Source organism: Apilactobacillus waqarii (genome assembly GCF_019061205.1).
Classification (GTDB): Bacteria; Bacillota; Bacilli; order Lactobacillales; family Lactobacillaceae; genus Apilactobacillus; species Apilactobacillus waqarii.
The window spans coordinates 1-45,719 of the sequence record NZ_JAHQYH010000011.1 but is presented as its reverse complement, the minus strand read 5'-3'; the positions used below and the strand labels follow the sequence as shown (position 1 = coordinate 45,719).

Genomic DNA, 45,719 nt, shown 5'->3' with positions numbered 1-45,719 from the left:
ACCATGAAATGATGGTTAATATAATTAATGGCAACTCAATACAGTATATGAATGCTAAAATAATATTGGCATTGCTAAAACTAACATTATCATCCATAATTTTAATTCCACCATAAATGATTGATATTTTTTTATTTGATATTTCTTCACCAATTTTTACAAGTTCGTACCATGAAATGATGGTTAATATAATTAATGGCAACTCAATACAGTATATGAATGCTAAAATAATATTGGCATTGCTAAAACTAACATTATCATCCATAATTTTAATTCCACCATAAATGATTGATATCACTGTAAATGAGTTTTTTAACATCTCTAGGATAACTTTTGGCAAAAAATATTTTGCACGAAAGTTATTAAGGTTCGGGTTGACGGTTTGCGTATGGCGATAGTAGAACATTATTATGATGATTGAAAAGCAAAAAAGTAAGACAACAACGAACGCTAAAGACGACGTAATATAATAATCAATAATAGAAAGTTTAGGGTGGAAAAAACATAAGAAATTTAAGAGCCCCATACATGATAGTTGTGCAAACATAATCATATCGATGGAAATTATGAGCATTTTTTCACCGTTTCTAACCCTCAAAATAATTAATAGTAATAACGGAAAACAAATTATTGAATAAAAACAATTAAATAATATTGATAAGTGTCCCATAATAGCACCGATGATTATCAGTGTGGCAATAATTGAAATTTTTAAAACGAAAAAAAACGAAAATTTTTTTAGATATAATGGATTCATTAAATCACTTCCAAAGTTAGTATGTTTTAATTAATGCCATTATACAGATAAATTAATTTTACATGCGTTATCTCACAAATCTTAATAATGTTTTTAAAATTAAACTTGTTATATTTTTGAAGTGTGATATATTATAAACAACATAAAAGAAGATTCGCCTTTAAGTATTGACCAGAGAGTCAGACAAGGCCTATGCGTAGAAACTATACGCCATCAGTGTAAACAACAAACATTGAGGGACTTTTCTGACACGGTCAGGGAAGTCCTTTTTTTATTATCTTGGTTTCAATTAAGCAACTCCAGAGAGGGTGCATTGGAATATACGCAATTAGACCATTCCGAGCACCCACTCCATCGAGTTGGGTGCTTTTTTAGGAGGATGGATACATGCAAACACACTTTTTAGATCTTAATCAGTTAAATGATGACAAAATCATGGAACTAATCAGGTTAGCCATTGAGTTTCGTGATGGCAAACTAGTCCAGCTAAAGCGTCCTGTCTACTTCGCCAACATGTTCTATGAAAACAGTACACGAACTCATACATCGTTTGAAATGGCTGAACGCAAGTTAGGCATCACACCGATTAACATCGACCCGAAGAATAGTTCAGTGAAAAAGGGTGAAACCTTATCGGACACGGTCAAGACTCTACAAGCCATCGGGACTGACGGGGTGGTCATCAGACATAAGACCACCGGTTGGTACGAACCGCTCATCAACGACGAAAGAATCCACACCTCATTGGTCAACGCCGGTGACGGTAGTGGTCAACATCCATCACAAAGTTTGCTAGATTTACTTACCATCTACGATGAGTTCAAGAAGTTCAAGGGCTTAAAGATTGCCATCGTCGGCGACTTACTTCACTCCAGAGTCGCGAGATCAAACGCTGAAATTTTGAAACGACTTGGTGCAAAGCTATACTTTGCCGGACCAGATGAATGGTATCCAAGCGACTTCGACAACTTCGGTGAGTTTACCAACATCGATAGTATCGTCGGCAAGGTCGACGTCATGATGATGCTAAGGGTTCAACTGGAAAGATTAAACGAGGATGCGCGCGAAAGCTTCACCGCCGTGGAATACGCCAACATCTTTGGCTTAACCGAAAAACGCGGCAGCAAGATGAAGAAGAAAGCCATCATCATGCATCCGGCACCGGTTAATCGCAACATTGAAATTGCCGACTCACTTGTCGAAGCACCACAATCTCGAATCTTTCGACAAATGCAAAACGGGGTGTTCGCCAGAATGGCCATACTAACATCAATCCTAAAGAGTAAAGACCTAATTGCGGAGGACGAATATGAAGACATTAATTAAGAACGTGTATGTAGACAACCAATTACAATCCATCCTAATCGAAGATAATAAAATCAATGCTATCGGTACCAACCTAGGCGACAAGTTCAATCAAGTGATTGACGGAAACGGTGCAACAGCACTACCCGGACTAGTCGACGTTCACGTCCACTTCAGAGATCCGGGATTAACCTATAAGGAAACCACGGAGACAGGAAGTAAGGCCTCAGCACACGGTGGATTTACCAGCGTCTGTGTGATGCCAAACGTCAAACCGGTTGTGGACACACCACACGAGTTACAAGAACAATTAAGCCTAAACAAACGCGAGAGTGTTGTGCATGCCTACCAATATGCAGCAATCTCCAAACAACTAATTGCTTACAAGCCTACCGACTTCACCCAAATGGCCGAGATGGGCGCCATCGCGTTTACTAACGACGGCCACGGGGTGCAAAATGCTGAAACAATGTACCTTGCCATGAAGGAAGCTGCAAAGTTAAACAAACCACTGGTTGCCCACGTCGAAGACGACTCACTAATCAACGGTGGGGTAATGAACGCGGGGGCCAAGGCTGACGAACTAGGCCTTCCAGGGATGTTACCACTATCAGAATCATCGCAACTAGCCAGAGACTTAGTCCTAGCCAAGGACACCGGCGTGCACTACCATGTCGCGCACATCTCAACCAAGGAATCAGTCGAACTAGTCAGAATGGCCAAGCAACGCGGCGTCAACGTTACTGCCGAAGTTTCACCACATCATCTATTACTAGATGACTCAATGATTGAAAGTGACAACCCAATGATGAAGATGAACCCACCACTAAGAAGTCCAGAAGACAGACACGCACTAATCGCTGGTCTAATGGACGGCACAATCGACATGGTAGCAACTGACCATGCGCCACATAGTGAAAAGGAAAAATCAGGATCGATGAGGGATGCCGCATTCGGAATTGTCGGTATCGAAACAGCATTCAGCCTAATGTACACCAGCTTTGTTAAATCAGGATTGGTTGACCTAAAGACATTAGTGAAATGGATGAGTAAGAATCCAGCTGACATCTTCCACTTACCTGCGGGTAGGTTAGAAGAAGGCCAACCTGCTGACTTAACCTTGATGAACCTAGATGATGAATACGAAATCGATGCCAACGACTTCTTGTCAAAGGGGAAGAACTCACCATTCATTGGCCAAAAGGTATATGGCAAGACAAAACTAACATTGGTCGACGGCAACGTCGCATATCAAGATGGGAGCGTGGAATAGATGCAAGCACGATACTTAGTATTAAAGAATGGATCAACTTATGAAGGAATCGGATTTGGTTCTAAAAAGGTAGTTCACGGTGAACTGGTTTTCTCAACGGGGATGACCGGATACCAAGAAAGCATGACCGACGCCAGTTACGATGGTCAAATGCTAGTGTTTACCTACCCACTAATTGGAAACTACGGGGTCAACAGAGACGACATGGAAAGTTTGCACCCATCAGTGGCAGCCATCGTCGTAAACGAAATTGCTCGACTAGTAGGAAACTGGCGCAGCAACATGACACTAACTCAATACGCTGAACTAGAAGATCTTCCAGGAATCTCACAAATCGATACCAGAGCACTAACCCAAGAATTACGCGACGAAGGTTCAATGGAAGCTGTTATCGTAGACAATTTAAAACCAGAAACCATCCAAGATGCATTCGACCAACCGCTAGAAAGCACATCTGCACAAAGTGCTTCAACTAACAGCGTCTACCAAGCACCTAACACCGGTTTGCGTGTCGCTTTAATCGACTTTGGACTAAAGGACTCCATCCTACGTTCACTAGCTCAACGCAACCTAAACGTGACAGTCTTCCCATCAACCAGCACCGCGGAAGAAATCTTATCCAGTCATCCAGATGGAATTCTACTATCAAACGGACCTGGGGATCCAAAGGACCTAGAATACGTCCTACCAGTCATCCGTGAACTAGAAGAACGACTACCCATCCTAGGAATTTGTCTAGGTCATCAACTATTCGCCTTGGCCAACGGTGCTAACACCTACAAGATGAAGTTTGGCCACCGTGGTTTCAACCACGCGATTGCAGAAACCGGTAAGGAGCAAACTTACTTCACTTCACAAAACCACGGATACGCGGTCGACGCTGAATCAATTCCATCAACTGAACTAGAAATTACCCAAACAGAAATCAACGACGGAACTGTTGAAGGAGTGCGTTTGAAGAACAGACCAGCATTCTCAGTCCAATATCACCCAGATGCATCACCTGGACCACACGATGCTGAATACGTCTTTGACGACTTTGTAAAAGCAATGCAAGATAACCAGAAAGCGGGGATTTAAGATGGCAAAACGAACTGACATTAACAAGATTTTAGTAATTGGATCCGGCCCAATCATCATCGGGCAAGCTGCTGAATTCGATTACTCAGGCTCACAAGCTTGTCTAGCATTGAAGGAAGAAGGATACGAAGTTATCCTAATCAACTCCAACCCAGCGACTATCATGACCGACACTACCATCGCCGACAAGATTTTCGTGGAACCAATCACATTGGAATTCATCAGTAAAATCATCCGCCAAGAGTTACCTGATGCCATCCTACCAACATTAGGTGGGCAAACTGGTTTGAACATGGCTAAGGAACTAGCCGACAGTAACATCCTAGACGAATACAACGTCGAATTATTGGGTACCAAGCTAGACGCCATCGAAGAAGCCGAAGACAGACTTCGTTTTAAAAATCTAATGGAAGAAATCGGTGAACCAGTTCCCGAATCAAAGACGGTCGAAAATATGGAAGACGCAATTGCCTTCGCCGAAGAAATCGGCTTCCCGCTAGTCATTCGTCCCGCCTACACACTAGGTGGAACCGGTGGTGGATTCGCGCACAACATGGCCGAATTCGAAGAAATCATGGAAAACGGATTACGCTTATCACCAATCAACCAAGTCCTAGTGGAACGCTCAATCTCCGGATACAAGGAAATCGAAATGGAAGTAATGCGAGACCAAATCGATAACGCCATGATTGTCTGCTCAATGGAAAACGTCGATCCAGTCGGGGTCCACACCGGAGACTCAATCGTTGCCGCACCGGTCCAAACATTATCTGACCGCGAATACGAAATGCTACGTGACGCCGCGTTGAAGATTATCAGAGCTCTTCACATCGAAGGGGGATGTAACGTCCAAATGGCATTAAGCCCAACTTCAATGAAGTACTACATCATCGAAGTGAACCCCCGTGTCTCACGTTCATCTGCGCTAGCATCAAAGGCGACCGGATACCCAATCGCCAAGATTGCTGCCAAGATTGCGGTCGGTATCAACCTAAACGAAATTAAGAACCCGGTAACTCAAATCACACTAGCTCAATTCGAACCAGCCTTGGATTACGTCGTAACCAAGATTCCACGCTGGCCATTCGATAAGTTCCCACAAGCAGATAACCACCTAGGAACACAAATGAAGGCTACCGGTGAAGTCATGGCCATCGGTCGAAACTTCGAAGAATCTTTATTAAAGTCAGTTCGTTCTTTGGAAATCGACCAACGCTACTTTGACCCAGCCGAATACGAAAACGTTGATACTGCCGACATGCTTCAAGCAATTGAAGAACCAACAGATGATCGACTATTCATGATTGCCGAATTAATCAGAAGAGGGGCAACCATTGAACAAATCAATGCCCGAACTCAAATCAACTTGTTTTTCCTAGATAAAATCCAACACATTGTAGAAATTGAAACAGAGTTAGCAAACGACCAATCACTTCCAATGTTGAAGATGGCCAAACGTTACGGTTTCTCAGACGAATGGATTGCTAAAATCTGGCACACAGACGAAAAGGCAGTTCGTCAAATGCGTAAGGACAATGAAATTACACCAGTCTACAAGATGGTTGATACATCAGCCGGTGAAATCAAGGCGGCCACTCCATACTTCTACAGTACATGGGGTCAACACAGTGAATCAGAAGTATCCGATACAAAGTCAGTCCTAGTACTAGGTTCTGGACCAATCAGAATCGGCCAAGGGGTTGAATTCGATTACGCCACAGTTCACGGTGTGCAAACCTTACAACAACTAGGTTATGAAGCCATCATCATGAACTCCAATCCAGAAACAGTTTCAACCGACTTCTCAATGTCTGACAAGCTATACTTCGAACCACTAACCATCGAAGACGTGTTAAACGTGATTGACATTGAAAAACCAGAAGGCGTGATTGTCCAATTCGGTGGTCAAACCGCCATCAACTTGGCAGAGCCGCTCCACGAAGCTGGCGTGAAGGTCTTAGGAACAACCGTTGAAGACATTAATCGAGCTGAAGATCGTCACGACTTCGACCAAGTCATCAAACAATTGAAGTTACCACAACCACAAGGTGATACCGCCACAAACATCGATGAAGCGCTAAAGATTGCTAACCAAATCGGGTACCCAGTCATGATTAGACCTTCATACGTATTAGGTGGAAAGGCGATGGAAATCGTCCATGACGACGAAGAACTACACCGTTACATGACTAAGGCGGTCCACGCATCCAACGACCACCCAGTTCTAATCGACCAATACCTACTAGGTTCAGAAGCCGAAGTCGATGTTGTATCAGACGGTGAAACTGTGGTCATTCCCGGAATTCTAGAACACATTGAAAGAGCCGGAATTCACTCAGGGGACTCAATGGGCGTATACCCACCACAAATCATGTCACAAAGTGTCCAAGACCAAATCGAAACCGCAGCGGTTGAACTAGCCAAGGCGTTAAACACCAAGGGATTGATGAACGTCCAATTCGTTATCAAAGACGACGTCGCCTACGTCATCGAAGTTAACCCAAGAGCTTCTAGAACCGTGCCATTCATGTCCAAGGTGGCCCACGTCCCAATGGCAGACTTAGCCACTCGCATCATGGCAAGTGAAAAACTAGCCGACCTAGGATACAAGTCAGGGGTAGTCACACCAGCCAACCGCATCAGCGTGAAATCTCCAGTGTTTAGTTTCTCAAAACTACCACTAGTCGATAACACACTAGGACCTGAAATGAAGTCTACCGGTGAAGCAATGGGATCAGACACCAGCTACGCCAAGGCACTATACAAGTCATTCATCGCATCCGGAATCACCATTCCAACATCTGGCAATGTCTTATTCACTGTCTGCGATGAAGACAAGCAAGAAGCATTAGAACTAGCCAAACGTTTCAGAAGATTAGGGTTCCAAATTAAAGCGACTGCAAACACTCATCGTTTCTTCCAAGAAAATGGTTTAGATAACGCCTTAATCCACAAGTTCTCAGAAGACGATGACAATAACCCGGTCAGCGAATTAAACAAGCAACATTTAAAACTAGTCGTTAACACCATCGACTCAACCGAAGCGACCTTTGATGATGAAGCTCAAATCAGAGCCGCAGCGATTGAAAACGCAGTGCCATTGTTCACCGCATTAGACACTGTCGCATCATTGTTAACAGTACTAGAAGATCAAACACTAACCGTCAACGCACTTTAGGAGGAATTCAAATGTCAGTAGACTTATCAGCACAAATCGCCAACATGTCAGTAAAGAACCTATTTTTAAACGCGTCAGGAATTCATTGTCAGACCGAACAAGAACTAGACGAACTAATGAATGAACAAGTATCAGGTGCCATGGTCACCAAGAGTATGACTCCAAAGAGTCGCTTTGGAAACCCGCTGCCTCGATACTACCGCCTAGCAAACGGCTCGATTAACTCAATGGGTCTACCTAACCAAGGGTTCGACTACTACATGGATTACTTGAAGAATCATGACCAAAAGAAGCCAATCATCGTATCTGTGGCAGGGATGTCAAAAGAAGAGGACTTGGAGATGCTACACCAACTTCAAGATAACGACGACTACCAAGGTTTGACCGAGTTGAACCTATCTTGTCCAAACGTGATTGGTAAGCCACAAATGGCATACGATTTTGAAGCTGCTGATGACTTGCTACATGAAGTATTCAGTTTCTACAAGAAACCACTTGGCATTAAGTTGCCACCTTACTTCGACTTAGTCCACTTCGACATGATTGCCGAAGTATTAAACAAGTACCCACTAAGCCACGTGAATACCATTAACTCAGTGGGAAACGGGCTATGGATTGATACCAATTCTGAAACGGTCGTATTAAAACCAAAGGGTGGCTTTGGGGGCGTCGGTGGATCAATGGTCCTACCAACCGCACTAGCCAATGTCCGCGGCTTACGCCAACGTCTAAACGATGACATTAAGATTATCGGTACCGGTGGAGTTACCAACGGACGAGACGCATTCGCACACATTTTGTGTGGTGCTGAGATGGTTTCAATCGGGACTCAACTATACGAAGAAGGGCTACAAACCTTTGAACGTGTCACAAGAGAGTTAACTGACATTATGGAAGCCAAGGGATATACATCACTAAATGATTTCCGCGGCAAACTAAAGGTAATTGAAGACTAGCTAAAAAGAGACTGGGAGAAGCCAGTCTTTTATTATTTAAAAATTGGTAATGCTTGAACCTCAAATGACGAAAATTTTCATTTTTATGGTACGATAAAACTATAAAATAACGAGTGAGGAATCATCATGAGAAAGAAATTATATACAGCTACATGGGTATTGCTACTTGTAGTTGGAATTTTTCTAGTTAGTCTACCATTTCTAGAAAACTCAGCTATCCAACATTTGATTAGCAGTGAAATGAACGGTAAGATTGTTCAACAAGATAAAAACAAAAAGGCCAACTTTGACTTTTCAAAGATTGAAAGCGTTAGTGCTTCTTCAATCTCAAAGGCCATCTTTAGTCACAAACACACAATGATTGGAAAGATTTCCATTCCATCAGTTTCAATTAACCTACCTGTATACTATGGTTTGGATAACGAAGAATTATTATCAGGTGTAGGCACTATGAAACCGAACCAACAACTAGGTAAGGGTAATTACGCGATTGCCGGACATCACATGAACAATGAAAAGATTTTGTTTGGTCCATTACATAAGGTGGTCGAAGGGGATGCCATTTACATCACCAACGGTAAAAAGGTATACAAGTATGAAGTCAGCTCAATCTCTGTGATTGATCAATACGATACCCAATTCATCACCAAGAAGTACAATAAACCAACATTAACGTTGATTACCTGTGCTAGTGGGACACCAAGTGAACCAAACCGTACAATGGTAAGAGCTAAGTTAAGCTCAATTACTGACTTAAGTGATAAGACAGCTAAATACTTTAAGTGAAAAAAGACCAACTCCCCCGAGTTGGTCTTTTTACATATGCATATAAATCCTATGATTCATCAATGCTGTCTAGTAGTACGTAGTTAACTTTACGTAGTGACATTAAGTCTTTTCCACCAGCGTATGAGATTGATGATTGTAGATCTTCTTTCATTTCTAGAAGGGTGTCTTCGATGTTTCCCTTGAATGGGATTAACAATTGACGACCTTCAACGTTGTGGTGTTCACCTTTTTGTTTGGCAGAAGCTGAACCCCAGTATTGCTTGAATTTCTTACCATTCTTTTCAACGATTTCACCAGGTGATTCAACGTGGCCAGCGAAAACTGAACCAATCATCATCATGGTTGCACCGAAACGAATTGACTTAGCAAGATCACCGTTAGTACGGATACCACCGTCGGCAATCATTGGCTTAGTAGCAGCCTTTGAGCACCACTTAAGTGCTGAAAGTTGCCAACCACCAGTACCGAAACCAGTCTTGTATTTAGTGATACATGCTTTACCAGGTCCAATCCCAATCTTAGTAGCGTCGGCACCTGCGTTTTCGATTTCACGAACAGCGTCAGGAGTACCTAGGTTACCTACGATTAGGAAAGTTTCTGGAATTTCTTTTTTGATGTATTTAATCATCTTGATAACGAAGTCTGAGTGACCATGAGCCACATCAATAGTGGTGTATTCAGGAATGGCGTCAGCGGCTTTTAATTCATCGATAAAGTCGTATTCAGCATCCTTGATACCAACACTAATTGAAGCAAATAAACCTTTTTTGTGCATGTTTTGAACAAATTCTAGACGTTGTTCCGGTTGGAATCTGTGCATTACGTAGAAGTAGTCATGTTGAGCCATCCAAGTAGCTAGACTTTCATCCATAACTGTTTCCATGTTTGCGGGAACAACTGGTAGTTGGAATTTATGTGGGCCGAATTGAACTGAAGTATCAGCTTCACTACGGCTCTTAATGATACATTTTTCAGGTAATAATTGGACATTGTGGTAATCAAAAGTTCTCATTATAATGACCTCACTTTATTTATGATCTTCCCAAACGTTTTTCAAAATGTTAGTAGCTTCACGGTCTGGGCCAACGGCGAAAGTACATAGTTCAACGCCAGTTAGTTCAGAAACACGTTTTAGATAATTTTGTGCGTTAGCGGGTAGTTCTTCGACAGTCTTGCACTTAGTAATGTCTTCTTCCCATCCTGGTAGGTCTTCAAAGACAGGTTCGCACTTGTCTAAGAAGTCTAAGTTAGCAGGGTAGTACTTGATTAATTCACCATTGTATTTGTATCCAGTACAGATACGAACGGTGTCAAAACCAGATAGTACATCTAGACAGTTAAGTGATAGGTGGGTGATACCAGAAGTACGAACGGCATGTTGTAGGACAACGGCATCTAACCAACCAATACGACGAGGACGCTTAGTAACAACCCCATATTCATGAGCGACTTCACGGATACGGTCGGCACGTTCATCGAATAATTCGGTTGGGAAAGGTCCATCACCAACGCGTGAAGTGTAGGCTTTACATACACCAACGACTGAGTTGATACGGTTAGGACCGATACCGGTACCAGTAGCTGCGTTTCCGGCAGTAGGGTTAGATGAAGTAACGTATGGATAAGTTCCATGGTCGATATCTAACATTGCGCCTTGGGCACCTTCAAATAGTACTTTTTTGTCGTTATCTAAAGCTTCATTAATTAGTAGAGAAGTGTCAGTAACGAAAGGTGCAATCTTCTTAGCGTATGCACTGTACTTGGTATAGATTTCATCGAAGTCAAAACCAGGTTGGTCGTATAGTTTTTCTAAGATGTTGTTTTTAATGTTTAATGCTTGGTGTAACTTGTCAGCAAAGGTATGTTCGTCAATCAAGTCGGCGATTCGAATACCGATACGTTCTAGTTTATCCATATAAGCAGGTCCAATTCCCTTGTGGGTGGTACCTAATTTATGTTCTTTTTGTTCTTCTTGTAATTTATCAAACAAGATGTGGTATGGCATGATTACTTGGGCTCTGTTTGAGATACGTAGTCCAGAATAATCAAAACCATTTTCTTCTAAGTAGTCCATTTCAGAAATTAAAGTTTCTGGATTAACTACAACTCCGTTTCCGATGATACTTAGCTTATCGGAATAGAAGATTCCGGATGGAATTAAACGGCAGTGAAATTCCTTGTTGTCAATAACGATGGTATGGCCGGCATTGTCTCCGCCAGAATATCTTACGATCATATCAGCATCTTGACTTAGAAAGTCGGTAATTTTACCCTTTCCTTCGTCGCCCCATTGGCTACCTATAATAACGATTGATGACATCAAGTTCACCTCATATATTTCTTTAAGTATTGAGGAATGTATTTCAACACTCCACGAAAGATTTTACCATGATGGTAAAATTAATCAAGAACTATTTGTATAAATGAGAAAATAATGTTCGGGAAATAAATAAAAAACGAACGATAAGTATAATTAATTTTAAGATAATAGTGAAAAAGCGAATTTTGTATGGTAATATTAAATCAAGATATTCGAAAGGATGGATTGTGATGATTGATCGTTATACCAGACCAGAAATGGGAAATGTATGGTCTAAATATAATCAATACGCCTCATGGCTAGCTGTGGAGGTTGCAGTTGACGAAGCTTGGGCTAAGTTAGGAGAAATTCCTGCTGAAGATTTAACTAAGATTCAAAAGAACGCTACCTTTGATGAAAAAGAAATTGAAGAAATTGAAAAGACTACCCACCATGATGTCGTAGCATTTACTCGTGATGTTTCAAGATACTTAGGTGATGAAAGTAAATGGATTCACTTCGGTATGACCAGTACAGATATCGTTGATACTGCACAAGGTTACCGTTTGAAGCAAGCCAATGCGATTATTCGAAAGGATATCGAAGAAATTATCGAAACTATCGGTAACAAGGCTCTTAAGTACAAGGACACTGTTATCATGGGACGTACCCACGGTGTGCAAGCCGAACCAACTACCTTTGGTTTGAAGCTACTTCGTTGGTATGAAGAAATGAAACGTAACTTGGAACGTTTTAACATGGCATCAAAGGATGTTGAAGCAGGTAAGATTTCAGGTGCCGTTGGTACTTTCGCTAACGTTGATCCATACGTTGAACAATACGTATGTCAAAAGCTAGGTATCCGTGCCCAATCAGTTGCCAGCCAAGTGCTACCACGTGATTTACACGCTAACTACATTGCATGTCTAGGTGTGATTGCTACTAGTCTAGAAGAATTTGCTACCGAAGTTCGTGGACTACAACGTTCAGAAATTCATGAAGTTGAAGAACACTTTGCTAAGGGTCAAAAGGGTTCATCAGCAATGCCACACAAGAGAAATCCAATCGGTTCAGAAAATATCTGCGGATTAGCTCGTGTGATGAGGGGACATGTTGTTACCGCAATGGAAAACGTTGCATTATGGCATGAACGAGACATTTCCCACTCATCTGCAGAACGTGTTATCTTGCCAGATTCTACTATCTTAATCGACTACATGTTGCACCGTTTCAACAACATTGTTCGTGATCTAGATGTATTCGAAGAAAGAATGCTAAGTAACCTAAACATTACTAATGGTCTAATCTACTCACAACGTGTAATGTTGAAGTTAGTTGAAGCAGGGATGACTAGAGAAGCTGCTTACGACACAGTTCAACCACTTACTGCAATTGCTTGGGATGAAAACAAACAATTCAAGCCATTGGTTGAAGCCAGTGAAATCATTAACGAAAAACTTTCTAAGGAAGACATTGATGATGCCTTTGATTATCACTATCACATCCGCCACGTCGACGAAATTTTCAAACGCTGTGGTTTAATGTAAAACAAAAAGAGTTGGCAATCCGCCAGCTCTTTTTTTGTGTAATTTTTTAAAATCAGTTAGAATGAAATATAGGTGATATATAATGAATAAAAAATTTAACATGACAAAAGAAGGTTGGACTTTCTCAGTCCTATTCTTCTTATTCGCAGTTTACTACAGTTTTAGTAAGGCGCACTTTGCTCACTGGGGCAATGTTAAAGTGACATTCTTCTTAGTGCACTGGTCAACACTATTAAGCTCATTGATTTACGCATTGATCTTGGTATTGTTCTACCTAGTATGTACTTTGCTACCATCACGTCGCATTGTGGCCTTGCCAACAATTATTACATTATTACTAGCTGGACAAGAATTAGCACTTGCTTACTACACACTTCCAGTTGGTGATATTTTAGGTGGATTGGTACTATTGATTGGTACTTTGACCATCATATACATGGCATACATCAACGCCAAGATTAGTTTTAACATCATTGATTCAATCGTCGATGCGGACGAAGGAAACTACTTCAAGCGTTGGTTTAACCGTGTGAAAGTCAGTCTAGCATACGATTGGAAACCACTAGTGATTTCAATTGTTATCTACATGATTATTAACGCGTCAATGCTAATGACATTAACATTTAAGTAAGAGTCAGCCAGGTCGGCTGACTTTTTTATTTTACATATACGTACCCATTAGATGTTTTTAATGGTAATATTAAATGAATAAAGGGGGAGTTTCAAATGTTCAAGAAAACATTATACATAATCGGATTGGCTGCGCTGGTCTCATTAGTATTAGTGGGGTGTGGTAAGAGCCAAGATTCAAGCCAATCAAGCAAGACAAACGGCGCAGGTCCAACTTCAAAGAAGGTTGCTGCTTCATCAACTACTTCTACCAGTTCAAGTAGTATGAGAAGTACATCAGGTAGTAATCAAACTAATGCACAAAGTTTAGACGATAAGACAATTGGATTATTAGCTTATGAATGGGTTCAAGATGAACAAGCAAAAGCTGAAGGCAAAAAGACTAATACCGACTTATATTCTCACTATACAACTGTTATAAAGAGTAAGGTTAATGGTAATGATGATGGAAATGAGGAGGATTATTTCCTTAGCAGAATGTGCTACAACGGTCAAAATTCACAAAGTTCCAAATATAATCCCAAGAATTACAGTAGCCTAAACTTTAACGGTGATGGAGTAGCTGATATTTCATACAGTGTTCAAGGTTCAAATGTTAACATTAAATATACTGATTCAGCTCATCTAGGCAATAGATCTGAAGCTGAGGCTCCAAAAGCAAACAGTACTGTAAGCATTGACTCATTAGTTAAGACCTACTACAGTACTCCCGCTCAAAAACAACATGTTAATAATTTTGGTAACTCGATCTTAACTGAAGATGAATGGAACAAACAATATAATAAATAAAATGACTAAATAAAAAAGACTCAGCGAAAGCTGAGTCTTTTTTATTTAGTCAAAGTATGTGTGCAAGAAGTCTTTGACGCGCTTCTTGTATGCGACTGGGTTGACCCAGAAGCTTTCTTCATGACCTGCACCGGGCACAATCCATAGTTGCTTTGGACCGTTTGATGCGGCGTAGTTTTCATAAGACATGTAAGTTGGTACGTAGATGTCGCTGTCCCCGTGAATGAATAGGGTAGGCAAATCGTTTTTCCTTAATGCTTCAGTACATGAGGCATTGTGCAAACGGTATCCAACCTTGTACCAGTTAATCGCGCTAACCAATGGTTCGATTGGGTAAGGAGGCAAGTGGAACATATCTTTTAGTAAGTAGTTGAATTCATCACCAACATTCGTGTATCCGCAATCAGCGATGATTGCCTTTACCTGTTTTGGTAAGTCTTCACCACTTAGCATTGTGACAATTCCGGCTCCCATACTGATACCAAACATTAGGATTTCGGCATCGTCACCGACTTTTTCGAGGACTAGCTTAATCCAACGAAGGTAGTCGATGCGGTCCTTCCAGCCATAGCTGACGTATTTACCATCACTATCACCGTGGGCGCGATCGTCTGGAGCTAAGACGTTAAAACCTAGTTCGTGGTACATCTTAATGAAGTTTGCCATTGTCTCACGATTACATCCAACTCCGTGGGCCATGATGATTGTTTTCTTTGTTTCTTCCTTTGCGGGAACATATGAAGCAATCATTTTTTCGCCTGTGTCGACTTCGTTTAACACCCATTCTTCCTTTGGAATAGCGTGGAACCAATCGACATAACGGTAGTATGCGTATGCAAAACGTAATTGGCTAGTTTGTGGGACAGGTTCGTCGTCCTTTCTGCTCATACCTAGTTTAAATAGGTAGTTACTGAACATAAAAGCTCCTGCCCCAACTGCAGTAGACATTACACCTAAAGCAGCAGCAGCTTTTTTAAATCCCATAAAAATCACTCCAATGTTATTTAGTCTGTAAGATAAATATCCTTTAATTTAGCAATATCTGCGTCAGATAGGCCAATAAATTCGTGCAAGAAGTTATTGATATTACCATATTTTTCTTTAATGGTAGCCATCGCAGCATCGAAGTATGATTCATCAACGGTGTATAAGTCGTGTAGGTTTTGACGAAGTTCGTCAGTCATACCGTACTTGCTGTATTGATCAATTTTTACTTGAATGAATGGTTTCATTGCTTCTTTTGATAATAGGTAATCTTTTTTGATTGTTTCTTCATCAACGCCTAAAGCGAATAAGAAGAACGCAGCTGATAGACCAGTACGGTCCTTTCCTTGCGCGCAATGGAATAGTACGGCACCGTCGCCAGTGTTAGCTAATAAGGTCTTGAAAAGATTTTTAAAAGCCTTTTGTGCGGATGGACTAGTTACCATTGATTGGTATGAATTAATCATATTTTGTTTGCCACGATTGGCATCATCCATGTACTGTTCAGCGTATTGCTGTTCAGTCTTGTCGTGACCGCTGTTGAAGACAGGGTTAGCGATAAGCTTAATCTTGCTTGATTTTTTATCAGGTGCCTTTGTTCTTTCTGTGTCAGATCTTAAGTCGACATCGAAATTAATGCCATAGTCTTCTAAAAAGGCTAAATCTGAATCTGATAGTTCAGCAAGATCACCTGAGCGCAGGACTTTATTCCATTTTACAAAACGGCCATCTTTGGTTTGGTATCCACCAAGTTCACGGAAGTTATAGCCGTTTTTAATGTCTAATAATCGTTGTTGTGACAAAATTCATACCTCCCATATTAACGCAAATATTATTTATTATATTGTAAAAGAAAATAGCCAATAATGAAAGCTAGAAGAAATAATATTTTCATTGATATGACAAATGTTAAATAAACGTTTCTTTTATCTTTTTAATTATAGTTACGGTAATTTTTGTGTTATGATGTTTCGAATTAAAAATACAAATAACGATTCCAATATTGATCTCTAAGAGGCTTGTAAAACACATATTTTTAAAGATTTATTAGACGTTTTGTACCGTTTTATAAATGAATATTAAATAATTCTTCAAAACATTTTAAATTTCTTTAAGAAGATGATAATATAATAGTTATATAAAATTACCCAAAATGCGCGTTTTTTAATGAAATAACAGCGCAAAATAATAAATTTTTAGAAAAAGTTTTAAATTAAAGTATTAAAACCTCGATTGAATTTGAAAGGACCATTACTATGCAATACAACAAGCAACAATTTAACAAAGTAAAAGATAAGAAAGTGATGAAGAAAGTTAAGAAACAATGGGTTGTAGTATCCGTTGCGACATTAGCTTTTTTGGGAACCACTGCGTACACCATGGGTGGAACAGAAGCTCATGCGGATGGTACTAGCGGAGGCACTACTAATAACAGTAATACTACTAACGGCAATACTACTAGTGGTACACAAAATAATAATCAAAGTGCTGGTAGTGGAAATGCCGCAACTAACACTAACACTGCTGCCACTAACACTAACACTGCCTCAACTAACGGGACCAGTGCGTCTTCAGGAGCCAGTGCGTCTGCTCCAGTTGTTACTGTAGGAACTACTAATGGTCAAGCTCCTAGCTTTAACAACAATGATGATTCAGCTACTTATGCCCAACAAATTCAACAAGGTTATCAAGATGCTTACAATGGTAAGGCAAACAACTCGGGTACTTTAACCGGACAAGCAATTAACTACTACAATGCTGGTTATGCAGCCGCAGCTGCAGTAATGAACGATTACAACCAAAAGACTCAAGGAATTGGTGCCGGTACTCAAGATTACACTTACTATGGAAACACACCTAATAGAAAAGATGATGCTGGAAACGTTAAAGTCGCCAGCTTGAGCTCAAGTGGAGCCAGTCTAGCAAACAATACTGCGGCAAATACAACTGCATCTAACAATTCTTCGTCTGGTGCTGCGTCTAGTAACGGAAGCGGATTTACTGGTGCATCAACTACCAATCCACAAACTGCATTAACAGATGGAACTCCACAAAACTACAACAGTCCGGATTCTCCATACCGTGGTGGGGCCGATACTCCATATTCAGCATACACTTCAACACAAAACTACGAACAACAATTACTATCTAAGTTCTCAAATGTTAATAACGTCAGTGTGCAATCATCTAATCAAATTGGGGCTTCAATCATTCCTCAAGCTAGCGATGCAATTATCCAACAAGCACGCCAGCAATATGCTAACTACGCCGGTTTGGCGAAGGCTTTTGATACTGCCACAAACATGACATTGGCAATGCAAGGTTACAATGATGCCGAATCAGGTAAGTGGGTCGGTATTGCTCCTGGACAAGCAAGCAAAGGAAATCAAGATTTCTACATGAATTCATTCGCAGGAATCAGAAACTCATCTAACCCATATGATCAAGCATACTTGGGTGCCAAAGACTCAATTGCGAACTCATTTGACAGCTCTAACAACTTTAAGGTTAATACTGCGTTTAACCCAGTAAATACATCTAACCAATACTACAACATGGGTTACAACGATGTTGTTAACCAAGAAACCGCCAAGGGATCTGGTGTGGTCTTTGTTTCCAATGGTGGCCAATTCTTCAATGTTTTGACAGGTCAAACTGGTGCAATGAATGCCGGTGGTGGTAATGTTGCTAACAATGTTATTAAAATTAAGATTGTCGGTGATATTGATTTAACAGCACTTACTGGTACTGGTGGTGAATACGCAAATATTAATGCAACCGGTTCATCTATCACAATTGATGGACAAAACCACATGATGGATTTCCATGACATGGATTACACATTCACTAACAGTAACTTTACTGATTTGTATCTTCAAAATTTCCAATCACTTTATGCTGCCAACTATTATGGCCCATTCCGTGTCGGTGCTAATGATAATATTCATTACTCCAATATTAACTACATTGGTGGACAATTGCTTAGTGCAACAACACAAAATGTATACTTCTCCGGAAATGTTAACGTTTTAAATCCGGTTAACTACAATAATTTGGCTAAGTCTGCATACTACAACTCACCATTTACGCAAAACGTTTTAACCGTTGGTGGTGGGAACCAACAAAACCTGGAAGTGCAAAACTTCGTTCTAGAAAATAATTCTCATTACTTCGGTAATACTTCACCAGTATATGGTGGTAACGCCATTGAATTGTATGGGAACATGACACTTGGTCAAAATTCCAAGATGACCCTTGCCAGTCGTGATACTGGTGGACAGGGTGAAAATGGAATTAATAGTTCTAATATGGCAATTTACTTCCGTAGTTCATCAGCCAACTTGAACGTTGCTAAGGATGCGGTCTTAAATATTATTCCATTAGCTTCACAAACTGCTAACCGTCTATCAGGTGGTATCTACATGAATGGGGGTAACATCACAGTCGATGGTGGTACCATTAACTTCCAAGGATATAACGGTACTGCTGGTTACTATAACCAAGCAATCGATATGCAAGGGGCATCCACAATTAAAGTTATCAACGGTGGATTAGTTAAGGCACTTGAAGCTGGTTTGCCACAAACAACTGGAACTTATTACACTTCTGGTGGTCGTCAAGCTACTTTATATGGTTTGATTGCCAACGAAAATAACAATGGTAACTTCTATGTTGGCAATGGAGGTAACTTGATTGTTGGACTTACCGACCAAAATGGTGGATATGTAACTCCATACTACGGTAACTTAACTATTAATGGTGTTGGTAGTGATCACGTCATCTTCTACAATAACAACACTACCAATAATACTTTCCAAACTGGTGGTAACCAAAAAGGAATTAATGCATACAACGTCGGAATAAAGGATTCATCCAACCGTATCACTCCTCTTTACTACTTTAACCTTCCATCAGGTAGTGTTAACTACACTGGTGTCGATGGTTCTGGTAACCCAGTCAGTGGAAGTGTAAATACAACCCAACTAGAAATTCAAAGTATTCCTGCCGTTCAATTCGTAGGAACTAGTGGGGTTTCTGTTGATAATAACGGAAACACTGTTATTACTTCATACGCTAAATTGACCAACTACAACTCAATTTTAGGGCAAAAACTTTACTATCAAGTTGGATACTCTGGAACTGATCCACAAGGTAATTTCAATAATTTAACAACTTATCCAAACTCATCGACACAAGATTTATATTCAAATGCCGATCCTAACCTCTACACTGGGGCAATTAACGTTCCAACCAACTACGCTGGTGAAATTATCCCAGTTACTTTTGTATTACAAAAGAGTGCAATCGGAAACGTTAACCCTCAATTTGTAGGGATGCGTTTCAAGTATGGTTTGACCAGTGTTAACAACATCGTTAACACTAGTCCATCGGCAGGGACTAATAACTACACAATCACAATTGAAGGTTACAACACCGGTAGTAACGGAAAAGTAACTGAAAATGGTGATATGGGAATTACTGCCGGTAGTACAGCTGTTCAACAAAATGGTATCGTTGATGGTTTAGCCGATGCCTCTGCTGGTAACACCAATGCCAAGAATGCAGAAAGTTTCGCTACCAGAACAAGTACCGACTACACAGGTGCTTACAATGATGCCCAAAGTGGATATGCAGCATTTAATAAGAATTCACCATTATCATTGGATGATTTAAAACAAACTACTGGATTTAACGCTGCTGTTAACCCGGTTGCCTATATCCAAGGTTACCAAAAGGCCGCTTATGATGCCGGTGTTAGTGATGCCCATTTCGGTATTACTAGTCCGCAATTACAAAATATTCCTGGTTATCAAGATGGTGTAAATCAATATAACCAAGCATATCTAGTTGGACTAGATCCAAGTAAGGCATCACTACCATTATCAACTCTTCAATCACAATACGGACTTGCTTCAACATACTTGGGTATTCCAGCATCAGCTACAACAACTGGTTTATCTGATGCCCAAGGTGCTCTTTCATTCGTTCAAGATGAAAGAAACGCGATTATTAACAGTACATCCGGTGGATACGGAACTGTTCTATCAAACCCAACGCAAAAGAATGCTTATTTGGATGCGGAAGCGGGTTATTTCAATTCGGTTAAAAACGTATCAAACCCAACCGCTGCTAATCCAAATCCTAACGCAAGTAAGGCCGAACAAGCCGGTTTCCAATATGGACAATCATTGATTAACGGTGCACTAGCTAAGCAAAGACCAACAGTTGTAAACCCATCTGCTGGTATCTACAACTTGTCTGCCGCTCAATCAGCATATGATGCTGTTAAAGCAGCATTGATTCATGCGGTTTCTAACATTTCATCAGAATCAAGTACTACAAGTCACGGTGCCTTATCTGACGATTCATATGTAGGGGACAAGACTGTCTACAAGAGTATCAAGTATGGATACTACAAGGCGGCTCAAGGTCAAACCGACATTAATCTAACATCTCAAACAGAATCAAAACTAGACTTGCTTGAAGAAGTTGGATACATCTTATACGTTCAACCAAAGGCTTACGAACAAGGGGCGCAAACTTTCAACAACAAGCAAGCTAACACAGCCGCTAACAACCCATACAACAACTCAACAATTGGTCAACAATCATTTAACAGTGGTTTCTCAGATGCCCAAACTGCCTTCAACCAAGGTCAATCTGATGGTCTTAACACTGTTAAGAATAGCGCTAATCCACAAGGGGTTCAGTATCCAAATTCTGTAATTCCAGCCAACTATCAAAAAGATGAAAACCTATCTTCTTCATACTACACTGGTTATAAGGGTGCTGTTGATGGTTACAAAGACGGGGTGTCATCCACTACTGGATCAAACACCAACAACAATCCTACAAATCAAACGACTGCTAACTATGAAACTTCATACCAAAATGGTAATGCACAAGGTAGACAACAAGCAGGGGCTAATGACTATGTTAACAACACTGTTAGCCAAACTGTTGCCAATAGTGATACCAACTATGCTACTGGTGTAAATACTGCTGCTCAAGGACATTCAGATGGATATTCTCAAGCACAAAGCCAACCAGGAAACTCAAATATTACCACTAATAACACTGATAAAACCTATGTAACTGGATTTAACACTGGGGTTAGTGATGAACGTTTAGATGCAACCAAGAACATCGATGCTAGTGCATTCAACCAAGGTGCACAGGATTACATTAATAACTTGCCTATTTCTGTCAGTGGTCATGAGAAATACTACATCGCATACTACAGTCAAGGTTACGATGCCGCTAGACAAGGTCTATTGGATGCTCGTGATGGTAAAAGCCAAAGCTTACCAACTTTTACACCTTCAGCTAACAAGGCTGATCCAACATACGTAAACAGTAGTACAATTGTTGCTCAATTCACTACTAACCTACAAAACGCATACAAGTTGGGATATAATTCATTCAAAAATGATGTGACAACTGGATTCAGTGATTCAAATAATGCACTAGCTAATAACCAAGCTGCACTAACTGCTAACGATGGTAATAAATTGGTTGCTTACAATGTTGCAGCTGATATCTTTAACACTCAACTAGCATCATTGGAAAATACTAAATACAATAACCAACAAAGTCCTAGTGGTACTTTGTACACAGATTTGCAAAGTTGGTTCAACACCCAAGCTCAAGCTGATTACCAAAATGGTGAAAGCATTGCCAAGAAGACAACTGTTCCACCAACTGCAGGTAACACTCAACCACAAATTTCATTTGGATTCCTACAAGCTGGTTTTAACGACCTAACTAATGGATACAATGGAACAACTGGAAACACTGTTAACACCAAATCTCAAGGTTACGTTGATGGTGTAAAGCAACAACAAAACTTAAATACAGGGATTAATACAGCTAAGACATCAGTTCAAAACAACACACCAAGCGATCCAGATCAATTGGATGCCTACAATGGTACCAAGGCTGGATACATGGACATTGCTACTGGTTCAACCACTGGTTCTAAGACAATTACTTCCCAATATAACAAGGTCTTCGTTGATGCATATAACAAGGCTTATTCAGATGGCTCTAGTTTAGCTAATGAAGCATTGCAACAATTGAGCCAAAACCAATCAGCAACTGATGCAACACTAAACGCTGATGGCGCTAAGAACGTTGCTTACACAGCAGCATACAAACAAGTAATGGATGGATACCATTCAGTTCTTCGCATGACTACTGGATCAACTCCTGATTCAAACGCTAACTACCAACAAGGTCAAACAGTTGGTCATACCTTCATGAATGACTACAATGCTGCCGAAGCTAAGAGTAATCCAAAGGTATCTGACTCACCATCACAAACTTACCATGGTGTTGTTGATGCATTGAACAATGCTTCTGCAAACGGAACTATCCAACCAATCACAAGTAGTCCGAATGGAACACTTTACATTGATGGATACAACCGTGCCGTCGCAGATATCAACAAGGCTTCTGCAGATGCTGTCAGAGACTTTGACAACGGGGTTCAACCAAACCCAAGTCAAGAATCAACAGCAGCTATTCAAGCTGGTTACACTCAAGCTTACCAAGCATTAACTACTGGATTTAAGCAAGGATTGAGTAATCCAAACTCATCTGCTCCAGCTAACACCAACGCTGCCGCTGGTTTTGTAAATGGACAAGCTACCGCTAAAGGATATGCTGATGCCATTAAGGACTTTAACAATGGTAGTAACAACCCTAACGCCAACACAGAACCTGGTTACGCAGATACTATGAACGCTTTGCTTGATGCACAAAAGAAACAACGTAATAACAACAACACAACCACGGTTTATGGATTAGCTTACTCACAAGCCTTAGGTGCTAACGATGGTTTGGCTGCCGTTAAGAATAATTCTTCAATTAACGATATCCCAACCAACGTTCCAAGCACTGTTAACCCATTTGCATACCAAGATGGTTACCAAGGATCTGTTGATGGTTACAAAGATGGTTCGGCATCTACTGAAGGAACATCTACTAACAACAGTGCTGCGCAAGCAAACAACCCAATTTACCAAAATGCTTACAAGCAAGGTAATACAGCTGGTCGTCTTCAAGCCGGTGCCAATGACTACACTAACGGTACTGTTAGCCAAGCTGAACAACAACAAGATAAGAACTACGCAACCGGTGTATCAATTGCCGAAAATGGTTATCAAGATGGGGCTAGTGGTGTAACTAAGCAAGGACAAGATAAACCATATACAACTGGTAATGCTCAAGGTATCCAATCTGCCGATGGGGTAAAACAAGCTCAAGCACTAAATAGTACAGATAATGGACTATCAGGCGACTCGAAGAGTGCTTACTACGGGGTAAAGGATGCTTATGCATATGTTGCTAATCCAAATATTCCAAATACTCAATTGCCTTCATATGGTGTAAGTGGAATTAATACGCAATCAAATGCCTACCAAGCTGCTTTTGTTGCTGCCAAGACCAAGGCATTATCAGATGAAGCGCAAGGGGTTGCTACATTCCAAGCTAGCCAAGATAACACCTACGACACAACTTCATCCAACGCAACTGTTGATACTAAGGCAATGAGTAATGGTTACAACCAAGCTCAAAAGGGTTACAATGCATCAACCACAAATACGTTTGATACTACCAACAATAGTGCATCATACAAAGCTGGTAACACCATGTTCAATGATATTATTGCTGGTATTAATGATGCCAAGGCTAACCCAACTCAAGGTACTAGCTACACTGGTTCAGCAGTAAGAGTTGCTGCTTACGATGGTACTGCTGGAGCATTTAATGATGTTTTGAAGAACACACCAAATGCTTCTGCAACACCACTAAGTCGTGATGCTAACCAATCTAAGGCATACGTTGACGCATATAACAGATCAAGAGATATCGCAATTCAAGATGGAGCTAATGGTGCTTTGGCATACGTCAGAGGACAAAGCCAAGCTACTGGTAAAGATGCCGATTCACAAGCGTTTAACTATGGTTATGGTCGTGCCCAAACTGGATTCAGCGATTCCAAGACCATCCAATCACCTCAAGCATCCGATGCTGCATACATGACAGGTTACAATGCATATCAATCTGAAAGTTTAGCTAATAATGATGCTGTAAGTGGTAACAGAAATAGTTACACTTCAGCTGTTGATAAAAATTCATACAATGATGCTTACAATGCCTTCAACGATGCTTACACTGATTTAAGTAAAAATCCAGACAATCCTAACAATCCTAATATGACTGGTAAATCACCAGCTTATGCTGATGCTTATATAGTTGCGAAATCATACCTACAAGGCCAATACCAACAAGGGGTATCACAATTTGCTTCAGGATTTAGTTCGGGTACTGGATACACAGCGGTTGGTTCAACTGCCCAAGCTATTCAAATGTTGAAGAAAGGTTACACTGACGCATTACAAGGTTATAAAGATGCTTTAAGTGGTGAACAAGCCGCAACCACCATTACAACTACTGGTGCTCAATCAGGTTTTCAAGAAGGTCAACAACTACTAGGTGCGGTTAATGATGTTGCCAACAATGGTAAGTTAACCAATACTGGTGGGGACCCAATCTACAGTCTAGCCTTCACTGCAGCAAGAAAAGCTAAGGATGCTGTCGATGCCAATCCAGATGTATCTAATGTGGTACCATCTTCTAATCCAAATGCTTCAAACAGTGTATACGCATCTGCATATACCAATGCGGTTAATGCAATGCAAACTAACTACCAAAACGGTGTTCAACAATACCTAAGTAGTCAAGCTGAACCTGTTAACCCAACTACTGAATACGATATGGGTTACAAGGATGCTAAACAAAGTTTCGAAGACGCCATCGTTCGTGGTCAATCTTCATCAACCAAGAAGACTAATGAAGCCATCAATGCGTTTAATGAAGGTCAAAAGGCATTACAAGGTTACAACGATGCCGTTTCAACTGGTCAAATCAACTACCCAGCTGGCACTGATCAAAACCAAATTGACGCTAACAATGGTGCATCTCAAGCACTAACTGACATTAGTAAGGGTCTTGCTAACAACGATTCTGCATACACTTCATACAGTAATGCATTCAAGTTGGCTTACGCCAAGGTAAAACAAGCTGCTCAAACTGCTTATGACAAGGGTGCAAGCGGCTATGTCAATGGTGACAACAACACTACTGATACTGATCCAATTTCTAAGGTTCAAAGTGCAGGTTACAATGCTGCTAAACAAGGTCATGACTTGCAACAAGCTGGTCAAACATTAACAGAAGCTCAAAAGAACAACTCAGCTCTAAACACTGGTTTCAATGATTCTAAGTCAGGAAACGATGGATTAGCAGCCGCTGGTGGTAACACTAGACCAGACATGACTAACTGGACTCAACCACAAATAGATGGTTACCAAGGTACTGTTGATGCATACGCTAACGGTAAATCAGATGGGCAAATGCCTGATTTAACTGGTAAGAGTCAAGCTTACAAGGATGCATATACTACTTCTTACAACGATGCTAAGCAAAAGGCCACTCAAGGGGCCAATGCTGCATTGACTGGTCAACCAGTGGATCAAACTGGCTGGACGCAAAAACAAAAGGATGCATACGCAACTGGTGTTACTAACGCCAATAATGCATACAAGCAAAACCAAGACAATGTCAATGCAACCAACCCATACTCTGCAGGTAGTGATGGCTCAGAATCATTCGAAGGTGCTAAAGCTGGTTTTGCTGACGGTACTAATGGTGGACAAACTTCACTAGACGGTAAGTCAGACGTATTCAAGGCGGCCTACAACAAGGCTCAACAAGAAGCTAAGCAAAATGCTCAAGCCGGTATCGATGAATTTACCGCTAACAAGAGTAATACCGCCACTGCTTCTGCAACCGACGCTAAGAACGTAGCTCATAATGATGGTTACACCCAAGCAGAAGCTGGATATAAAGGTCAAACTGGTGCTGGTATCAATACCAATGATCCAGCATACAAGGCAGGTCAACAATTACGCAGTGATGAAAACACTGGTGTTTCAGCAGCTCAAAAAGCAACTGGCAGTGATGACAAGTCATTTACTCCAGCCAATGCTTCTCAAAAGGCTGCTTATGACGCTGCTTTAGCTGGTATCACAGCTGGTGCTAATAACAACAATAACGGTCAAACTGTTCCTGAAGGCGACTCTGCTCAAGCCAAAGCATACGCTGATGCATACACCCAAGCTCATGAACTAGGAATTCAAAAGGCTGCTGATGGTGCTAACGCATTTAACGCAGGTCAAGCAGATAATTCCGATAAGAGTTTGGCTGGTCAAGCTCAAAGCCAAGGTTACAAGGATGCTCAAAGTGGTCACGATGTCGCTGTTAATAAACAAACACCAACTGAAGCACAAAAGAACAATCCATCATTCATGGCTGGATACAATGCGGCTGAATCTGCTCGTACAGGTCTATCTGACATTGAAAAGTGTGCTACAACTCCAACTAGCCATGTTGATGACAATGCATACAAGCAAGCTCAACAAGCTTACAAGGATGCTAGTGATTCTATTGCCGCTAACCCAGACAACCCAGCAGCAACTACTAATACTTCACCTGCATATCAAGAAATCTACAAGCAAGCTCAATCTGACTTGAAGAAGAACTACGATGCAGGTAAGCAACAATTCATGGATGCTCAATCAAGCGCTAACACCAGTGGCGTTTCATCAGACCAAGGTAAGGGTAGAATTAGCCAAGGTTACGCTGATGCTCAAGCTGGTTTCAATGCTGCGATTAACGGTCAAACCATCACTAATCCAAACGATGCTCAAAAAGCAGGGATGGATGCTGCTAAGACAGTAACTGACACTGTTAAGGCTTCAGTTGATGGCTCATACAAGAACAGCAATGACCCAGTTGCTCAAGCTGCTAACAGCGCAACTCAATCAGCACACAATGATTTACTAAGCGACCCAGATCATGCTGATGTATCAACTGATTCAAGTATTGCTAACAACCCTGTAAAGGCAGCTGCCTACAAGCAAGCTCAAGAACAATACAAGGCTAACTACGATGCCGGAACTAATGCATACTTGAATAACACCACCGAACCTAATGATGACCTAGGTAAGAAGGGTTACCAAGAAGCAAACGATGGATTCACTGCTGGTTTCAGTGGTCAAACATCAATTGCTAACCAACACAGTGCTGCTCAAAACGGACTATCCGCTGGTGAACAAGCACTTGCTGGTTACAACAATGCATTATCTCGAAATGATGAGAATGCGAACGCACCACAAGTCGAAAAAGACGGTAACAACGGTGCAAAACAAGCATTTGCTGATGCTAAGAACAATACTTCAATGAGTGCCAGCGACCTTGCTAAAGAACCAGTGGCTTTCCAAGCTGCTTACAACAAGGCCAAAGAAATTGCTCAACAAGCCATCACAGCTGGTGCGACTGCATTTGCTAGTGGTAAAGTTCGTCCAACAGTGACTGATGCCATCACAGATGCCCAAGCTAAGGCTTACGATGATGCGCGTTTAGGATACGATTCAGCCAAGACTGGCGCAACTTTGACTCAAGCGCAACAAGATAACCCATCATTCATGGCTGGGGTTAAGGCATATCACGATGCCCAAAATGGTCGTACTTTATTTAATGAAGGAAAAGAATTACCAGGGGATGCAACTACAGCTGAAACATTAGCTTACACCGCCACTAAGGAAGCCTATACAGCTGGTGCAAGTGATCAACCACAAAGAAGTGATTTGAATCAACAACCTGGTATTTACCAAGATGAATATTCAGATTCTTACGCAGATGCTCAACAAAAGGCCCAAGCTGGTGCTAGTGAAGCATTTGGTAACTCAGCTTCTAAGGTAGATCAAAGCAACTGGACTCAAGCGCAAAAGGATGCTTACAACACTGGTAAGGCGAATGCAGAAGCTGGTTTCGATAAGACTAAGCAAGACGTTACCGCTCAAAACAATTACCCAACTGGTAGTAACTCTGGTGAAGCATTCGATGGTGCTAAGGCTGGTTTCTCAGACGGTAAGTCTGGTGCAACCACTGACCTAACTAACAAGACTCAAACATTCATTAACGCTTACAACGCTGCTAAGCAAGAAGCTCAACAAGCTGCCAAAGATGGAGCTGATCAATTCAACGCCCAACTAGACGATTCTGCTGATGCTAAAGCCAAGGATGCACTAAGCGTTGCTCACGTTAATGGTTACACCCAAGCTCAAGCTGGATACAACGCTCAAAACAATAACACTGTTGATAACGGTAACAAGGACACTTCTTACCAATCAGGTGTTAAGACTGCTCAAGACGTTGCCAAGGGTTCTGCCGACGCCTTAACTGATCCAAGTAAGAAAGATTCATACAACTCTGGTTCAGCTGCTCAAGACGCTGCCTACAAGGCAACCGTTAATGGTTACCTAGACGGTAGTGACGGCAATAACGATAACGCAACAACTACAGATCATAATCAAGCTAAGGCCTACAACGATGCTTACCAAGCTGCTAAGCAAAAGGGTGAACAAGCTGCAACCACTGGAGCTAGCTCATACATTGCTGGCAATACTAAACCAACTGGTAGTTCAGCTGAAAGTCTTGCTCAACAAAAGGGTTACCAAGATGCAACAGATGGATACAACGCTGCAACCAACAAGGATGCAACGGTTCCAACTAACGCAACTGATGCCTACAAAGCTGGTTTCAATGCCAACAAGTCTGGTCAAGCCGGAATTAATGACATCGAAAATGGTACAACTACTGCAAACGTTGTCGATTCTGCTTCATACAACAAGGCTCAAAAGGCATACGATGACGCTTCTAAGGCAATCAGTGCCAGCCCAGATTCACCAGCAACTGCTAGTGATAGTTCACCTGTATACCAAACTGCTTATGCTAAGGCAGTTAACGACTTGAAGCAAAACTATCAAGATGGTACTAACCAATTCGTTAACGGTAGCAACTCTGCTGACACTTCAGGTGCTAAATCAACTCAAGCTAAGACCCAAATTGAACAAGGTTACGCTGATGTTCAACGTGGTTTCAATGACAAGATTGATGGAACTACAACCAACAACGCTAATGCAACCACCCAAGAGGGTGCTAACATGGCACAAAAAGTTATCGATTCCGTCAACGGAGTCGCAACCGACAACGTTTCAAGCAGCAATGATCCAATTGTTCAAACTGCCAACAGTGCAGCTGGACAAGCAAAACAAGATTTACAAAATAATCCAGATCATTCAACTACTTCAGATGATGCAAGTATTCAAAATAACCCAATCAAGGCGGCTGCTTACAAGGTTGCTGTTAACCAAATGCATCAACAATATGCTGATGGTTCAAGCGACTACTTGAACAACCAAACTAAACCAAGCACTGATCTAGGTAAGCAAGGTTACAACGACGCCCAAGCTGGTTTCACTGCCGGCTTCAATGGTACTAGCGTTCCTAACGAACACAGTGCTACTAAGGCTGGTCAAACAGCTGGACAATCTGCATTGGCTGGTTACCAAGATGCATTATCAAACAAGAAGGACACTTCAGGCGATGCAATGCAACAACAAGCAAACGCTGCAGCCCTTCAAGCATTTGATGATGCTAAGAACCTAAAGACAACTGATATCTCTAAAGAACCAGTTGTTGCATACCAATTGGCATACCAAAAGGCACAACAAGATGCTGCTGCAGCAACTACTAGTGGTGCCACTGCCTTTGCTAATGGTGAAAGTAGACCAACTGGTGACGACGCACTAAGTCAAGTTAAGCAAGCTGCTTACGACTACGCTAAGTCAGGTTATGAAGCTGCCAGAGACGGTAAGATTACCGATGATGATAAGAAGAAACCATCATTTATGGCTGGGGTAGATGCATACAACCAATCAATTAATGGACACGATGCATATGTAAATGGTGAACAATTACCAGAAAGTGCTAGTGCTGCTGAAAAGGCTGGTTATACTGCTGCTCAAGATGCTTACTCAAGTGGTAAGAATGACAGTGCTAAGCCAAGTGATCTAGGAAGCAAACCAGAAGCATACCAAGACGTTTATAACAACGCCTATGCCGATGCCCAAGCTAAGGCAACAATCGGTGCTGCCGAAGCATTCAACAACACTACTCCAGTTAGCCAAGATGGTTGGACTCAAGCTCAAAAGACTGCTTATGCAGCTGGTAAGCAAAATGCAATTGCTGCTTACGACGATACTAAGTCTGACAACACCAAGGCTAACCCAAATGCTTCCGGTAGTGATGCCGCTCAAGCGTTTGACGGGGCTAAGGCTGGTTTCGCAGCTGGTGCTAAAGGAATTAAGCCAGATGACATAAATTCTCAATCAGCTACCTACAAGGCCGCATTCAATTCAGCTTATGATGAAGCACAATCCCAATCAGCACAAGCTCAAAGAGACTTTGCTGCGGGTAAAAGTGATCAATCAACAGCATCTAATGATTCATTGAATGAAGCATACAAGTCAGCCTATGCTGAAAGTAATCAAGGGTACAATGATCAAAAGGATGGCAAGGTTAATAACGATAATAAGGATATTAACTACCTTCAAGGAATTGAAAATGCTAAGCAATTAGCAAACGGTACTAACGATGCCACAACTAACCCAGGTAACAACGGCAATGAATACAAGAGTACTCCTGCTCAAGAAGCCGCATACCAAGCAACATTGAATGGTTACAAAGATGGTGCCAATGGCAACTCTAATAACCAAACACCAACTGATGCAAGTCAATCAGTGGTTTACAACGATGCTTATGCTGCTGCTAAGCAACAAGCTCAAAAGGATGCTGCAACCGGTGCTAGTGACTTTAACAAGGGACTAGACCAACCATACGGCACAGACTCTCATTCAATTGCTCAAACTAAGGGTTACCAAGATGCTAGTGACGGATACCGTCTAGCCAAGGACACTCCTTCTGCCGCTATTCCAAGTGGTGCAACCACTGCTTACATTTCTGGATACAACGCATACAAATCCAGTCAAGCTGGCCTAAATGATGTTGAAAACAACACCACTACCGACCATGTCGACAACGACGCATACGCTAAGGCTCAAAAGGCCTACACCGATGCAAGTAATGCAATTGCTGCTAACCCTGACAAGCCACAATCATCTCAATACAAAGACCCAGCTTACGTTGATGCTTACAACAAGGCCGTATCTGATTTACAAACTAACTACCAAACTGGTCAACAACAATTTGATAGTGGTAAGAACGTGGCGGATACTACTGGTGTAACTTCACAACAAGCTAAGGATCGTTTGGCTCAAGGTTACAATGATACCAAGGCAGGATTCGATTCAGTTGTTAACAACACACCAATCAGCAATCCAAATGCTGCTCAAAAAGATGGTATTAAGTCAGCTCATACTGTTCAAGATGCCGTTAGTGGAATCGTAAGCAGTAACACTGACAGTAATAACCAAGATCCTGTATACCTAAGTGCTACTCAAGCAGCACAACAAGCTAAGGCAGACTTGGTTGATAATCCTGGTCACAGCTACACCTCTGATGATCCAACAATTCAAAACAATCCAATTAAGAAGGCCGCATATGCAGAAGCTATTCAAGCAATGCAAGTTCAATACCATGCTGGTGCGGATGCATTTGTAAATAACCAAGTAGAACCAAGCGATAAGCTAGGTCAAGATGGTTACCAAGATGCACAACAAGGATTTAACACTGGATTTGCTGGTACTAAGGTTGCAGATAACGCTGATAGTGGTGTTCAAACCGGTAACAAGTACGGACTATCCGCATTGAATGGTTACCAAGACGCCTACAACGGTGTTTCAAACAGTAATACTGACGACGCTCCAAGAAATGATGCTAACAGAGCTGCGCTACAAGCTTTCGACGATGCCAAGACTGGTAATGTCACTGATCTTTCTAACAAGTCATTGGCATACCAAACTGCATACAAGAAGGCTCAAGACGATGCCAAACAAGCACTAATTCAAGGTGCTCAAACATTTGCTGATGGAAATGCTAGTCCAGCTGTAACCAATGCACCAAGTGGTGTTGCTGCTAAGGCTTATGCCGATGCAGTAGCTGGTTACAAGGCCGCACAAGCCGGTGGAAACTACACTGATGAACAAAAGACTAATCCACAATTCATGGTTGGGGTTAAGGCTTACAACGATATGGTTTCAGGTCGTCAATTGTTTACCAGCGGTGGTCAACTAACTGGTAATGAATCAGCATCTGAAAAAGCTGGATACCTTGCCGCTCAAGCTGCGTTTGCTGCTGGTAAGAACGACGAACCAAAGGATTCAACTTTGGCTAACAAGTCAGTTCAATACCAAGATGCTTACAACAACGCTTACGACAATGCTAAACAAATTGCTACAAGTGGTGCCAACGATGCATACGCAGCTAATCCATCAACAGATACTTCAAACCTATCTTCAACTGAATTAGATGCATACAACGCAGGTAAGCAAAATGCTCAAACTGCATACAATGCAATCAAGGGTGACACTACAACTGCTAACAACAACATTGTTGATAGTGATGCTTACAACTCATTTGAAGGTGCTAAGGCCGGTTTCGCTGCTGGTAAGACCGGTAACGACACTTCACTAGATGGTAAGTCAACTGCATACATCAACGCTTACAAGAGTGCGAAGAACGAAGCTGCTCAAGCAGCAGCTGCAGGACTTGCAGAATTTGCCGCTGGTAAAACTGATACAGCTACCAATTCAAATGATGCACTAAACGTCGCTCACAAGAACGCGTTTGATCAAGCAACTGCTGGATACAATGCGCAAGTTAGTGGTCAAATTAACCAAAATAATAACGATAAGTCATACCAAGCTGGTGTGCAAACTGCTAGTGACATGCAAACTGGATACAACGATGCTTTAACTAATCCAAATCGTTCAGTTTACAACGGTACTGCCGCTCAAGTGGCTGCATACCACGCCACTGCAAATGGTTTCCATGATGGAAGTTATGATACTAACAACTCACAACCTACTGATGCAACTCAAGCTAAAGTTTACGCCGATGCATACAACAAGGCAGTGAGTGCTGGTCAAACTGCTGCATTAGCTGGTGCAACTACTTACAACAGTGGAAGTGCCAAAACCGATGACAACAGTGCGACTGGTCAAGCAGCTCAAAAGGGTTACGATGACGCTAAACAAGGTCATGATGACGCACTTAACAATGTTCAAGCACCAATCAACCCAAGTGCCGCATATCAATCAGGTGCTCAAGCTGTAACAGATGGTAAGAGAGGTGCTACTGACTTTAACGGTCAAAAGGATGCCAACGCCAACTACACATCTGGTGACAATAATGTGCAAACTGGTCACGATGGTGCTAAGGATGGTTACCTAGACGCAGTTGAAGGTAACAATAAGAAGAGTTTTGACACTAGTTCTAACAAGACTCAAGCTTACCAAGACCAATACAGCGCTGAATACGATAAGGCATTGGCTAAGGCGTCACTTGGTGCCCAAAACCAATTCACTAACAGTAACCAAGACATGACTAACTGGACTCAAGCTGATAAGAATGCTTACCAAGCTGGTCAAGCTAGTGCATCACAAGGTTACAATGAAGCACGTCAAAACCCAGATGACATCACCCACACTGGTAACACTAATGTGGATGAAAGTTTCAAGGGTGCGGCTGCCGCATTTAACGACGTGAAGAATGGTGAAGAAGGCCAAAACGGTACTTCTGATGCCAGTCCTGTCTACCAAGACGCTTACCAAGTTGCATTGAATGCTGCTAAACAAGTAGCTAACAACGGGGCAACTAGTTTTGGTAATGGTCAAGACCTAGCCACTCAAGTTGCTAAACTAGGTGACAACCAAGCTGACAAGAACGCCTTTACTAAGGGTTACAACGATGCTCAAGCAGCATATGCCCAAGCTCAACAAACTCCTAGTCAAGCTAGTCCATACGCAACCGGAACTAACAGTAACTTGGTATTCGAAGCCGCTCAAAACGCATTTAGCGATGTGAAGAACGGTGAAGCGGGTGCTCAAGCTAACAAGAGTTCTGATCCTGCATACGTTGCTGCTTACCAACGTGCTTTAAACGAAGTCCAACCTGTAGCAACCAACGGTGCTAGCGGATTCAGTAATGGTGTCAACCTACAACAACAACTTGAATCATTTGGTAACAACCAAGCTCAAAAGGACGCTTACACCAAGGGTTACAATGATGCGCAAACTGCTTACGGCCAAGCATTGCAAAATGCTAACGACAACGCCGACCACAACACGTCATCTAATGGTGATGAAACTTATCGTGGTGCAGCTGCTGCATTATTAGATGTTAAGAACGGAACTGCTGGTCAACATGCGAACGCAGAACAATCAGCTACATACCAAGCTGCATACGCTAAGGCATTGGCTCAAGCCCAAGCTCAATCCAATGCTGGTGCAACTGCTTTTGGTAACAAGACCGACCTTAACAGCGCACTTGGTCAATTTGGGAACAACCAAGCATTAAGCGATACCTTTGCTAAGGGTTACAACGATGCGAGTGCCGGATACACCGACGCACAAAAGGATGCTAATATGAGTTCAACTCATAGCACTAATGGTGATAAGGATGAAGTTTACCGTGGAGCTGCCGATGCATTTAACGCGGTATCTCGTGGTGAAAACCCAACTCCTGATGCATCACAAACTAATGCGGCTTACCTTGCTTCATTCAGTCGTGCGAAGGATCAAGCACTACAAATCGCTAAAGATGCTGCAGTTGGTTTCAACAAGGGAACTGCTCAACAAGACTTGCTAAGTGCACAAGGCGACAACAAGGCATTACAAAATGCTGTCAGTCGTGGTTACGTTGATGCACAAACTGCATACAGTCAAGCTGAAGCACAACCTGACACAACTACTCATCAAACTGATAGCAATGCTGACAAGACATTCCATGGTGCTTCATTAGCATTCAGCGATGTTAAGAATGGTACTGACGGCAACAGTCGTCCTGCTGACAGTGATGCCGTTGCTCAAAGTGCTTACGACAAGGCCTTAAGTTACGCTCAAGGTGTTGCTAAGAACGGAAGTGACGCATTCATCAAGGGTGCTACTCTTGATAACACTGTTAACAGTGCGGGTGCTAACCAATCAGATAAGGATGCAATCGCTAAGGGTTACAATGATGCACAAACTGCTTACGCAGAAGCTCAACAAAACCCAACTGAAAACAACCCATATGCTGCTAACACTAACAGCAACCTTGTCTTTGCCGCTGTTGCGAACGCAATTTCTGACGTGAAGGCTAACAACGTTGGTGCTCAAGCAAATGCTTCAACCGACAAGGTATATGTAGATGCATATCAACGTGCATTGAACGAAGCACAACCTCAAGCAACCAATGGTGCAACTGGATTCGGTCAAGGTGTTAACCTTGCCGATGAACTTGCTAAGTTTGGTAACAACCAAGTTCAAAAGGATGCATACTCAAGAGGTTACAACGATGCGCAAACTGCTTACGCTCAAGCACTTCAAAATGCTAATGATGGTAGTGACCATGCAAGTTCAAGCAATGGTGACGAAGTCTACCGTGGTGCAGCTGCTGCATTGCAAGATGTTAAGAATGGTCATGCTGGTCAAAATGCAAACGCAGAACAATCAGCACCATTCAGAGCTGCTTACGCTAAGGCATTGCAAGAAGCACAAGCTCAAGCTAATGCCGGTGCTGCAGCATTCGGTAACAGTGCCGACCTTAACAGTTCACTAGGTCAATTCGGTAACAACCAAGCATTGAAGGATGTCTTCACTACTGGTTATACTGATGCCAATAACGGTTTCAACGCCGCTCAACAAGATGCATCTAAGGCTAACGATCATAAGACATCAAGCAACGAAGACGTGGCATACGTCGGAGCTGCCGATGCGTTTAACGCCGTCGCCAAGGATAAGGACGTTACTCCTGATGCATCACAAACTAACCCAGCATACATTTCAGCATTTAACCGTGCTAAAGCATTGGCTAACCAACTTGCCCAAAATGGTGCCGTTGGATTTAACCAAGGTAAATCACAAGCTGACTTGCTTGCTGCACAAGGTGAGAACAACACTCTTAAGAATGAAATTAGCCGTGGTTACACTGATGCACAAACTGCATATGGTCAAGCCAAGAGCAAGCCAGATACTGAAAGCAGACAAACTGATACCAATGCTGATCAAACCTTCCATGGTTCATCACTTGCATTTAACGATGTTAAGTTAGGTCAACTAGGTAGCAGTCGTCCAGCTGACGATGATGTCGTAGCACAAAGTGCATACGATAAGGCTTTAGCTGAAGCAATCGAAATCCTAAGAAGTGGTATCACTGGTTACCTAAGTGATGCTCAATTGGGTGACCTATTAGACCATGTTGGAAACGACCAAGCTGATAGGGATGCTATCACCAAGGGTTATAACGATGCTCAAAAGGCTTACGCCCAAGCTCAACAAAACCCTACTCAAGCTAGTCCATATCAAGCAAACAGTACCAACGACTTGGTATTCAAGGCCGTTGTTAATGCAATTAACGACGTCAAGGGTGGAAACGATGGAGCTCAAGCTAAGGCTTCTAACGATATCGTCTACATTGACGCATATCAAAAGGCTCTACAAACTGCCCAACCTGAAACTACCAACGGGGCGACTGGATTTGGTAATGATGTTAACTTGAATGATCAATTATCATCATTCGGTGATAACCAATCACAACGTGCTGCTTACTCTAAGGGTTACACTGATGCCCAAAATGGTTACAACCTTGCATTGCAAAACGCAAACGATGGTGTTAACCATACTTCTAACTCTAATGAAGACAGTGTTTACCGTGGAGCTGCTGCTGCAATTAACGACATTAAGAATGGAAACCCTGGTCAATATGCAAATGCTGAACAAGGTGCTCCATACAAGGCTGCTTACGCCAAGGCATTGGCATACGTCAGTCAAGTCGCTAAGACTGCCAGTGTTACTTACCTACAAAATGGTTCATTGAACGATTCACTAGGTCAATTTGGTAATAACCAATCCGTTAAGGACATCTTTACCAAGGGTTACACTGACGCTAAGGTTGGTATCGAATTAGTACAACTAGGTACTGATCAATTGGCAAGTCATACTAACAACACTAATGTGGATAACACTTACCGTGGTTCTGTATTGGCATTGATTGATATTAATTCAAACCGTCCAAACAACCATCTAAGTGATAGTAACGACCCAGTCTTCATTGCTGCTTACCAACGTGAAGCACAAATTGCTCAACAAGCTGCTAACAATGGTGCTAAGGCATACACTGAAGGACTAAGTGAAACAGCTGCAGTTAACAAGTACTCAGCTACTCCTGAAGATGCCGCTGCAATTAGAATGGGTTACGAACAATCACAATCTGGTTACAACGATGGTAACAGGGCTAATGCTCAATCCAAGTCAGATAATCCATATTACCAAGTTGGTTTCAACTATGCCGACTCTGCTTACAAGGGATATCAAGCTGCAAACCCTGTTCAACCAACTAACAACACGCCAGCACCAACTGGTAACGTTGCTACGGACGATGCCTACAAGGCTGCAATGGCAGCTATCTCTGACATCAAGAAGGGTATCAAGCAAGATATCAGTGGCCAATCATTGGCTTACCAAACTGCTTACAACAGAGCATATGCTGAATTGCAAGCTAAGAAGAAGGCTGATCAAGAACAAGACTTCTCTAAGGTTTCCAAGAAGTACTACAAGAAGAATTACAAGTTGTACAGAGTTTCTAACAAACATGGTGCAAGAATGTACATGAGTCCTAAGTTTACCAAGCACAACTGGATTACTACATTGCAACATGGTGATCTAATCAAGGTCATTAAGATTGTTAAATATGGTAAGACAACTAGACTATACGTTGGTCACGGTGAATACATCACCGGTAACAAGGATTACGTAGTTGCAACTCAACTAGCCAAGGCCGATAAGAAGAAGACTACTAAGAAGGCTAAGAAGACAACCAAGAAGAAGGTTGTTAAGAAGGTTACTCCAGTAATCAAGACAAAACCAGCTAAGAAGAAGGTAGTCAAGAAGACTGAAACAACCAAGAAGCCAACTGTGGTCAAGAAACACAGGACCAAGGCAAAACAAACACCAATTAAGCAAACTCATAAGAAGACTGTCCAAGCAAACACTAAGAAGACCCATAAGAAGGTAGTTACACCAGTTGTTAAGAAGCAACAAACTATTAACAACCCAGGCTACTCTGTGACAGTGACTCCAACTAAGGTAAGTCGTTACTATAGAAAGAACTACACTGAATTTAGACTTCAAAAGGATGCTTTGATTCATACAAGTAAGAACTTTACAGATCGCAACTGGGTATCAACACTTCGTCGTGGTGATATCATCAGAGTTGAAAAGGTGGTTAAGTTCCACGGAATCACAAGATTCTACATTGGACATGGTCGTTATGTAACAAGTAACAAAGAATTCGTGGTTGATGAAAAGAGTTACGTTCAACGTAAGGCAACTCAAGATGCTAAGAAGTACAAGGCATCACACAAATCACTTCCTAAGAACTTGTCAGATCATAGTGATGCTTATGTCGATGCTTACTTGAAGGAATTCTACCGTGGTAGCAATGCTAAGGTTACATTCCGCCGCAAGAAGACTGATGCTAATTCAAAGACTGCTTCAAACAAGCAAGTAAGTCGTTATTACCATGAGAACCATAAGAAGTTCAGAGTAATAGCTAAGAATGGTATTAGAATTCACACCGATTTGAAATTTAGCAATAAGAATTGGACTGCCAAATTACAACAAGGTAATGTGGTCAAAGTTCAAAAGGTAGTTAAGTATTACGGAATTACCAGACTATATGTTGGTAAAAACGAATATATAACAGCTAATACCGCGTTTGTTCAAAAGGATAATGATTAAAAGATTTTTAATTTTTATCAAATAGATCGGCAAAAAAGCCACTCATCATCTTGATGGGTGGCTTTTTTTGTGCTTATTCGTCTTAAATCTTAAGAAATTATAAAGAAAATCTTAAGATTTTTATTCATAATTAAAACCATTTTAAAATTTAATTAAGAGTGGTATTATAATTAGGACGACAGGTACAATATTTTTCATATAGATTGCATTTTAGGGGATGATATATTGCAATATAATAAGAATAAATTTAATAAAGTAAATGACAAAAAAGTCATGAAAAAAGTTAAGAAACAATGGGTCGTTGTATCCGTTGCTACCTTAGCTCTATTTGGTGCATCCGCCTATGGCATGACATCTACTTCTTCAGTAGTTGCTCACGCTGATACTGACGGACAATCCACACAACAAGGAGGTTCAAACGGAACAGCCACTACTACCAGTGGAAACTCCGGTGAATCTCAATCACAACAAGATGCTGACGCACAAAACGCACAAAGCAGTGCAGCAGCTGAAAAGCAAAAAGAAGCTGCTCAAGATCAAGGTAGTTCTGATGGAACTGCTGGAAGATCCCAAGCATCACTATCATCCTACCAAGATGATTATAATTCTGCTTACAGTGCTGCTTCTATTTCAGCAAGTATCGCTGCTTCTAACGCTGGTTCAAGTGATTTTACCGCTAATAAGTCAAAGGCTTCTTACGCAAATCATCAAGACGCCTACGATACTGCATACTCAGCTGCATCAACTGCCGCTAGTGTATCCGCTTCACAAAAAGCACATGATGACAGTGTAGCTGCATCATCAAGTGCCGTAAGTGCAGGTATTAGTGATTACGCTAAAGGTAGTACAGCTGCTTCAAACGTAGGTTCTGTTAACCAATCTACATACAACAGCGCATACAGCCAAGCAAGTAGCGGTTTTTATGCTGCATTGAACAGTAGTACAGCAAGCAATGCCAACACTTCAGATGCTAACTACCAAGCTGGATCATCATATGAAGCTAAATATTCAGCTGCAATTTCAGCTGCTATTAATGATGTTGTTATGAGCAATGGTAACAACATGGCTTCATACTCAACTGACCAAGGTGCTTACTACAGTGCCGCTTATGCTGGTGCCCAAGCTGCTATTAATGCATACTCAAATGCTACTCAAGGTAATGGTACAGGTACTCAAGATTACAACTACTACAACAACACAGCTAACACAACCTATACCTCTGGTAATGGTTCAACATCTTCAGTTGCTCCAAACATTAACAAATCAACTTGGGGCCAAGGTTCAAGCGCTTCATACAATGCTTCAGCAGCAGCTGCTTACACTGGTTCATACAATGACAGTTACCAAGCAACTAAGGGTGGAGCTGATAACCCTAACGATGCTTATAACTCAGTAATTAGCTATGAAAATGACTTAGGTCTTAAGTTCAATAATGCTAAAAACACCTCAGTTAAGATTAATGGTCAAAATGCAACATCTGGTACAGCTAACATTAAGGTAGCTTCACAATCAGATGTTCAGGCTGATAATTCTGCATTCTATGGTGCATTATCTGACGTTTACAAGTACGCAACTACTGCTGCTCTTGCTAAGCAAGGGATGGTAGATGCCGAAAAAGGTAAGTGGACAGGGGTTATTGGTGATGGATCTGCTAAGGGTCAAACCCAAGACTTCTATCTAACAAATAATCCAAACGTTTCTACTAGTTCCACTAATCCATATGATCAAGGTTACTTAGGAGCTAAGGCCGCTATTGCAGCTCAATTTGATAACAACAACAACATTAAATCATTGTCTGCAATATCTAGTGGATTTGATAAGAATTACATTGCTGCATACAACGATGTTGTAAGTCAATCACAAAATAACGTCGTATTCGTGTCAAATTCCAATCAATTTTATAATACATTGAATAATTCTTCGCTAGAAGCAAATGGTTTCACTATAAAATTAGTTAATGATATTAATATGAATAGTATTTCCAGTGGTGCTGGAAATAGACCTACTTTTAGTACAACTGATGGTAAAAGCTTCACAATTGATGGTCAAAATCATATTGCTGACTTAGCTGGATACAATATGCAATTCAACACCAGTACAACTAATAGTAGTACTAAATTATATATTCAAAATTTCCAAACACTATATGGAACTAATTACTGGGGTCCTTTCTCGTTAACAAACTCAGGTGCAATTTATTATAAAAATGTTAACTATATAGGTGCCCAAATATTATCAGCTACAGGTAACTACGTTTATGTTGATGGTAATGTGAACGTCTTCCAACGTGACAACTATTACGATTCTCCATTCTTAAAAAATCAAAAAACTGATGGTTCTGGTGATCAAAATAACTTAGCGATTGCTAACATGGTATTGAACAAGGGTGCTCACTACTTTGGTTCAGTTGGTTCAAATGTTGGTTCAAATGTTGTTTTCATTTCTGGTGGTGGTAACCTTACCTTAGGTGAAGATTCCAGTATGACATTGATCCCTAGAGGTAACGCAACTGGTGGGGATGACACTTCCGACCAAGGTCCAATGGGTGTCGACATTAAAAATGGTAGTTTGACTGTTAACAAGAACGCTAACTTGAACATTATTCCTGATTATTCAAACACTTACCCACAATATGGTGCCGGTGGTGGTATCTACGTAGGTAGTAATGGAGGAGTTCGTGTTGACGGTGGTCGTATTAATATCGAATCAAACCAATCACCTAAGATGTACGGACAAACCAATGCACTTCTATACGTACAATCTGGTTCTAATGTTTTGGCAACTAATGGTGGTACCATTCAAGTTAAGGTTGCCCACATTGGGGATTCTCGTGCTCCATCCGGACCAACTTCTGGTGGTGGATTAGTATACCTAGCCGGTGGTACTGTTCAAGTCGCTAACCGTGGTAACTTAATCTCAGCTATCTCTGATGGTACTGGTACTGGTGTTCCTCTAGTTTACGGTAACTTGATTGTCAACAACTCTGGTGATAGTCACGTTATCCTAGATGCTGGTTCAGCTAGAAACAGTAATGGAACCAACACTAACCCATTTGTTAGTGGTGGAACTATTAACGCTTACACTGGTAAGGTTAATGGTACGATTTATTACAACTACCAAATGAACTCATCAAGTCAATACACCTCAACTGATCAATACTTGAGGACAACAAACAACACACCATATACTGGTGGACAAATATTAGACATTAGTAGTATTCCTTCTGTATACTTTGCTACACCAATTAAAGCAACTACAGATGATAATGGAAATATACATGTTACTGGTATTGCTAAGGTTGCGGGTTACGATGGTTCTGACTACGCTAAGCAAAATGTTTACTTACAATACGGTATCGATAAGAACTCAACAACAAACTACAATGATTCAGGTATGAACACATTCCTAACCACTGATTCAAATGGTAGAACTGTTCAATACTCAAATCCAGCTACTGATAGTAACGGACATGTAGTTGATAACAACGTATACTCTGCAACATCATCATCAAATGTTGATCAAATTCCAATTGATTTTACAATTCCTTCAACCCAAGCTAATGGAATTCAAACTGTGGGAGTATACATGAGATATGGAGTTAATGGTATTTACATGACCACGATTCCAATTGAATCTTCCAAAGTCACTAGTCCAAGACAAAATGATGGTACTTACAGTACTTCTATTGTTGGTTACTCAGTAAATAGTAACGGTGCATTTACTCAAGATTCAAATGCTACTGTTCAATTGAAGAATGGATCTAACCAAGATATTACTGACGGATACACGGCTGCAATTGCTGATGCTACAAATGGAACAAACACACCCGATCCATTGAGATTCCAAAAGAACAGTGATTACACTGATTCATACAATAGTGTAATGAGTGGTTACAAGGCTGCAACTCCACAATTGCTACAACAATTAGGAATTACTGACCCAACCACGGCTCCTACTACACTTACACCTGATCTTTTAGCTAAGATTCAACAATTACCACAATACAAGCAAGCTACTAACCCAAGTGCCTTCATGCAAGGTCTACAACAAGCTTACCAAGATTACCTAGCAAACTCACAAGCCGCAAACGACATTGCAAACGCAAGTCCAACTGCAGCTTCAACAGTAGCAACTGGTAGTCAAGATTCTGCATACAAGAAGAACTATGCTGCTAGTTACAACACAGCACAACAAGCTCTTAACGATGCAGTTGCTGGTAACAAGAACAATAGACCTGCTGATACTGACCCAACAGGTCAACAAGTTTACGATAAAGCTCAACAACAATACAAAGAAGCTCAAAAAGCAATGGTTGAAGCTGCTCAAGGTACAACTAACAATCCAAATAATTTGGACCCATCAGCTTACCAAGCTGGACAAGCTGCTTACAACCAAATTGTTAATGATGTAAGAAGTGGTAAGAAGGAATCACCATCTGATTCACCTCTAAACAAAATGTCACCATTAGCTCAAGCTCTATACCAACAACAATATGATGCTATTCAAGCAAAATATGCTGGTGGTCAACAAGCTGCATTGAGTGGTCAAGCTGCTCCATCAGATCCACAAGCACTTGCTGGTTACAATGATGCAAAAGATGGTTTCAATAACAATCCAGTCTCAGATACTGAAAAGAATTCTGCTGCATACAAGGCCGGACAAGCTGCCAAGACTGATGAACAAGCTGGTAAACAAGCAGCAATGAGCGATTCAAACGCACAACCTACTGATAAAGATTCACAAGCTAAGAAAGATGGTCTACAAGCAACTAAGGATGCTTACGCTGCTGCAAGTGGTCAACAAACTCCACTAACAGACGATCAATTAGCACAAAAATCATTACCATACCAAGACGCATACCAGGCTGCTCAAACTGCTGCAAACAACACTGTTGCTCAAGCAGAAGCTGACTACAAGAATGGTACAACAGCTAACAAGCCTCAAGGTAACGGTGTAGATGCTGTGGCTTACAAGAAGGTTCAAAGTGATGCTGCTGCCGGTGCTACTGCTGCTAGTCAACCAAATAGTCCAGCAACACCTGATGCAAACCAAACACCTGCATATAAGATGGGTTACAACGTTGCTAAGGGTTCAGCTGACGCCCTAAACGGTGCTTCAAAGAATCCTAACAACACTGATCCTGAATACACTGGTGCATATGACCAAGCTACTGATGGATTTAACGGTGCAAACAACACTGCTCCTGAAAACCAAACAGCTGCATACAAAGCTGGTCAAGCTGCCAAGACCGATTCACAAGCCGGTGCTGATTTGGCAACTAAAGGTCAAAGTTTACCAACTAACCCAGTTCCATCACAAGCTGAACAAGATGGTTACAACGCCACTAATGATGCTTATGATGCTGCAACTGGTAAGAAGGCACCTATTTCAGATGCTGACCTAGCTAAAAAGTCACTAGCATACCAAGCTGCATACAAAGCTGCTAAAGATGCTGCTACTCCAGTAGTAAACAACGCACTTGATGACTACAAGAATGGTTCAACTACTAATAAACCAGCTGATGACAACAGTGCCGCTGGTAAAGCATACAAGGCCGTTAAGGATGATGCTGCTGCCGGTGCGACTGCTGCTAGTCAAGCAGGTAGTTCTGACACACCTGCTGCAAACCAAACACCTGCTTACAAAGAAGGTTACAACATTGCTAAAGGTACAGCTGACGCTCTAAATGGTGATCAAAAGAGTACTAACAACACTGATCCTGAATACACTGGTGCATATGACCAAGTAACTGATGGATTTAACGGTGCAAACAATTCTGCTCCTGAAAACCAAACAGCTGCATACAAAGCTGGTCAAGCTGCCAAGACCGATTCACAAACCGGTGCAAATCTAGCAACTAATGGTCAACCACTACCAACTACCCCAGCTCCATCACAAGCTGAAACTGATGGTTACAACGCTACCAAGGATGCTTATGACGCTGCTGCTGGTAAGAAAGCACCTATTTCAGATGCTGATCTAGCTAAGAAGCCATTAGCTTACCAAGACGCATACAAGAAGGCACTTGCCGCTGCTACTCCAGTAGTAAACAACGCACTTGCTGATTACAAGAATGGTACAACTACCAACAAACCAGCAGATGACAACAGTGCCGCTGGTAAAGCATACAATGCTGTTAAGGATGATGCTGCTGCCGGTGCGACTGCTGCTAGTCAAGCAGGTAGTTCTGACACACCTGCTGCAAACCAAACACCTGCATACAAGATGGGTTACAACATTGCCAAGGGTGTAAGTGATGCTG

The 45,719-nt window shown here is 41.5% G+C and carries 16 protein-coding genes; 11 read left to right on the top strand and 5 right to left on the bottom strand.

Annotated features, from left to right (window positions below; genetic code table 11):
- Positions 1–265 (bottom strand): hypothetical protein (locus KTJ72_RS06385; protein ID WP_217304417.1); only part of this gene is annotated, 265 nt, incomplete at its 3' end.
- Positions 266–1,144: 879 nt separating this feature from the next.
- Here KTJ72_RS06385 and KTJ72_RS06380 point away from each other — a divergent pair.
- From KTJ72_RS06380 to KTJ72_RS06355, 6 genes are all read left to right on the top strand, one after another.
- Entirely contained in the window at positions 1,145–2,083 is a 939-nt protein-coding gene (locus tag KTJ72_RS06380) for an aspartate carbamoyltransferase catalytic subunit (protein ID WP_217304416.1), read from the top strand.
- Positions 2,067–3,335 (top strand): dihydroorotase, encoded by a 1,269-nt coding sequence (locus KTJ72_RS06375; protein WP_217304415.1) that lies wholly within the window; start codon positions 2,067–2,069, stop codon positions 3,333–3,335. The genes KTJ72_RS06380 and KTJ72_RS06375 overlap by 17 nt, the downstream gene beginning before the upstream one ends.
- Positions 3,336–4,415, top strand: a complete 1,080-nt coding sequence (locus KTJ72_RS06370) for a carbamoyl phosphate synthase small subunit (RefSeq protein ID WP_217304414.1) — start codon at positions 3,336–3,338, stop codon at positions 4,413–4,415.
- Between the two features lies 1 nt (position 4,416).
- On the top strand, positions 4,417–7,593 hold the full coding sequence (gene carB / locus KTJ72_RS06365; RefSeq protein ID WP_217304413.1) for a carbamoyl-phosphate synthase large subunit: 3,177 nt from the start codon (positions 4,417–4,419) through the stop codon (positions 7,591–7,593).
- A gap of 11 nt (positions 7,594–7,604) precedes the next feature.
- Entirely contained in the window at positions 7,605–8,549 is a 945-nt protein-coding gene (locus KTJ72_RS06360; RefSeq protein ID WP_217304411.1) for a dihydroorotate oxidase, read from the top strand.
- 126 nt (positions 8,550–8,675) lie between these two features.
- Positions 8,676–9,335, top strand: a complete 660-nt coding sequence (locus tag KTJ72_RS06355; protein ID WP_217304410.1) for a class A sortase — start codon at positions 8,676–8,678, stop codon at positions 9,333–9,335.
- Between the two features lie 49 nt (positions 9,336–9,384).
- On the opposite strand, the gene KTJ72_RS06350 is transcribed toward KTJ72_RS06355, so the two are convergent.
- Together KTJ72_RS06350 and KTJ72_RS06345 are read right to left on the bottom strand one after the other, a co-directional pair.
- Positions 9,385–10,350 carry a GMP reductase gene (locus KTJ72_RS06350; RefSeq protein WP_217304409.1) on the bottom strand — a complete coding sequence of 322 codons (966 nt, stop codon included), beginning with the start codon at positions 10,348–10,350 and terminating at the stop codon, positions 9,385–9,387.
- Positions 10,351–10,365: 15 nt separating this feature from the next.
- Entirely contained in the window at positions 10,366–11,658 is a 1,293-nt protein-coding gene (locus KTJ72_RS06345) for an adenylosuccinate synthase (RefSeq protein WP_217304408.1), read from the bottom strand.
- Positions 11,659–11,888: 230 nt separating this feature from the next.
- Between KTJ72_RS06345 and purB the strand changes: the two genes are divergently transcribed.
- From purB to KTJ72_RS06330, 3 genes are all read left to right on the top strand, one after another.
- Positions 11,889–13,184: an adenylosuccinate lyase gene (gene purB, locus KTJ72_RS06340; protein WP_217304407.1), complete on the top strand. Its 1,296-nt coding sequence runs from the start codon at positions 11,889–11,891 to the stop codon at positions 13,182–13,184.
- An 82-nt stretch (positions 13,185–13,266) separates the two neighbouring features.
- Positions 13,267–13,815: a hypothetical protein gene (locus KTJ72_RS06335; protein ID WP_217304406.1), complete on the top strand. Its 549-nt coding sequence runs from the start codon at positions 13,267–13,269 to the stop codon at positions 13,813–13,815.
- Between the two features lie 95 nt (positions 13,816–13,910).
- Positions 13,911–14,603 carry an Lreu_0056 family protein gene (locus tag KTJ72_RS06330; protein WP_217304405.1) on the top strand — a complete coding sequence of 231 codons (693 nt, stop codon included), beginning with the start codon at positions 13,911–13,913 and terminating at the stop codon, positions 14,601–14,603.
- A 45-nt stretch (positions 14,604–14,648) separates the two neighbouring features.
- Here the strand turns inward: KTJ72_RS06330 and KTJ72_RS06325 are convergent, their stop codons facing one another.
- The gene (locus tag KTJ72_RS06325; protein WP_052471512.1) at positions 14,649–15,587 is read right to left on the bottom strand and encodes an alpha/beta hydrolase; all 939 of its coding nucleotides are present in this window, start codon (positions 15,585–15,587) and stop codon (positions 14,649–14,651) included.
- 20 nt (positions 15,588–15,607) lie between these two features.
- Entirely contained in the window at positions 15,608–16,390 is a 783-nt protein-coding gene (locus KTJ72_RS06320) for a tyrosine-protein phosphatase (protein WP_217304404.1), read from the bottom strand.
- A 453-nt stretch (positions 16,391–16,843) separates the two neighbouring features.
- Here KTJ72_RS06320 and KTJ72_RS06315 point away from each other — a divergent pair, with 453 nt between their 5' ends.
- Together KTJ72_RS06315 and KTJ72_RS06310 are read left to right on the top strand one after the other, a co-directional pair.
- A complete protein-coding gene (locus KTJ72_RS06315) occupies positions 16,844–39,457 on the top strand; it encodes a DUF5776 domain-containing protein (RefSeq protein WP_217304403.1) in 22,614 nt (7,537 codons plus the stop codon).
- 225 nt (positions 39,458–39,682) lie between these two features.
- Positions 39,683–45,719: beta strand repeat-containing protein (locus KTJ72_RS06310; RefSeq protein ID WP_217304402.1), on the top strand; the 6,037-nt coding region annotated here is incomplete at its 3' end.

Bases quoted from the DNA above. Each gene is read 5' to 3' on its own strand.
- KTJ72_RS06325 (WP_052471512.1), bottom strand. From the start codon at position 15,587: ATGGGATTTAAAAAAGCTGCTGCTGCTTTAGGTGTAATGTCTACTGCA.
- carB (WP_217304413.1), top strand. From the start codon at position 4,417: ATGGCAAAACGAACTGACATTAACAAGATTTTAGTAATTGGATCCGGC.
- KTJ72_RS06375 (WP_217304415.1), top strand. From the start codon at position 2,067: ATGAAGACATTAATTAAGAACGTGTATGTAGACAACCAATTACAATCC.
- KTJ72_RS06335 (WP_217304406.1), top strand. From the start codon at position 13,267: ATGAATAAAAAATTTAACATGACAAAAGAAGGTTGGACTTTCTCAGTC.
- KTJ72_RS06360 (WP_217304411.1), top strand. From the start codon at position 7,605: ATGTCAGTAGACTTATCAGCACAAATCGCCAACATGTCAGTAAAGAAC.
- KTJ72_RS06330 (WP_217304405.1), top strand. From the start codon at position 13,911: ATGTTCAAGAAAACATTATACATAATCGGATTGGCTGCGCTGGTCTCA.
- KTJ72_RS06380 (WP_217304416.1), top strand. From the start codon at position 1,145: ATGCAAACACACTTTTTAGATCTTAATCAGTTAAATGATGACAAAATC.
- purB (WP_217304407.1), top strand. From the start codon at position 11,889: ATGATTGATCGTTATACCAGACCAGAAATGGGAAATGTATGGTCTAAA.
- KTJ72_RS06315 (WP_217304403.1), top strand. From the start codon at position 16,844: ATGCAATACAACAAGCAACAATTTAACAAAGTAAAAGATAAGAAAGTG.
- KTJ72_RS06370 (WP_217304414.1), top strand. From the start codon at position 3,336: ATGCAAGCACGATACTTAGTATTAAAGAATGGATCAACTTATGAAGGA.
- KTJ72_RS06355 (WP_217304410.1), top strand. From the start codon at position 8,676: ATGAGAAAGAAATTATATACAGCTACATGGGTATTGCTACTTGTAGTT.
- KTJ72_RS06350 (WP_217304409.1), bottom strand. From the start codon at position 10,350: ATGAGAACTTTTGATTACCACAATGTCCAATTATTACCTGAAAAATGT.
- KTJ72_RS06345 (WP_217304408.1), bottom strand. From the start codon at position 11,658: ATGTCATCAATCGTTATTATAGGTAGCCAATGGGGCGACGAAGGAAAG.